The 56,778-nt window shown below is 60.5% G+C and carries 56 protein-coding genes, 2 tRNA genes, 1 other RNA gene and 1 riboswitch (2 of these 60 only partly in view); of the genes, 37 read left to right on the top strand and 22 right to left on the bottom strand.

The annotated features are described in order from the left end of the window. Positions 1–856 carry the start of a phosphomethylpyrimidine synthase ThiC gene (thiC, locus tag ACP7B9_RS07240; protein WP_425862070.1) on the bottom strand. 887 nt of this gene lie to the left of the window's left edge, so the window shows 856 of its 1,743 coding nt (coding positions 1–856); the start codon lies at positions 854–856; the stop codon falls past the left edge of the window. After that, a riboswitch (TPP riboswitch) is annotated at positions 853–963 on the bottom strand. It overlaps the preceding gene by 4 nt. A gap of 50 nt (positions 964–1,013) precedes the next feature. Between thiC and ACP7B9_RS07235 the strand changes: the two genes are divergently transcribed. The 12 genes from ACP7B9_RS07235 to ACP7B9_RS07180 all read left to right on the top strand — a co-directional run bounded on the left by ACP7B9_RS07235 (position 1,014) and on the right by ACP7B9_RS07180 (position 8,924). Next, the gene (locus ACP7B9_RS07235; protein ID WP_425862068.1) at positions 1,014–1,520 is read left to right on the top strand and encodes a GNAT family N-acetyltransferase; all 507 of its coding nucleotides are present in this window, start codon (positions 1,014–1,016) and stop codon (positions 1,518–1,520) included. Between the two features lie 55 nt (positions 1,521–1,575). Further along, entirely contained in the window at positions 1,576–2,460 is an 885-nt protein-coding gene (locus ACP7B9_RS07230; protein ID WP_425862066.1) for a VOC family protein, read from the top strand. A gap of 56 nt (positions 2,461–2,516) precedes the next feature. Further along, on the top strand, positions 2,517–2,969 hold the full coding sequence (locus ACP7B9_RS07225; protein ID WP_425862064.1) for a hypothetical protein: 453 nt from the start codon (positions 2,517–2,519) through the stop codon (positions 2,967–2,969). 379 nt (positions 2,970–3,348) lie between these two features. After that, entirely contained in the window at positions 3,349–3,756 is a 408-nt protein-coding gene (gene rpsP / locus ACP7B9_RS07220; protein WP_425862062.1) for a 30S ribosomal protein S16, read from the top strand. 1 nt (position 3,757) lies between these two features. Beyond that, positions 3,758–4,000: an RNA-binding protein gene (locus tag ACP7B9_RS07215; RefSeq protein ID WP_044571187.1), complete on the top strand. Its 243-nt coding sequence runs from the start codon at positions 3,758–3,760 to the stop codon at positions 3,998–4,000. Between the two features lie 157 nt (positions 4,001–4,157). Further along, positions 4,158–4,727, top strand: a complete 570-nt coding sequence (gene rimM, locus ACP7B9_RS07210; RefSeq protein ID WP_425862060.1) for a ribosome maturation factor RimM — start codon at positions 4,158–4,160, stop codon at positions 4,725–4,727. Then, positions 4,727–5,524 (top strand): tRNA (guanosine(37)-N1)-methyltransferase TrmD, encoded by a 798-nt coding sequence (gene trmD, locus ACP7B9_RS07205; protein ID WP_425862058.1) that lies wholly within the window; start codon positions 4,727–4,729, stop codon positions 5,522–5,524. The genes rimM and trmD overlap by 1 nt, the downstream gene beginning before the upstream one ends. Before the next feature lie 266 nt (positions 5,525–5,790). Continuing rightward, on the top strand, positions 5,791–6,150 hold the full coding sequence (rplS, locus tag ACP7B9_RS07200; protein WP_425862056.1) for a 50S ribosomal protein L19: 360 nt from the start codon (positions 5,791–5,793) through the stop codon (positions 6,148–6,150). 17 nt (positions 6,151–6,167) lie between these two features. Continuing rightward, a complete protein-coding gene (gene lepB / locus ACP7B9_RS07195; protein ID WP_425862054.1) occupies positions 6,168–6,827 on the top strand; it encodes a signal peptidase I in 660 nt (219 codons plus the stop codon). A 73-nt stretch (positions 6,828–6,900) separates the two neighbouring features. Continuing rightward, positions 6,901–7,830 (top strand): signal peptidase I, encoded by a 930-nt coding sequence (lepB, locus tag ACP7B9_RS07190; RefSeq protein ID WP_425862052.1) that lies wholly within the window; start codon positions 6,901–6,903, stop codon positions 7,828–7,830. After that, on the top strand, positions 7,830–8,498 hold the full coding sequence (locus ACP7B9_RS07185; RefSeq protein ID WP_425862050.1) for a ribonuclease HII: 669 nt from the start codon (positions 7,830–7,832) through the stop codon (positions 8,496–8,498). The genes lepB (ACP7B9_RS07190) and ACP7B9_RS07185 overlap by 1 nt, the downstream gene beginning before the upstream one ends. Before the next feature lie 93 nt (positions 8,499–8,591). Next, on the top strand, positions 8,592–8,924 hold the full coding sequence (locus ACP7B9_RS07180) for a DUF2469 domain-containing protein (protein ID WP_425862048.1): 333 nt from the start codon (positions 8,592–8,594) through the stop codon (positions 8,922–8,924). 101 nt (positions 8,925–9,025) lie between these two features. On the opposite strand, the gene ACP7B9_RS07175 is transcribed toward ACP7B9_RS07180, so the two are convergent. Next, positions 9,026–9,403, bottom strand: a complete 378-nt coding sequence (locus tag ACP7B9_RS07175) for a winged helix-turn-helix transcriptional regulator (RefSeq protein WP_425862046.1) — start codon at positions 9,401–9,403, stop codon at positions 9,026–9,028. Between the two features lie 127 nt (positions 9,404–9,530). Between ACP7B9_RS07175 and ACP7B9_RS07170 the strand changes: the two genes are divergently transcribed. The 6 genes from ACP7B9_RS07170 to ACP7B9_RS07145 all read left to right on the top strand — a co-directional run bounded on the left by ACP7B9_RS07170 (position 9,531) and on the right by ACP7B9_RS07145 (position 15,459). After that, a complete protein-coding gene (locus tag ACP7B9_RS07170) occupies positions 9,531–10,175 on the top strand; it encodes an NAD(P)-dependent oxidoreductase (RefSeq protein WP_425862044.1) in 645 nt (214 codons plus the stop codon). A 182-nt stretch (positions 10,176–10,357) separates the two neighbouring features. After that, positions 10,358–10,714 (top strand): YraN family protein, encoded by a 357-nt coding sequence (locus ACP7B9_RS07165; protein ID WP_425862043.1) that lies wholly within the window; start codon positions 10,358–10,360, stop codon positions 10,712–10,714. Next, the gene (locus tag ACP7B9_RS07160) at positions 10,714–12,267 is read left to right on the top strand and encodes a YifB family Mg chelatase-like AAA ATPase (RefSeq protein WP_425862042.1); all 1,554 of its coding nucleotides are present in this window, start codon (positions 10,714–10,716) and stop codon (positions 12,265–12,267) included. Before ACP7B9_RS07165 ends, ACP7B9_RS07160 begins: the two co-directional genes overlap by 1 nt. Then, entirely contained in the window at positions 12,264–13,550 is a 1,287-nt protein-coding gene (locus tag ACP7B9_RS07155) for a DNA-processing protein DprA (RefSeq protein WP_425862040.1), read from the top strand. The genes ACP7B9_RS07160 and ACP7B9_RS07155 overlap by 4 nt, the downstream gene beginning before the upstream one ends. Before the next feature lie 250 nt (positions 13,551–13,800). Further along, positions 13,801–14,736: a tyrosine recombinase XerC gene (locus ACP7B9_RS07150; protein WP_425862038.1), complete on the top strand. Its 936-nt coding sequence runs from the start codon at positions 13,801–13,803 to the stop codon at positions 14,734–14,736. A gap of 219 nt (positions 14,737–14,955) precedes the next feature. Beyond that, a complete protein-coding gene (locus ACP7B9_RS07145) occupies positions 14,956–15,459 on the top strand; it encodes a DUF3145 domain-containing protein (RefSeq protein ID WP_425862037.1) in 504 nt (167 codons plus the stop codon). A gap of 105 nt (positions 15,460–15,564) precedes the next feature. Here the strand turns inward: ACP7B9_RS07145 and fabF are convergent, their stop codons facing one another. The 6 genes from fabF to aceE all read right to left on the bottom strand — a co-directional run bounded on the left by fabF (position 15,565) and on the right by aceE (position 23,665). Beyond that, on the bottom strand, positions 15,565–16,824 hold the full coding sequence (gene fabF / locus ACP7B9_RS07140) for a beta-ketoacyl-ACP synthase II (RefSeq protein WP_425862035.1): 1,260 nt from the start codon (positions 16,822–16,824) through the stop codon (positions 15,565–15,567). Positions 16,825–16,955: 131 nt separating this feature from the next. Next, entirely contained in the window at positions 16,956–17,201 is a 246-nt protein-coding gene (locus ACP7B9_RS07135; RefSeq protein ID WP_038462997.1) for an acyl carrier protein, read from the bottom strand. Positions 17,202–17,287: 86 nt separating this feature from the next. Next, entirely contained in the window at positions 17,288–18,349 is a 1,062-nt protein-coding gene (locus ACP7B9_RS07130; protein ID WP_425862034.1) for a beta-ketoacyl-ACP synthase III, read from the bottom strand. Then, the gene (locus tag ACP7B9_RS07125; protein ID WP_425862032.1) at positions 18,346–19,299 is read right to left on the bottom strand and encodes an ACP S-malonyltransferase; all 954 of its coding nucleotides are present in this window, start codon (positions 19,297–19,299) and stop codon (positions 18,346–18,348) included. Before ACP7B9_RS07125 ends, ACP7B9_RS07130 begins: the two co-directional genes overlap by 4 nt. 152 nt (positions 19,300–19,451) lie before the next feature. Continuing rightward, the gene (locus ACP7B9_RS07120; protein ID WP_425862030.1) at positions 19,452–20,750 is read right to left on the bottom strand and encodes a PucR family transcriptional regulator; all 1,299 of its coding nucleotides are present in this window, start codon (positions 20,748–20,750) and stop codon (positions 19,452–19,454) included. A gap of 173 nt (positions 20,751–20,923) precedes the next feature. Beyond that, the gene (gene aceE, locus ACP7B9_RS07115; RefSeq protein ID WP_425862029.1) at positions 20,924–23,665 is read right to left on the bottom strand and encodes a pyruvate dehydrogenase (acetyl-transferring), homodimeric type; all 2,742 of its coding nucleotides are present in this window, start codon (positions 23,663–23,665) and stop codon (positions 20,924–20,926) included. Positions 23,666–23,976: 311 nt separating this feature from the next. On the opposite strand from aceE, the gene ACP7B9_RS07110 reads away from it, so the two are divergent. The 8 genes from ACP7B9_RS07110 to ACP7B9_RS07075 all read left to right on the top strand — a co-directional run bounded on the left by ACP7B9_RS07110 (position 23,977) and on the right by ACP7B9_RS07075 (position 30,162). Beyond that, the gene (locus ACP7B9_RS07110) at positions 23,977–24,396 is read left to right on the top strand and encodes a DUF3052 domain-containing protein (RefSeq protein ID WP_425862027.1); all 420 of its coding nucleotides are present in this window, start codon (positions 23,977–23,979) and stop codon (positions 24,394–24,396) included. A gap of 15 nt (positions 24,397–24,411) precedes the next feature. Further along, entirely contained in the window at positions 24,412–24,888 is a 477-nt protein-coding gene (locus ACP7B9_RS07105; RefSeq protein WP_425862025.1) for a peroxiredoxin, read from the top strand. Between the two features lie 2 nt (positions 24,889–24,890). Then, the gene (locus ACP7B9_RS07100; RefSeq protein ID WP_425862023.1) at positions 24,891–25,829 is read left to right on the top strand and encodes an NAD-dependent protein deacetylase; all 939 of its coding nucleotides are present in this window, start codon (positions 24,891–24,893) and stop codon (positions 25,827–25,829) included. Positions 25,830–25,898: 69 nt separating this feature from the next. Then, a tRNA-Val gene (locus ACP7B9_RS07095) sits at positions 25,899–25,974 on the top strand. Between the two features lie 141 nt (positions 25,975–26,115). Then, a complete protein-coding gene (locus ACP7B9_RS07090; RefSeq protein WP_425862022.1) occupies positions 26,116–27,018 on the top strand; it encodes an exonuclease domain-containing protein in 903 nt (300 codons plus the stop codon). A 79-nt stretch (positions 27,019–27,097) separates the two neighbouring features. Beyond that, positions 27,098–27,412 (top strand): hypothetical protein, encoded by a 315-nt coding sequence (locus ACP7B9_RS07085; RefSeq protein ID WP_425862020.1) that lies wholly within the window; start codon positions 27,098–27,100, stop codon positions 27,410–27,412. A gap of 425 nt (positions 27,413–27,837) precedes the next feature. Then, positions 27,838–28,674, top strand: coding sequence for an IclR family transcriptional regulator (locus ACP7B9_RS07080; RefSeq protein WP_425862018.1), 837 nt, complete (start codon positions 27,838–27,840; stop codon positions 28,672–28,674). Between the two features lie 129 nt (positions 28,675–28,803). Next, positions 28,804–30,162 (top strand): MFS transporter, encoded by a 1,359-nt coding sequence (locus tag ACP7B9_RS07075; protein ID WP_425862016.1) that lies wholly within the window; start codon positions 28,804–28,806, stop codon positions 30,160–30,162. Positions 30,163–30,385: 223 nt separating this feature from the next. Here the strand turns inward: ACP7B9_RS07075 and ACP7B9_RS07070 are convergent, their stop codons facing one another. Then, positions 30,386–31,450 carry a D-2-hydroxyacid dehydrogenase gene (locus ACP7B9_RS07070; protein WP_425862014.1) on the bottom strand — a complete coding sequence of 355 codons (1,065 nt, stop codon included), beginning with the start codon at positions 31,448–31,450 and terminating at the stop codon, positions 30,386–30,388. An 85-nt stretch (positions 31,451–31,535) separates the two neighbouring features. On the opposite strand from ACP7B9_RS07070, the gene ACP7B9_RS07065 reads away from it, so the two are divergent. The 4 genes from ACP7B9_RS07065 (at position 31,536) to gndA (ending at position 35,956) form a co-directional block, all read left to right on the top strand. After that, the gene (locus ACP7B9_RS07065) at positions 31,536–32,450 is read left to right on the top strand and encodes an NAD(P)-dependent oxidoreductase (RefSeq protein WP_425862013.1); all 915 of its coding nucleotides are present in this window, start codon (positions 31,536–31,538) and stop codon (positions 32,448–32,450) included. Positions 32,451–32,537: 87 nt separating this feature from the next. Beyond that, entirely contained in the window at positions 32,538–33,308 is a 771-nt protein-coding gene (locus ACP7B9_RS07060; protein ID WP_425862012.1) for an SDR family oxidoreductase, read from the top strand. Between the two features lies 1 nt (position 33,309). Next, complete coding sequence (locus ACP7B9_RS07055) at positions 33,310–34,365, top strand: L-idonate 5-dehydrogenase (RefSeq protein ID WP_425862011.1); 1,056 nt, start codon at positions 33,310–33,312, stop codon at positions 34,363–34,365. Between the two features lie 139 nt (positions 34,366–34,504). After that, complete coding sequence (gndA, locus tag ACP7B9_RS07050; RefSeq protein WP_425862009.1) at positions 34,505–35,956, top strand: NADP-dependent phosphogluconate dehydrogenase; 1,452 nt, start codon at positions 34,505–34,507, stop codon at positions 35,954–35,956. 157 nt (positions 35,957–36,113) lie between these two features. Here gndA and epsC read toward each other — a convergent pair whose 3' ends face one another. The 3 genes from epsC to msrA all read right to left on the bottom strand — a co-directional run bounded on the left by epsC (position 36,114) and on the right by msrA (position 38,438). Further along, complete coding sequence (epsC, locus tag ACP7B9_RS07045) at positions 36,114–36,701, bottom strand: serine O-acetyltransferase EpsC (RefSeq protein WP_425862008.1); 588 nt, start codon at positions 36,699–36,701, stop codon at positions 36,114–36,116. Positions 36,702–36,863: 162 nt separating this feature from the next. Further along, positions 36,864–37,799: a cysteine synthase A gene (gene cysK / locus ACP7B9_RS07040; RefSeq protein ID WP_425862007.1), complete on the bottom strand. Its 936-nt coding sequence runs from the start codon at positions 37,797–37,799 to the stop codon at positions 36,864–36,866. Positions 37,800–37,913: 114 nt separating this feature from the next. After that, complete coding sequence (msrA, locus tag ACP7B9_RS07035; RefSeq protein ID WP_425862567.1) at positions 37,914–38,438, bottom strand: peptide-methionine (S)-S-oxide reductase MsrA; 525 nt, start codon at positions 38,436–38,438, stop codon at positions 37,914–37,916. 89 nt (positions 38,439–38,527) lie between these two features. Here msrA and ACP7B9_RS07030 point away from each other — a divergent pair, with 89 nt between their 5' ends. Both ACP7B9_RS07030 and ACP7B9_RS07025 read left to right on the top strand, forming a co-directional pair. After that, positions 38,528–39,604 carry a Nif3-like dinuclear metal center hexameric protein gene (locus ACP7B9_RS07030; protein WP_425862005.1) on the top strand — a complete coding sequence of 359 codons (1,077 nt, stop codon included), beginning with the start codon at positions 38,528–38,530 and terminating at the stop codon, positions 39,602–39,604. Between the two features lie 48 nt (positions 39,605–39,652). Then, positions 39,653–40,390: a zinc ribbon domain-containing protein gene (locus ACP7B9_RS07025; protein WP_425862003.1), complete on the top strand. Its 738-nt coding sequence runs from the start codon at positions 39,653–39,655 to the stop codon at positions 40,388–40,390. 109 nt (positions 40,391–40,499) lie between these two features. On the opposite strand, the gene ACP7B9_RS07020 is transcribed toward ACP7B9_RS07025, so the two are convergent. Further along, a complete protein-coding gene (locus tag ACP7B9_RS07020; RefSeq protein WP_425862001.1) occupies positions 40,500–41,264 on the bottom strand; it encodes a YaaA family protein in 765 nt (254 codons plus the stop codon). A 257-nt stretch (positions 41,265–41,521) separates the two neighbouring features. Between ACP7B9_RS07020 and ACP7B9_RS07015 the strand changes: the two genes are divergently transcribed. The 3 genes from ACP7B9_RS07015 (at position 41,522) to ACP7B9_RS07005 (ending at position 44,682) form a co-directional block, all read left to right on the top strand. After that, on the top strand, positions 41,522–43,003 hold the full coding sequence (locus ACP7B9_RS07015) for a glyceraldehyde-3-phosphate dehydrogenase (RefSeq protein ID WP_425861999.1): 1,482 nt from the start codon (positions 41,522–41,524) through the stop codon (positions 43,001–43,003). A 327-nt stretch (positions 43,004–43,330) separates the two neighbouring features. Beyond that, positions 43,331–43,710, top strand: an RNA gene (gene rnpB, locus ACP7B9_RS07010) — RNase P RNA component class A. A 126-nt stretch (positions 43,711–43,836) separates the two neighbouring features. After that, the gene (locus ACP7B9_RS07005; protein WP_425861997.1) at positions 43,837–44,682 is read left to right on the top strand and encodes an HNH endonuclease family protein; all 846 of its coding nucleotides are present in this window, start codon (positions 43,837–43,839) and stop codon (positions 44,680–44,682) included. A gap of 37 nt (positions 44,683–44,719) precedes the next feature. On the opposite strand, the gene ACP7B9_RS07000 is transcribed toward ACP7B9_RS07005, so the two are convergent. The 6 genes from ACP7B9_RS07000 to orn all read right to left on the bottom strand — a co-directional run bounded on the left by ACP7B9_RS07000 (position 44,720) and on the right by orn (position 50,528). Further along, positions 44,720–46,324, bottom strand: coding sequence for a peptide chain release factor 3 (locus ACP7B9_RS07000; protein WP_425861995.1), 1,605 nt, complete (start codon positions 46,322–46,324; stop codon positions 44,720–44,722). Positions 46,325–46,413: 89 nt separating this feature from the next. Next, a complete protein-coding gene (locus ACP7B9_RS06995) occupies positions 46,414–47,274 on the bottom strand; it encodes an acyltransferase domain-containing protein (protein WP_425861993.1) in 861 nt (286 codons plus the stop codon). 111 nt (positions 47,275–47,385) lie between these two features. Continuing rightward, positions 47,386–48,831 carry a sugar porter family MFS transporter gene (locus ACP7B9_RS06990; protein ID WP_425861991.1) on the bottom strand — a complete coding sequence of 482 codons (1,446 nt, stop codon included), beginning with the start codon at positions 48,829–48,831 and terminating at the stop codon, positions 47,386–47,388. A gap of 168 nt (positions 48,832–48,999) precedes the next feature. After that, positions 49,000–49,572, bottom strand: coding sequence for a peptide deformylase (def, locus tag ACP7B9_RS06985; RefSeq protein WP_425861989.1), 573 nt, complete (start codon positions 49,570–49,572; stop codon positions 49,000–49,002). Positions 49,573–49,688: 116 nt separating this feature from the next. Then, positions 49,689–49,764, bottom strand: a tRNA-His gene (locus tag ACP7B9_RS06980). Between the two features lie 167 nt (positions 49,765–49,931). Continuing rightward, positions 49,932–50,528: an oligoribonuclease gene (gene orn / locus ACP7B9_RS06975; protein ID WP_425861987.1), complete on the bottom strand. Its 597-nt coding sequence runs from the start codon at positions 50,526–50,528 to the stop codon at positions 49,932–49,934. 132 nt (positions 50,529–50,660) lie between these two features. Between orn and mptB (ACP7B9_RS06970) the strand changes: the two genes are divergently transcribed. Beyond that, positions 50,661–52,172, top strand: a complete 1,512-nt coding sequence (mptB, locus tag ACP7B9_RS06970) for a polyprenol phosphomannose-dependent alpha 1,6 mannosyltransferase MptB (protein WP_425862565.1) — start codon at positions 50,661–50,663, stop codon at positions 52,170–52,172. A gap of 45 nt (positions 52,173–52,217) precedes the next feature. Here the strand turns inward: mptB (ACP7B9_RS06970) and ACP7B9_RS06965 are convergent, their stop codons facing one another. Then, a complete protein-coding gene (locus ACP7B9_RS06965; protein WP_425861986.1) occupies positions 52,218–53,375 on the bottom strand; it encodes a glycosyltransferase 87 family protein in 1,158 nt (385 codons plus the stop codon). A 148-nt stretch (positions 53,376–53,523) separates the two neighbouring features. Then, the gene (locus ACP7B9_RS06960) at positions 53,524–54,810 is read right to left on the bottom strand and encodes a glycosyltransferase 87 family protein (RefSeq protein ID WP_425861984.1); all 1,287 of its coding nucleotides are present in this window, start codon (positions 54,808–54,810) and stop codon (positions 53,524–53,526) included. A 327-nt stretch (positions 54,811–55,137) separates the two neighbouring features. Here ACP7B9_RS06960 and mptB (ACP7B9_RS06955) point away from each other — a divergent pair, with 327 nt between their 5' ends. Continuing rightward, a complete protein-coding gene (mptB, locus tag ACP7B9_RS06955) occupies positions 55,138–56,763 on the top strand; it encodes a polyprenol phosphomannose-dependent alpha 1,6 mannosyltransferase MptB (protein ID WP_425861982.1) in 1,626 nt (541 codons plus the stop codon). Between the two features lie 2 nt (positions 56,764–56,765). Here the strand turns inward: mptB (ACP7B9_RS06955) and ACP7B9_RS06950 are convergent, their stop codons facing one another. Then, on the bottom strand, positions 56,766–56,778 hold the 3' end of the coding sequence (locus ACP7B9_RS06950) for a DNA alkylation repair protein (RefSeq protein ID WP_425861981.1). 713 nt of this gene lie beyond the right edge of the window; only the last 13 of its 726 coding nucleotides appear in the window; its start codon lies off the right edge, out of view — the gene reads right to left on this strand; its stop codon occupies positions 56,766–56,768.

Below are 56,778 nucleotides of genomic sequence, written 5' to 3'. Positions count from 1 at the left end.
TGAGCGGGACATAGCGGAGCAGCACTCCGGCGTGGATGGTCATGTAGTCCACGCCCTGCTCACACTGTTCGATCACGGTGTCGCGGAAAATTTCCCATGTGAGGTTGTGGGCTTCACCATTGACCTTTTCCAACGCCTGATAAATGGGCACGGTGCCAATGGGAACCGGCGAATTGCGGATGATCCATTCACGCGTCGTGTGAATGTCATCGCCGGTTGAAAGGTCCATGACGGTGTCAGCACCCCACAGTGTGGCCCACTGCAGCTTGTCCACCTCTTCGGCAATGGAGCTCGTGACGGCCGAATTACCGATGTTCGCATTGATCTTCACCAGGAACGCCTTGCCAATGATCATGGGTTCGGATTCGGGGTGGTTGATGTTGCTGGGAATGATGGCCCGGCCGGCCGCCAGCTCGCTGCGAACGAGCTCCACGGAGCAATTTTCGCGCAGCGCCACGAACCTCATTTCGGCAGTGACGACGCCGGCCCTTGCGTAGTGCATTTGGGTCACCGTGCGCCCTGCCAGGGATCGCAAGGGAGTGCGTTGCGTGCCTTGCCATTCCGCGGATGCTGCGCCGCGCCGCTGGGCCGAGCGGCCGTCGTCGAGCAGTTCACGCCCGCGCCCTTGGTAATTTTCGGTGTCCTCCCGATCCTTGATCCAGGGATCCCGCAAGGGCGGCAGCCCGCGGACCGGGTCGCTGCCCGGCCCCGCGGTGCGGTACACCTGAATGGGTGGATTTGGGCGCCCCGGTGCCGAGTCGTCCAGTGAAATGGATGTTACCGGAACGCTTAGCCCGTGCTGTTCGTCCTTGAGGTAAGAAAGCGTGTGGGCAGGGCTTTGTTCGGTGAAACTCATGGGTGAAACTCACTTCCTTCGCCGGCATTACCCGGACAGGTTCAACGGTCCAGGGCAGCTTCAGCCCATGTCTCAGCCCCTGCTTCGGGGCTCCCGTGTGGTCAGAGTCGAAGCTACACGATCAACGGGGGCCGCTGTCAAGCCGTAGGATCGGTGCATGCTTGAAATCCGTCCTGCCGCACTGAGTGAGTTCGCGCTGTTGCCCTCCATCGAGGCCGAGGCCGACGCTGCCTTTGAAACGCTGGATCCGCCCATGAACATTTCTGAGTTTCCGCCGCCGGCACTACCGGCCGAGTACGCGGCGGCGTTTCACATTATGGTTGCTGGGCGGCCACCGGCGGGCTTTATCCGGTTGGAAATCGTGGACGGTCAGGCGCATGTGGAGCAGTTGGCTGTCAGCCCGGAGTATGCGCGGCAGGGGATCGGCCGGTCCCTGGTCAGCGCGGCCAAGGCATGGGCCCTCGAGGCGGGTTTTCATTCCATGACCTTGTGCACCTTTACCGATGTTCCCTTCAATGCACCCTTTTATGTCAGTTGTGGATTTAGTGAGCTTCCACACGGGGAGTGGACTCCTGGGCTGGCCAAGCGGCGGGAACAGGAGACCGCCCTGGATATCGTGGGCAGGCGCATCGTCATGAAAATAAAACTAACCGCTCCGGAATAACTTGAAGCTTCAAGTAGTTTGCTACTATATGAGTACAACAAACCTTGGAGACATCATGACTGCACAGAACGACCTTCTTTCCGCCGACCTTACGATGGGCACCGTGATGCTCAAGGTTGGTGACATGACGATGATGAGCAACTATTACCAGAAGGCGCTCGGGCTCGATATCGTTGCCGAAGCCGATGGTGGCCAGTACCTGGGCCGCGGCAGCACTCCGCTGGTGCATCTGCAGCCCGCCGGTGGCCTGCACATTCCCGGACGCGGCGAAGCCGGACTGTTCCACACTGCGCTGCTTTTCAACGACCAAGCGTCCCTTGCCGCCACCGTGGCAACCGCAGCCCAGTACAGCCCGCAGGCCTTTGCCGGCAGCGCCGACCACCTCGTATCCGAGGCTTTTTACTTCACCGATCCTGAGGGCAACGGCATTGAGCTGTACTGGGATCGTCCCCGCGATGCCTGGAGCTGGAAGAACGGTGAAGTTGAAATGGCCTCCCTGGCCCTGTCGCCCCAGCACTACCTTCAGCAACACCTCACCGAGGAATCCGTTGTGGGCCAGCGGCAGTCAGCTGCCGATATCGGGCACGTCCACCTGCAGGTTGGCGACATCAAGACGGCTGAGCAGTTCTACGTCAATACCCTCGGCTTCGAGAAGACCTCCGGCTTCCACGGCCAGGCCTTGTTCGTTTCCGCTGGCGGCTACCACCACCACATGGCCATGAACGTCTGGAACAGCAGCGGCGCCGGTCCCCGTAAGGACACCCTCGGCCTGGGTGAGGTGCTCATCCAGCTGCCGGGCAAGGACGACGTCGGATCCCTCCATGAGCGTTTGACTCACCACAACATTGCCGTCGCCAACACCGGCGCCGAGATCACGTTCAATGATCCGTGGAACAACCGAATTCGCGTTAGTGTTGATTCTGTACAGTCCGCCAAGTAGTCGGCGGGCGCTCCGGCGCTGGATGGGGCCGGACCACCAACACGAAAGGCTTGTGCGTGGCCAATTACTCTGAGTTCTTCATCGCCGACCACCATCAGGCAGTAGCCCGAGCCAAGGCACGGGAGTCCGGAAAGTCGCCATCGATCGATGTACCCGTACTGCCGACCCCAGGCCTGAGCGATTTTGAGATTGAAGTGCTTGGCGAATTTGCCGTCAAGAGGGTTCACGCAACAGGTGTCGCGGCAGAACTCAGTCTCGTTGACATTGAACTGGACACCCTGTTCGCCGTGCCGGATGCCCTCCTTGAGGTTTTCGCCGAGCTCAACGCACCCGAGGATCCCGAAGACATCGTGGAGTTGGCTGCCGAATGGGCCGCCGCCGAGGAGATGGAGTCAACGCCCGAGGTCACCGAGCCGCTGCTGCGCGCCCTCACCGCAATGGCTGCTGCAGCCCTCTCGGCCGCAGAAGGCAACGCCAAGATGGGCCTGTTCTTCTACTCGGCCTCATAGGCCCCACGCCCTCCCACTGCTCGCAAGCTCGCAGCGGGGCCCTCGGGCGTGTGGGCCCAAGCGCCGTCCTGAAAAATGACACCGATCCCGCTTCCTGATGCCGAAATCCCGGTGTCCGAAAGGGGGATCGGTGTCATTTTGCTGTCACTCTTACGAGGAGTGCCGAGCGTTCGGAGCCAGCATGAGCAACAACACGCCACACGTGGTCAGCAACACGTCGCGCGGATCGGGTATTTTCTGGCATAATGAACAGGTACTCGATCCACATGGCCCCTCTCTCCGTGTGATGATCCTGTCCTTAGGATTCTGAAGAACGGCCCGCCCCACGGGAGCGTGACATGGAATTCGCCCCTTTTTCGAAACAGGAGTAACCACAAAAGTGGCTGTAAAGATTCGCCTTAAGCGCTTTGGTAAAATGCGCGCCCCGTACTACCGCATCGTTGTTATGGACTCACACTCAAAGCGTGACGGCCGTGCCATCGAAGAGATCGGTAAGTACCACCCGACCGAAAACCCGTCCTTCATCGAGGTCAACACCGACCGCGCTCAGTACTGGCTCTCCGTCGGCGCTCAGCCGTCTGAGCCTGTTGCCAAGATCCTGAAGATCACCGGTGACTGGCAGAAGTTCAAGGGAATCAAGGGCGCCGAAGGCACCTTGAAGACCAAGGCTCCGAAGGTAGCATTCGTTGCTCCCGAGGCCAAGAACGTTGTAATCAAGGAAGCCATCACCAAGAAGGCCAAGAAGGCTGACTCGGAAGACGCTGCAGAGAGCACCGAGGCCGAGTAGTTTGTTGGCTGAAGCGCTGGAGCACCTAGTTCGCGGGATTGTTGACTCTCCCGAGGACGTACAGGTGAGCGTCAAGAACAACCGCCGCGGGGAATCCCTCGAAGTGCGAGTTCATCAAGACGATCTGGGCCGGGTTATTGGCCGTCAGGGTCGCACCGCCCGTGCCTTGCGCACAGTGGTTGCAGCCTTGGCCAATGGCGAGCCGGTACGTGTTGACGTTGTCGACACCGACCGCCGCCGCTAACCTGCGTCAAAGAACCTGGCTTCCCCAACAGGGACGCCAGGGAAGTTTTCAGCAGTAAAGCCAAATGTTTGGCCCCGGCACCATAATGGTGACGGGGCCAAACTTTTTCCCCAAATTTTCAAGTAATACATCATTCCAGCAGTACTTAGGAGTACTCATGCAGGTTCAGGTTGCCCGAATTGGCAAGCCCCACGGCATCAAGGGTGAAGTGACCGTTCTGGTCCTCACCGACGCCCCCGATTCCCGGTTCGCAGTCGGTTCCGAGTTCGTGGTGGAGCCGGCGTCGCTTGGCACCTTGACCGTGAAGAGCTCCCGCTGGAACAAGGACATCCTCTTGTTGGGCTTCGAGGGCACCACTACCCGCAACGACGCGGAGCTGCTCCGTGGCGCCACCATGTTCTTTGAGTCAGAAGATGACGAGGACGACGACGCCTGGTATGAACACGAATTGCTCGGCCTTGAGGTTCGCGTCGGCGCGGAGAAGGTCGGCAAGGTGACGGGCTTGCGCACCTTGGCCGTGCAGGACCTGCTCATCGTTGAAGACAATGAGGGTGATGAAGTTTTGGTTCCCTTCGTGGATGAGATCGTTCCCGAGGTGAACATCGAGGGAGGCTACGTCTTGCTGACACCTCCTGCTGGCCTGTTCACCGTCAACAAGGAAATCTCTGCCAGCGATGAGTCCGGCGAAGCTGCAGATCTGAATGGCTCGGAAGGATCGCCCGAGTAATGCGTTTTGATGTAGTCAGCATCTTCCCCGAATACCTCGCGCCGCTGGATCTGAGCCTGATTGGCAAGGCCCGCACCGAGGGTTTGCTAGAGCTGAAGGTCCATGACCTGCGCAGTTACACGCAGGATCGCCACCGCACTGTCGATGACACTCCGTATGGTGGCGGCGCCGGTATGGTCATGAAGCCGGAGCCCTGGGCCCAGGCCCTGACCGACATCGCCGCAGCATCTCCCGCGTCCGACGGCGTGAAGCCCACCTTGATCGTCCCCTCGCCTGCCGGTGAGGTCTTCAATCAAGCGCTGGCCTACGAATTGGCCGAGACCGAACACCTCGTGTTCGCCTGTGGGCGCTACGAAGGCATTGACGAGCGGGTCCTTGAATGGGCTGCCGACGACTACATCGTTCGCCCCGTCAGTCTTGGCGACTACGTGCTCAACGGTGGCGAGGTTGCCGTCCTGGCCATGGTGGAGGCCATCGGCCGTTTGGTGCCGGGCGTCGTGGGTAACCCCGAATCCCTCATCGAGGAATCGCACTCGGATGGTCTCCTGGAGTACCCCGTGTACACCAAGCCCTCCAGCTGGCGTGAGCGCGAGGTGCCGGATGTTTTGCTCAGCGGTAACCACGGCAAGATTGCCAAGTTCCGTAAGGAACTACAGCTGCGCCGCACCGCGGACCGCCGCCCGGACCTCATTGCAGCACTGGATGTCTCTAACTTCAGCAAAGCGGACCGCAACGTTCTCTGGGAACTGGGGTACGCCGTCGTCGATGGCAGGGCTGTTCGCCGCGAAGGCGAGTAGTGCCCACTACCCGTCTATACAAGGCTCATCATGACTTAAGTTGCCGGATGAATTAGTCTGGCGGCTTTGAGTATGGCAAAATAAGTAGATGTGCCTACTGGGCGCGTTCCTGCCACAGGGGGAGCGTTCGTCAACAGAGCGGCACACCGGAGTTCCATCCTAGGAATCCGGTCCAATTCTTTCGATTCCCGTGACTGGCCGCGTGCCGTCCATGGGAATCGTGACACAAAGTAAATGACCTGTGGCGTTTGCCTGGAGTGAGAAAAATGCATCTTCTCGATTCCGTTGACGCAGCCAGCCTGCGCAACGACATCCCCGAGTTCCGCGCCGGCGATACCCTCAACGTTCACGTGAACATCATTGAAGGTTCCCGCGCCCGTGTTCAGGTATTCAAGGGCTTCGTCCTTGGTCGCCACGGCGATGGCCTCCGCGAAACCTTCACGGTTCGTAAGGTCTCCTTCGGCGTCGGTGTAGAGCGTACCTTCCCGGTACACTCCCCGGTCCTGGACAAGATCGAAGTTGTCACCAAGGGTGACGTTCGCCGCGCCAAGCTGTACTACATGCGTAACCTGCGCGGCAAGGCTGCCAAGATCAAGGAAAAGCGCGACAACCTCCCCACCAAGTAATAAAGGGGAGTCGCACTTTGACTCAAGCGAAACGCCAGTCCAGGAAACTGGGCTGGCGTTTTGTTTTTTTGGCGGTGGCCTTGATCTTCGTGTTCCTGGCGTTGGTGCGCAACGTCTGGGTGGATGTTTACTACATTCCCTCCGAATCCATGGAGCCGCTGTTGCTGACTGGCGACCGTGTTTTGGTCTCCCGGACGGCTTTTACCAACAGGCCCATTGAGCGTGGGGATGTGGTTGTTTTTGACGGCCGCGGTTCCTTCACGCCCTTGAAATCTGGTGCCGGAGACTTTGTCGACGGCGTCGTGGGTGCCGGTCAATGGTTGGGCCTGATGCCCAACAACAATGTTTACGTCAAGCGCGTGCTTGGTGTCGCCGGCGATACAGTCAAGTGCTGCTCCGCGAGCGGCTCACTGGAAATCAACGGCGTCCCGGTAACCGAAAGTTACCTGTATCCCGGTGATGACCCGAGCGCGTTGAACTTCGAGGTGACAGTTCCGCAGGGTAGGTTGTGGCTTATGGGCGATCATCGCAGCGTCTCACTCGACTCGCGGTCACTCCTTGGTGCGCCAGGAGGCGGTTTGATCTCCACAGCTAGAGTTATCGGATCGCCGATTGCCACTGTGTGGCCCCTAGGTCGGATCCACGCGATCTATAGTGATGGTACGGTGCTGCCCTAGCCGACGCCCGACACCGCCTGCGGTGTTCCATAAAGAATTCTTTGACCTGACTTTGCTAAGGAAATAGACGTTGATGCAAGAGAACGTGCCAGAGGACAATAGTGGCGCACAGGGCCACGAAGAAGACGGGCAGGGTCCGGCTGAGGATCAGGTCCGCCAAGACTGGCGCGCACGTCGTTTCAAGGCACGCAAGCATGCGGCGGATCCTGCCGCCGGGCACGGGAATGAGGGGCACGGGAATGCGGCGCACGACGGCGGCTCCGACGAGGGTGGTACGGCCACCGAGCGCTTCGGTCGCCAGGCCTGGGCGTGGGGCAAGGAACTGCTCACTATCGTGGTCATTGCCGTGGTGCTTTCCTTCTTGATTAAGACCTTCTTGTTCCGGGCCTTCTACATCCCCTCCGGATCCATGGAAAATACCTTGGAGATCCACGACCGGATCTTCGTCAACCTGCTGGTGCCGGAACCCTTCGCGCTCAAGCGCGGAGACGTCGTCGTTTTTAAGGACACACAGGGCTGGTTGCAGGCCCCTGACACTGCTGCGGATCCGGTGAGCTGGCTCGGCGAGGTGGCCACCTTCATTGGACTGGCACCGGATAGTTCGGAGCAGCACCTGGTCAAGCGCGTGATTGGTATGCCGGGGGACCATATCATCTGCTGCAACGCCGAAGGAAAGCTGACGGTCAATGGCGAAGCCATTACGGAACCGTACCTGTTCCCGGGCGCTGCGCCGTCGGACACCACCTTTGACGTGACCGTTCCCGAAGGCCACCTGTGGGTCATGGGAGATCACCGCAATAACTCCCAGGATTCGCGCTACCACGACACGTTCAACGGCACCGGATTTGTCCCGATCGACGATGTCGAGGGTCGGGCCGTCGTGATTGCGTGGCCGGTCACCCATTGGGGCTTCTTGAGCAACCACCCCGAGGTCTTTGATAAAGTTCCGGACGCAACGAGCACCAGTGTCGGCTCCCCGCAGCATACTGCGGTGGGTCAGTAATGGCTGCAGCGCCACCAACCCTTGACTGGGAACGTGAACTCGCCGCGCAGGGCTACGCCATCGTCGCGGGCTGCGACGAGGTGGGCCGCGGGTCCCTCGCCGGGCCCGTCAGTGTTGGCGTGGTCATTGTCCGCGCCGCAACGGCTGTGGACTTGCCCGGTGTGAAGGACAGCAAGTTACTGCGTCCGGCCGTGCGCGAGGCCCTGGTTCCGGCCATTGAGGAGTGGGCGGAGGCCAGCGCCGTTGGCCACGCGGCTGCTCATGAAATTGATGCTGTGGGCCTTGTTGGTGCCCTGCGTCTGGCTGGAACACGGGCTTTGGCGCAGGCCGCACAGACCTTGATGCCCGACTTTGTGATTTTGGACGGCAATCAAGATTGGCTATCCGCGCCTGAACAGGGAGACCTCTTCGGAGCAGCGTTGCCCGTGTCGCCGCCGGCCCCGTGGCGTCTCCAGACGCGGATCAAGGCTGACATGACCTGCCTGTCCGTTGCCGCCGCCAGTGTTTTGGCGAAAGTTGAGCGCGATGCAATGATGACCGCTCTGGCCCAGGAGTATCCCGCCTTCGGATGGGATGCCAACATGGGGTATGGAACCGCCTCACACCGGGCCGCCATCGTAGAGTTTGGCCCCACGGACTTCCATAGAAAGACCTGGCGACTGGTCTAATTGGTGCGGGCTTTGTGCACGCATTGTGCCCGTATTGTGCAGGTTAGTCGCGCCCGTTGGGTAAGTAACGGGCATGTGATGGATGATGGAACCATGAGTGCTGAGGATCTGGAAAACTACGAAACTGACATGGAGCTGCAGCTTTACCGCGAATACCGTGACGTGGTGAACCTGTTCAGCTATGTTGTGGAAACCGAACGTCGTTTCTACTTGGCCAACCATGTGGATTTGCAGGCACGATCCGCCGACGGCGAGGTTTACTTTGACCTGACCCTGCAGGACGCTTGGGTCTGGGACGTGTACCGGACGGCCCGTTTTGTGAAAAACGTCCGGGTCATCACCTTCAAGGACGTCAATGTTGAGGAACTCATCAAGTCCGATGACCTGCAGATCCCCAAGGATGGCCAGCTGGGCCCGCTGAGTTAGGGGCTTGCCGCCTACTTTGCAAAAACTAGAGGAAAGGGCGACGCCGGAACGAAAGTTCCGCCGTCGCCCTTTCTTGTTGTCTTGGGCTCAGTCTTTCTGGTTTAGCCCTTGGGGGCGTGTTCGGTGTCGTAAGTCTCGCGAGAGTTGATGATGGATGGCATGTTGTCTTTAGCCCAACTCTCCAGGGCCAACATTGGCACGGCAAGACTGAGGCCGGACTCGGTCAACTCATAATCAACGCGCGGGGGAATCTGGGCGTACATGGTGCGGCCAACCAGGCCGTCGCGCTCGAGACCGCGCAGTGTCTGCGTCAGCATCTTCTGGGATACGCCGTCCACTGTCTTGGCGAGGGCAGAGAACCGCAGTGGCCCATGTGCCAAGGCGCCGACCACCAAGACGCTCCAGCGGTCACCAATCCTGTCCAACACCTGCCGCGAAGGACAATTTCGGTCGTAGGGATCCCACATTGGCTCGTTCATGATTCTCTTCTCTCCACACTGCTTGTCCCAATGAGTCTAGCAAATACTTACTTACCTGCAGTATGTTACTCTCTATTAGTAACCAACGAAGCGATGTGGCGCATGGCCACCTGCAAGGAGACCCAGAATGGCAAAGATCAACGTAATTGGTGGAACCGGATACGCGGGAAGCAACATTGTTCGCGAGGCCGTGAAGCGTGGACATGACGTCACGTCCTTTAGCCGCAACCTCCCCGAAAATCCGGTTGAGGGTGCAAAGTACTTGACCGGTTCAGTGCTGGATTCAGGCTTCCTTGCGCAGACGGTGACAGACGCCGATGTTGTCATTGAGGCGCTGTCCCCGCGTGGTGAGCTGGTTGGAAAACTTGAAGGCATTGTTGACCAGCTGTTGCCTCTGGTTCAGTCGGCCGGTGCACGTGTGGGTGTTATCGGCGGCGCAGGCTCGTTGCTGGTTGCCCCCGGTGGCCCCCTTGTCATGGATACGCCCGGGTTCCCGGCCGAGATCCTGCCCGAGTCCAAGACCGCCGGGCAGCTCCTGGAGACCCTGAAGGGCAGCGCCGCTGAGCTCAACTGGTTCTATGTCAGCCCCGCAGGTGGCTTCGGTGGTTTTGCTCCCGGCGAGGCCACCGGCGCCTACCGCACCGGCGGCGATGTTTTGCTCGTAGATGATCAGGGTAACTCCAACATCTCCGGTGCTGACTTCGGGATGGCCATCATCGATGAGATTGAATCACCGGCGCACACCAACCAGCGCTTCACGGTGGCCTACTAAGGGATCATCCTTGCGTCGAGAAACGAAATAGACGCATCTCCTGCAGTGCCCGGCTGGTTTTTACGGCCGGGCACTGCTGTTTGTTCCTCCACAGGCGGCGGCGACCGGGCGGCTATCCACAATTGGGTCATGTGGCCTTTCGGGCCTTCTCGAAGCCAGCCAAGCTTGCAGTGGAGGCGGTTATGAGAGCAAAAGATGCATTGGGTCAAAGCGGTGAACAGGTAGCAGCGGACTACCTTGAAGACCGTGGAATACGGGTGATTGACAGCAACTGGCGATGCTCCAGCGGTGAAATCGACATTGTGGCCCTGGACGGCCAGGAACTGGTCATCGTCGAGGTCAAAACACGCAGATCGCGGCGTTATGGTGACCCTCTCGAGGCCATTACCCGGGCCAAGCTGCTGCGACTACGAACCTTGGCCGTACTCTGGGCCCGTGAACACAACCGGGTTATCGGTTCACTGCGGATTGACGCCGTGGGCATCATCATGGACAGGGCACAAGAGCCGAGTATTGATCACGTCAGGGGCGTGGCCTGATGGGAATGGGCCGATCATTGGCAGTGGCGCTCGTGGGACTGAACGGCCATGTCATCGAGGTTGAGGCGGATATTGGCCAGACCTTGCCAAACTTTATCTTGCTGGGGCTGCCGGACGCATCCTTGAGTGAAGCCCGGGAGCGGATCCGTTCGGCAGCGCAAAACTCGGGCATTCCACTCAGCCGGCGAAAAATCACTGTCAACCTTGTTCCTGCATCCCTGCCAAAGAAGGGGTCAGGCTTTGATCTGGCCATTGTAATGGCGGCACTGGAGGCCGCCGGCGACGTGCGGGGGACAGGCCGGACGGTCTTTATTGCGGAGTTGGGCCTCGACGGTCGGTTGCGGCCCGTTCGCGGCATGCTCCCTGCCGTGCTGGCCGCGTTGTCGGCAGGGCGCTCCGACTTCGTGGTGGCGGCCGCCAACCTGGCTGAGGCACAACTCGTCAAAGGTGCCAGGGTTCGCGGTTATGAGTGTCTTGCAGAGGTTGCCGTGGATTTTGGTGCGGACCCCAAGGACTTGCCTGGTCTGGACAGTGAGTGGGTGGCCGGGCCTGAAACGCTCGGAACCACGCACAGGCAGATCGATGGGCGGGAGAGCGTTGACCTGGCTGATGTGGCTGGCCAATCTGTGGCGCGTCTCGCTTTGGAAATCGCGGCCGCCGGAGGGCATCATCTGATGATGGTTGGCCCGCCAGGATCTGGAAAAACCATGTTGGCCGAACGGCTACCCGGACTTCTGCCCGATCTTAACGATGCCGAAGCCATGGAGGTCACCGCCATCCACTCGCTGGAACATAGGGCGTCAGGATTGGTTGCCCTGATCCACCGTCCTCCCTACGAGCGCCCTCATCATTCCGCCAGCACGGCAGCCATCATTGGCGGAGGCAGTGGCATACCACGCCCAGGTGCGGCGTCGCGGGCGCATCGGGGCGTACTATTCCTCGACGAAGCCCCCGAGTTCGATAAGAGGGTCCTGGACGCGCTCAGGCAACCGTTGGAAAGCGGTGAGCTGGTGCTGCATCGCTCCGCTGGCACCGCGTCCTACCCGGCACGGTTCCAGCTGATCCTCGCCGCCAATCCGTGTCCGTGCGGCAAGGCGACCGGCAAGGGAATGAACTGCGAATGCACTCCCATGGCCCGAAAGCGATATTTCGGTCGGTTGTCGGGTCCACTGCTGGACAGGGTTGACATTCAATTGGAGGTCAACAAGGTCCAGCTATCACAGCTAGCCGACTCGGACCCTCGTGAATCCACCGCCCAAGTTGCTGCGCGCGTGAGAGATGCCCGGGACATTGCCGGTGAACGGCTCAAGAAATGGGGCCTAGTGCACAACGCCGACCTGACGGGCAAGCTACTGCGTGGACCGTTGCGCCTAGGCGGACATGACACGGCGCTATTGGACAAGGCCATGGGCCTCGGTGTGCTCAGCGCCCGCGGGTATGACAGGGTGCTTCGCCTCGCCTGGACTGTGGCCGATTTACAAGGACTGGAGCACCCGGGCAGCGATGAGGTGGGGCTGGCCCTGACATTGAGACAGCGAGGAGAAGGACTATGAGCGCCATGAATGAGGGTATTTCAAGTGCATGGTCCGGCAAGGGCATCCGTGTTGCTCGCGCGGCGCTGACGCGGTTGATGGAGCCGTCAGACCTGCCCGGATTGGCCTTGATCGACGTCCTGGGGCCCGAGGAAGCACTTGCTCTGATTGAGGGCGGAGCTGCCACAGACGCCAAGGTCGAGCAAGAAATGACCCATGTCTTGACCTCGGCAGGTTCGGAACGGTGGGCAGGACTGGCAGAGGCGTTGGGCCGTTGGCGGCCAAGACTGGTTGACCTTGCCCCGGAGCGTGATCTGGAGACCCTAGAAAGATTAGGTGGCCGGCTCCTGATTCCCGAGGACGCCACGTGGCCGCAGGCTCTTGTGGACTTGGAGCTCGGAGCACCGATTGCCCTATGGTGCCGAGGCACCCATGCGCTGATTCCGCCCCAGAGCCGGTGCATCGCAGTGGTCGGCTCCCGTGACAGCACCAGTTATGGCGCCAATGTCACCGCCGAGATTGCCAATTCCCTGGTTCAACGGGGATTCACGGTGGTTAGTGGAGGTGCCTATGGGATCGATGCACATGCCCACCGAGGGGCACTGGGTGCCGCCATGGCCATTGATGGACCTCTGGGTGGAACACGGGCCGCCTTGCCTGCTAGCTCAGCAGATACGCCCCAGGTGGAGGATCAGCCGGCAACGCTGGCCGTTATGGCCGGGGGAGTGGACAGGTTCTACCCTTCCGGCAATGACGATCTGCTTCATATCATCGCCGAAAAGGGACTCGTAGTTGCGGAGGTGCCACCCGGTACCAACCCCACACGCTATAGATTCCTGCAGCGGAACCGCCTCATCGCTGCCCTGTGCTCTGTGACAGTCGTGGTGGAGGCCCGGTGGAGATCCGGAGCTCTCAACACCGCCCACCACGCAGAATCGCTCAGCAGAATGGTGGGTGCCGTCCCGGGATCCGTATATTCGGCGAATTCGGCCGGCTGTCACAGGCTCTTGAAAGAAGGAGCCGCCGTATGCGTCACTGATGCCGCAGACATTGCCGAACTCGCTGGCGCCATGGGCGAACATCTCGTGGACGAGCCAAGCGCCGCGACGGCGCTCCACGACGGTCTCGGTACTTCGGACTTGTTGCTTCTCGACGCCCTGCCGCTGCGCACCGCAACAACCCTAGAAAAACTATGTGTGGTTGCGGGCTTGAGCGCCCAGACGGTCCTATCAGGATTGGGCAGGCTAGAAGCATTAGGCCTCGCGGAGCGTCTGGCGGGCGGTTGGAAACGTCATGCCAAGTAATTGTCGTGGCAGGATCCGCATCAACAGATTGGTGTCGGACACAGACAAGCATGGCAGGTAGCAACGTCTCGTCCTTCTCGATCAAGACGCAGCCTCTGCCATCGCCATCGCCCAGGCGCTCACCGAAGATTCCCTCGGGAGCTATGTTGCGGCGGCGGGCTTGGGGTAGCCCGCTAGCCATGGCGGCCGGATTGGATCTGCGACGGCGGGGCAACTTGCCCTGCGCGGCGCAACGGCGCACAGTTGGGGTGTGGATTCCGACGAACGCTCAGCACTGCCTGCCGCTCTTGCCCAAGCTGCGGACGCTTTCGAGCGGTACCTGCGCTCTGAACGGGGCCGGTCGGAACACACCATCCGTGCCTACCGTGGCGATATTGACGCGCTCCTGATCCATGCCGTAGCCGAGGGCAACACAACCCTGAGTGAACTTGACCTAGGACAACTGCGCCGCTGGCTCGGTGAACAAAGCGCTTCCGGCCTGGCTCGATCCACCCTTGCCCGCCGCGCGGCCACCGTACGTAGCTTCACGGCTTGGGCCCTGCGGGAGGAGATTATCCCGGTGGATCCGTCCCTGCGGCTCAAGGCGCCCAAGCGCGAGAAGACTTTGCCGGCCGTCTTGCAGAAGCAACAGTTGGGCAGGCTTCTGGCGGACTTGGCCGAGACGGCCGAAGACCAGGACCCCATTGCCCTGCGGGATCTGGCCATGGTTGAGCTCCTCTATGGAACCGGGATCCGTGTGGGCGAGCTGGCAGGTCTGGACGTACAGGATGCCAACCGGGAACGGCGTACTGTCACGGTTTTGGGTAAAGGCAATAAGGAGCGCGTGGTTCCGTTTGGCGTTCCGGCCGATACGGCGTTGGGCCGGTGGCTGGACAGCGGACGTCAGGCCTTGATCCAACCGCAGAGTGGAACGGCGCTCTTTCTCGGCAAGCGGGGCGGCCGCATCGACCAACGCACAGTACGGTCAGTGGTGGACAGGCTATTTGCTTCGCTGGGTGACACCTCGGCCACGGGGCCCCACACCCTGCGGCATTCGGCTGCCACGCACCTTCTCGATGGTGGTGCTGACCTACGTTCGGTGCAAGAGATCCTAGGCCATAGTTCCCTTGCTACAACCCAGCTGTACACACACGTCTCGGTAGAACGACTGCGGGACAGCTACCGAACAGCACACCCGCGAGCGTGAGAATAGTCCATGAAATACATCACAGGTTACGGCGGATTGTCCTGACGGTGGCGTAATCGGCCAAGCTACGGCACAATGATAGTGAGCCATCGCTCAAAAACTAAAGGTCGGGTTCAAACCCGGATAATCAGGGCCGGTCTATGCCAAGCTCTGCGCAATGCCACGTATCATCCTGAGAAGGTCGTTGGGGAAGACGCACCTACTGCAATGGAGGATGGAATGAAGGCAGAAAACACGCGCGGCGTTTTGTTCGTACACTCAGCCCCGGCTGTCATGTGCCCGCATATTGAATCGTCCATTGCAGCCGTAATGGATCAGCGCTCGGACTTGCACTGGACTGCACAGCCCGCGGCGCGCAATGTGCTGCGCACTGAACTTGCCTGGCGTGGACCCGCCGGCACGGGGGCCCGACTTGCCTCGGCCCTTCGCGGCTGGGCCAATGTCCGCTATGAGGTTACCGAAGATCCCAGCGCGGGTGTTGACGGATCACGGTGGTCCCATACCCCGGAATTGGGCATCTTCCATGCCGTCACAGATGTTCACGGCAACATCATGGTCTCTGAGGACCGCATCCGCTACGCCTATGAAACCGGCAAGGGCGATCCCTCCGTGGTTTACCAGGAGCTCTCACTGGCACTGGGAGAGGCGTGGGACGAGGAACTTGAACCGTTCCGCCATGCTGCGGCCGGCGCACCTGTCCGCTGGCTCCACCACGTCGGCTAAATAAGACTCGCTTACTCAGACAAGAACGACGGCGGCACTCACCAAAAGGTGAGTGCCGCCGTCGTTCTTGTCCCAGAGAAATTCGGGACAGCAGACTGGGGAACGCTAGGCCATTTCAACCTTGGGGCCCGTGCTGCGGATGGCAACAACAGCGTTGTGACCACCGAAGCCGAACGAGTTGTTCAAGGCCATGATCTCGCCCTCGGGCAGTTCGCGCGGAGTGCCGGTGACGACATCCAAGGGAATTTCCGGATCCTGGTTTTCTAGGTTGATCGTGACAGGGGCCAGGCGGTGGTAAACGGCCAGAACCGTCAGTACCGACTCAACGGCACCTGAGGCGCCAAGCAAGTGGCCCATCTGGGACTTGGTGGCTGAGACGCAGACGTTGTTTACGTGATCGCCCAGGGCAGACTTCAACGCTGTGTACTCGGGGCGGTCGCCAACAGGGGTGGACGTTGCGTGAGCGTTGACGTGGACCACGTCTTCCGGCAGTGCCCGAGCATCAAACAGCGCAGCCTTGAGGGCGCGAGTTGCGCCAAGGCCCTGGGGGTCCGGAGCTGTGATGTGGTAGGCGTCGGCCGTGACGGCCGTGCCGGCCAGCTCACCGTAAATGCGTGCGCCGCGGGCAATGGCGTGCTCTTCAGCTTCCAACACCAGTGCGCCAGCGCCCTCGCCCATGACGAAGCCGTCGCGGCTGATGTCGTAGGGCCGTGAGGCGGTCTCCGGGGAGTCGTTGCGCTTGGACAGGGCCTGCATGGCAGCGAAGGACGCCATCGGCATGGGGTGGATCGCAGCTTCGGCGCCACCGGCCATGACAACGTCTGCCTTGCCTGAGCGGATGAGCTCGAGGGCAATGTGCATGGCTTCGGTTCCAGAGGCACAGGCGGACACGGGAGTGTGCGCACCGGCGCGGGCACCGAGGTCCAGGCTAACGGCTGCGGCCGGGCCATTGGGCATCAACATGGGAACCGTCATGGGCAAAACGCGGCGGGGTCCCTTTTCACGCAGGGTGTCCCATGCGTCCAGGAGCGTCCACACGCCGCCAATGCCGGTTGCGAAGGCAACGGCTAGGCGGTCATGGTCGATCTCCTCGATGCCGGAGTCCTTCCAGGCCTCACGGGCGGCCACCACGGCGAACTGGGTTGAGGGGTCCATGCGCTTGGCTTCTACGCGGCTCAGGACCTCTGTTGCGGGAGTTGATGCTTTGGCCGCGAAGTGAACGGGAAGATCGTACTTTTCCACCCAATCATCGGTCAGCGTGTGGGCGCCGGAAACACCCTTCAGGGCGTTCTTCCACATGGTCGGAACATCGCCGCCAATGGGCGTCGTTGCTCCGAGACCGGTGATGACTACTTTGCGGGCCATGATTCAACTCTCTAAAAAATTATGGGTCAGGGCTAAAGGATGGTGATGTGGTTGGCCGGCGTCCTGCTTTTCCGGCCAACCACCAAGACCCACGCCGCTTGAGCGGACAGGGAATCAGACACTAGGGCTGCTTAAGCCTGTGCGCCTGCGATGAAGCTGACAGCGTCGCCAACGGTCTTGAGGTTCTTGACTTCCTCGTCCGGGATCTTCACGTCGAACTTCTCTTCAGCGTTGACGACGATCGTCATCATGGAGATGGAATCGATGTCCAGGTCATCCGTGAAGGACTTGTCCAGCTCAACAGCCTCGGGGGCAAGGCCGGTCTCTTCGTTGACGATTTCGGCCAAACCAGCCAGGATTTCTTCGTTGCTAGCCATTGACGGCTCCTTTTCTTCTTTTGCTGTGATCAAGAAATTGATCATTTCAGGCATGCTGATCAAGCCACGGTTGTGGCTGGATGCGTTTAGGGAAGGCGCACCACTTGGGCGCCAAACACCAGTCCGGCGCCAAAGCCGATCTGAAGCGAAAGTTTACCGGAGAGCTCCGGGTTCTCTGCCAGCAGGCGGTGTGTTGCCAACGGAATGGAGGCTGCGGAGGTGTTGCCGGCATCGGCGATGTCGCGGCCAATGATGACGTGTTCGGGCAATTTGAGCTGCTTGGCCAATTCATCGATGATGCGCATGTTGGCCTGGTGCGGCACAAAGGCGCCCAGGTCAGCGGCCGTGATTCCGGCGACTTCGAGGGCCTTCTTGGCCATCTTTGCCATCTCCCAGACGGCCCAGCGGAACACGGTTTGGCCGTCCTGGCGCAGCGTGGGCCACAGCGTGGCGTGAGCCTCGTCCGCGGCGGCCTGAGCAACGTCGTCGCCCTTCATGGCCTGTTCGCTGAAATCGCGGACATCGTTCAGGGAGTGAGTCATACCGATGGTGTCCCACTTGCTTCCGTCCGAACCCCACACGGCCGGGCTGATGCCGGGCTCGTCCGAGGGGCCGATGACAACGGCGCCAGCGCCATCACCGAGCAGGAAGGAGATGGTGCGCTCATGGTTGTCGATGACGTCGGAGAGCTTCTCCGCGCCGATGACCAGAACGTAATCTGCCGTGCCGGCACGAACCAGGGCGTCGGCCTGCGCCACGCCGTAGCAGTAGCCTGCGCAAGCAGCGGAGATGTCATAGGCAGGAGCGGGGTTCGCACCGATCTTGTCCGCGATCAAGGCGGCGGCCGACGGCGTCGCGTAGGGGTGTGTGACCGTGGACACCAGAACCGCGCCGATCTGGGACGGTTCGATGCCCGCGTTCTTGATGGCCTCGGCACCTGCGCCAACGGCCATGTCCACCACGGATACGTCCTTGGGAGCGCGGTGGCGGGTGATGATGCCTGTGCGCTGCTGGATCCACTCGTCCGAGGAATCGATCCACTGGCACACGTCTTCATTGGTCACGATCACGGACGGGCGGTACGCGCCAATGCCCAAGATGCGTGAGCCCGGGTGGGTCGGGTTTTGCTTCAGCGTAGGGGTGCTCACAGTGTTCCTGCTTCCAGCGAAGAGTGTGCTGCCAGCAGTTCCTGTGCAGCTTGAAGATCATCAGGGGTTTTCACGGCGACGGTGGCAATGCCACTCATCCCGCGCTTGGCCAAGCCGGTGAGTGTCCCGGCCGGAGCCAGCTCAATCAGTCCAGTCACGCCCATGGCGCTCATGGTTTCCATGCACAGATCCCAACGGACTGGCCGCGATACCTGGGCGATGAGAGACTCAAGTGCCGCTTCGCCAGAAGGCACGACGGCGCCGTCGTAGTTTGAGAGCAGCGGCACCTTGGGTGCGTGGGTGGTCAGGGACGGCGCGAGCGCTTCCAAAGCGGAAACCGCAGGTGCCATGTGGTGTGTGTGGAACGCGCCGGCGACCTGAAGGGGGATGACCCGTGCCTTGGCCGGTGGGGCAGCGACGAGAGCGGCGATTTGCTCCAGCGTGCCGGCGGCTACCGTCTGGCCCTTGGAGTTCATGTTCGCCGGAGTAAGCCCAGCTGCGGCAATGGCGGCCAGGACCTCATCGGGATCCCCGCCAACCACGGCGGCCATGCCTGTGGGTGTGGCCGCGGCGGCGTCGGCCATGCGGTTGGCACGTTCGCGAACGAACGCCATGGCGTCTGCGTTGGAAAGTGTCCCGGTGAGGGCTGCGGCAGTGATTTCACCGACCGAATGACCGGCAATAACGACGGACTTCGAAGCCAGGGCCCCGGCGATGTCGGCGCCCAGAAGCGCTTGAGCAGTGATGAGCCCGGCCGCAACGATCAAGGGCTGCGCAACGGCGGTGTCCTTGATGGTTTCGGCGTCTGAGGTGGTGCCGTGGGCCAGCAGATCGATGCCTGCGGCATCGCTCAAGGTGGCCAACTGTTCCTGCACACCCGGGCGTTCAAGCCATGGTGAAAGGAATCCGGGGGATTGGGAGCCCTGTCCAGGGCAGACTATTGCAAGCACGTTAACCAGCTTTCCAAACTTAGTGGCTTTTGACGGTGTTTCCCCACACCAAGCTCTTCGGCACATTTTGTAGGAAGTCTACAATGACTGTGCTGTTTCGTGACTGTTTAGGGGGGAAGGGGCCGAACTTTTAGGCGAAATCTACTAACTGTTCACCCTCGAGTCCCGGTGGTCTTGCTGCCGATTGCCTTGCTCGAGGATGCTTTGGCGCTCGAGTTTTTCGACGGCGTGGCGAGCCTTCCCACGATGATGGCCGTCTGCAACACGAAAGCTTCGCGCGGAATCAGCGGATCCCAACCTGTGACGTCACATACTCGCCGTAATCGGTATCGGACGGTGTTTGAGTGAACGAAGAGTTCCCGGGCCGCGGCCTCAAGCGAATGCCCTCCCTGCAGGTAACTGCTGAGGGTTTCAACTAGGCCGTTGGAAGCTGCGATCAAAGGGCGGTAAATGTTCACAATGAGTGCACGCCGTGCGGACTCGTCGCCACCTATCACGCGCTCAGGCAGCAGATCATCTGCAGAGACTGGGCGCGGCGCGCCCGACCATCCCTTGACCACGGAAATACCTGCGAAGGCTGCCTTGGCGGAGGCCGTGGCGTCAGACAAGGTGGCTGCCAAGGGTCCGTACACAACCGGTCCGGGCGCGAAGAGATCGCTGAGGCGTAGATACGCCGATTCGGGATCTTTCACATTGCCAAGGACAAGAATCAGCTTGTCGCCTTGGATGCCCACCATGACGTCCTCAGCGAATCGGACAGCTGCACGTCGCAAGGTGGCCAGAAAGAGCGCGTTGGCTTCCTGCGGGGCAGGGCCCACCATGATCGTAAAGTGGCTGTGGCTGGTCCAGCCAAGTGCGGAAATACGTGATTGCAAGGCGTCCGTGTTCTCGCCTCGCAAAATGCCGTCGACGGCCAATGCTTCCAGCCGGGTATCCCAAGCGCCCCGGTTTTCCGCAGCACGCGCATAAACATCTGCGGCAGCGAAGGCCACCTCGCGCGAATAGCGCAGGACTGCTTCCCGCAAGGCTGTTTGTTCTTCGGCTGCAGCGAGCTCGGGAACGCGGTCTTCCACTACCTGGACCACTGTGCGGATCAGTTGCAGTGCCCGCTGGAGGCTAATGGCGCCGGTCAGTTCGGTGGGTGCAGTACCAAAGACATCCGAGAGGACCCAGCTGGGGGATGAGGGGTGTTCATACCATGAGACAAAGGCCGCGATGCCATTTTGTGCCACCAAGCCAAGGGCTGAACGTTCGTCGGCGCTGAGCCGCCGGTACCAGGGGAGGGTGTTTTCAAGTTCTTGGCGCATCATCGAGGAAAGCGATCCCACGCTTGCACGCAGGCGCTCCAAAGTCTCCGTGGTGCGGTGGATTTCGGTGGCTTTGCGCTGGCCTTTTTTGGCCTGCGAGTCCTCTGCTGTCGGCTGTGCGGCCGGCTTTTTTGTTGCTGCCATGATTCGAGGGTATGTCCTTGAGGCCTCGAAGCGTTATTTGTGTGAATCCCACAACGTCATGGTGAGGCCCGTGCCGTGGTGGCGCGGTTAAACGCAAAAGGGTGCTTGGTGTTGCTGTAGAAGATCTACAGCAACACCAAGCACCCTTCAAGTGCAGGTGGAGGGCGTGGGGATTAGCCTTCGCCTCCGGCGTTGCCGGTGGTGCCTGCGTTGACGTTCAGGAGATCGTACTTGGCGATCGCCTGCGCCGGGGCGCTGGCATCAACTTCGCCGCGCTTGGCCAGCATCTGCAAGGTGCGAACTACCACTGAGTGGGAGTCGATCTTGAAGAAGCGGCGTGCTGCTGCGCGGGTGTCGGAGAAACCGAAGCCGTCGGCACCTAGGGTTGCGAACTCATTGGGCAGGAACTGACGGATCTGATCCGGCACTGCCTTCATGTAGTCGGTAACTGCAACAACGGGGCCCTGTGCATCAGCCATTTTGGCGGTGATGTACGGAACGCGGGCCTCGTTCTCCGGGTGAAGGAAGGATTCCTCTTCGGCAGCAAGTGCATCACGGCGAAGTTCGTTCCAGGAAGTCACTGACCATACATCGGCTGAGACACCCCACTCGTCGGCGAGGATCTGCTGTGCTTCCAATGCCCAGGGAACGGACACGCCGGAGCCCAGCAGCTGGGTCTTCGGGCCCGGGGCATCGCTCTTCTTGAGCAAGTAGATGCCCTTGATGATGCCTTCGGTGTCGATGTCCTCCGGCGCCTTCGGCTGCACGATCGGCTCGTTGTAGACAGTGATGTAGTACATGACGTTGGGATCGGTTGAATCCGGTCCGTACATGCGCTCAAGTCCGGACTTGACGATGGTGCCGATCTCGTACCCGTAAGCCGGGTCGTAGCTGACGACGGCCGGGTTCGTGGACGCCAAGATCGGGGAGTGACCGTCAGCGTGCTGCAGGCCCTCACCGGTCAAGGTTGTACGTCCGGCGGTGGCGCCAATGATGAAGCCACGCGTCATCTGGTCACCGGCGGCCCAGAAGGAATCACCGGTGCGCTGGAAGCCGAACATGGAGTAGAACACGTAGATCGGGATCAACGGTTCGCCATGGGTGGCGTAGGCGGTGCCTGCAGCGGTGAAGGCCGCTACGGAGCCGGCCTCGTTGATGCCAGCGTGCACGATCTGTCCGGAGATGGACTCCTTGTACGCCAACACCAGGTCGCGGTCAACGGAGAGGTAGTTCTGCCCGTTGGGGTTGTAGATCTTCGCGGTCGGGAAGAACGCGTCGATACCGAAGGTGCGAGCCTCGTCCGGGATGATCGGGACAATGCGCTGCCCGATCCCCTTGTCACGCATGAGGTCCTTGAGCAGTCGCACGAACGCCATGGTGGTGGCGGCCTGCTGCTTGCCCGAACCGCGGTTTGCGACCTCGTAGGTCTTCTCGCCCGGAAGCGTCAGCTCCGTGTGCTTGGTGCGGCGTTCCGGTACGGAACCGCCCAATGCGCTGCGGCGATCCATCATGTACTGGATTTCCGGTGTGTCCATACCCGGGTGGTAGTACGGGGGACGGTACGGATCTGCTTCAAGAACCTCATCGGTGATGGGCAGACGCAGGTGCGTACGGAAGTCCTTCAGGTCCTGCAGCGTGAGCTTCTTCATCTGGTGCGTGGAGTTACGCGCCTCGAAGTGGGTGCCCAAGCCGTAGCCCTTGACCGTGTGGGCCAGGATGACTGTCGGCTTGCCCTTGAAGTCCATGGCTGCCTTATAGGCGGCGTAAACCTTGTGGTAATCGTGGCCACCACGCTTAAGGTTCCAGACCTCGTCGTCGCTCAGGTGAGCGGCGAGTTCCTTGGTCTGCGGGGTCTGGCCGAAGAAGTGCTCGCGCACAAATCCGCCGGACTCAGCCTTGTAGGTCTGGTAATCGCCGTCGCGCGTGGTGTTCATGATATCGACGAGTGAACCGTCGCTATCGCGCTCGAGCAGATCGTCCCACTCGCGGCCCCAGAGGACCTTGATGACGTTCCAGCCAGCACCGCGGAAGAATGCTTCCAGTTCCTGAACGATCTTGCCGTTACCGCGAACCGGGCCGTCGAGGCGCTGCAGGTTGCAGTTAACCACGAAGGTGAGGTTGTCCAGCTTGTCGTTGGCAGCAAGCTGAAGCAGGCCGCGCGATTCGGGCTCGTCCATTTCGCCGTCGCCAAGGAAAGCCCAGACGTGCTGATCGCTCGTGTCCTTGATACCGCGGTTGTGCAGGTAACGGTTGGACTGAGCCTGGTAAATCGCGTTCATCGGGCCAATACCCATGGACACGGTGGGGAATTCCCAGAACTCCGGCATGAGGCGCGGGTGCGGGTACGAGGAAAGCGCGTGGCCTTCCTTGGACTTCTCCTGACGGAATCCGTCTAGGTCCTCTTCTGTGAGGCGACCTTCGAGGAATGCGCGGGCGTACATGCCGGGTGAGGCGTGGCCCTGGAAGAAGACCTGGTCTCCGCCGCCAGCGTGGTCCTTACCGCGGAAGAAGTGGTTGAAGCCAACCTCGTACAGGGTTGCGGCACCTGCGTAGGTGGAGATGTGTCCGCCAACGCCGATATCGGGGCGCTGTGCGCGGTGTACCAAAACGGCGGCGTTCCAGCGAAGCCAAGCACGGTACTTGCGCTCAATCTCCTCATTGCCCGGGAACTCAGGTTCCTGATCAACGGGAATGGTGTTTACATAGTCAGTCGTCGTCACCATCGGCACGCCAACGCTTTGCGCGCCGGCTCGCTGGAGCAGGCTACGCATAATGTACTGGGCACGCTCGGTGCCACGTTCCTGAATCAACGTATCCAAGGACTCAAGCCATTCGGCTGTCTCTTCTGGATCGCGATCAGGCAGCTGGTTTGTCAACCCGCTGAGGATATGGGAGTTTTCGTCTCCTGCAGCCACGTCCAACCTCTCTTATAAAAGCAGTGTGGGGACACCCAGAGCTGTGGCCATGGGCGTGTATCAATACTCTAGACCGCAGGGACCGCTTGTGCGTAGCTGTGCCCGGTGCGTGACCTCCGCTGAAAGGCGATACAGCGGACTCCTGCGCGCCCGCGAAAAGCATGATGTTGTGCAAATCACAAATTGTTCGGGAACTTTGCGGGGTGTTTGTTGCCAACTGCTGTTAAGTAGAGGCAATATGGGCTGACCCCCTAGACTGGGGATACATACCAACAAACCAGCGCGCAAGTGCTGACCGCAGGAGGAAAAACGTGAGCGAGGCCGACGCCGGCACGGTTGCCAAGATGGCAGTCAAATTGGGGTTCAAGGATGAGGATCTTGTCCAGGAACTCGGATACGACGACGACGTTGATTTTAAGCTGCGTGATGACATTGAGGACCTGATTGGGTCCGCAATGTTTGATGAGGATGATCATGACGTTGTTGACGCCGTCATCTTCTGGTGGCGCAAAGACGACGGCGATCTGGTGGATGCCCTTGTGGATTCACTGACGACTCTTGATGAGGGCGGGATCGTTTGGATCCTCACGCCGAAGCAGGGAAGAGATGGTTACGTCCCGCCGTCGGACATTCAGGAAGCGGCACCTACAGCCGGCCTGCATGTGACGACCACTGCCGGAGTTTCCGCGGATTGGGCAGCGACCCGCCTGGTTCCGCGCAAGCGTCAGTAAGCAGGATTGCACGTGATGCTCGACGGCGACACGCACCCGGGATTGCAGATCGGGGACATGGCTCCCGACTTTTCACTGCCAAACCAGTTTGGCGAGCCAATCACCCTTTCCGGGTTGCGTGGCACCGCCGTGGCAATCGTGTTTTACCCCTTCGCATTCTCCGGAATCTGCACGGGGGAGCTGTGCGAGCTGCGGGACAACATTGCCGATTTTGCGGCGGCGGGGGTGCGCCTTTTGGCGGTGTCTGTTGACACGAAGTACACGCTGCGCGCCTACGCCAAGGCCGAGGACTATAACTTCGACCTGTTGGCCGACTTTTGGCCTCACGGAGAAGTTGCCCAGGCGTACGGAACCTTTGAGCCGGTGCGCGGCATGGCTGGCCGGACCACCTTCCTCGTAACAGCGCAAGGGCGCATTGCCGACATCTTCAGCACTGTTACGGGCCAAGCCCGGCCGCTGGCAAGATACCGCCAGGCGTTGGAACAGCTCTAACCATGGACAACGTGCGCCCGGGAATTGGCCAGACTGCCTTCAGACATGGAGCAGCCTTGCCAGCCGATGTGCTGCCGGCTGACGCGCTGCTGGCCGCCGAAGTCGAGGCTTTGGAGCGGGTAGCGGAACTGATGCGGCACCACCCAACGGCATTGCTGACTGGTGCCGGACTTAGTACCGATTCCGGCATTCCTGATTATCGGGGTCCGGATTCACCGCCCCGCCAGCCACTCACGTACCAAGAGTTCATGGGTGATCCACTGCTGCGTCAGCGGTACTGGGCCAGAAACCATATTGGCTGGTCCCACATGCACCGCGCGGAACCCAACGCCGGGCACTATGCTGCCGCGGCGTTGGAGCGCGCTGGCCACCTCACCGGAGTCATCACCCAAAATGTTGACCGCCTGCATGAGGACGCAGGAGCCAGCAATGTGGTGGACCTGCACGGCCGCTTTGATCAAGTTCTCTGCATGGAGTGCGAAACAACGTATTCACGTGCTTTTCTGGCCACCATTCTCACAGAACTCAACCCAGGATTTCTTGACGCAGTCAGCGGGACCTCAGCGGCGCCGGATGCTGATGCTGACCTTGCCGACGAAGGGCTCATTGCTTCTTTCAAGATCGCCAGGTGCCCTTTGTGTGGCGGGCTGCTCAAACCAGATTTTGTATTCTTTGGCGAAAACGTTCCCAAGGAAAGAGTCGAACGGTCGTTTGCCATGGTGGAATCCGCGGGACTTCTCTTGGTGGCTGGATCGTCCCTGACAGTTATGAGCGGCTTGCGATTCGTCAAACGAGCGGCCAAGGATGGCAAAGCCGTGGTGATTATCAACCGAGGTGAAACTCGTGGCGATCCGCTAGCTGAAACGAAATTGGAGATTGGCGTGGGGGAGGGTTTGAGCTATTTGGCCAGTGCCTTGGGGATCGATTGGCGCAATCGCTAAAACATGTGTACAGTAGTTTCTCGTTGGTCAGGCCAACAAGCGCAAAGCTTGGAAGCCGAAACAATGATTGGGTCTTTAGCTCAGCTGGTAGAGCGCCACGTTTACACCGTGGATGTCATCGGTTCGATCCCGGTAGGACCCACCACAGAAGAACCCCTCGTACTCAAGGCCTAGGCCGTGATTCCGAGGGGTTCTTTGTCTTGCCCGGTGACTTCACCAGGGCAGAAATTCAACCTTGGTGCACATGAAATTTGCGGGCGCCCGGGTGCGGCCATAGGTGGAATGCATGCAAGGGATATCGTTCACAGCCATCGATTTTGAAACGGCCAACAACTACCGCGCCTCTGCCTGCGCTGTGGGACTGACCAAGGTCAGAGCCGGAGTGGTCGTTGATCAGGTGGCGTGGTTGATCAAGCCGTTGCCCGGATACGAGGAGTTTCATCCCGTCAATGTCGGCATTCACGGCATTACGGCCGCCCATGTTCGCAACATGCCTGATTGGCGGCGAATCTACGGCCCCATGATGGATTTTGTTGATGGTGATGCCCTGGTTGGCCACAACGTCAGTTTTGAGAAGTCAGTCATCGCCAAGGCCAACGAGGCCAGCGGACTGCCGGCCCCCAGCCTTGAGTTCCACTGCACACTTGCCCTTGCCCGTAAGCACCTGCAATTGCCGCACTACACACTGTCGGACGTTGTGGGAGCCTTGGAGCTGCCAGCGTTCAACCACCATGACGCCGGCGATGACGCCCGGGCCAGCGCCCTTATTGCGATAGAACTGGCGCGACGCAACGGTGCGGCGAAGTTGGATGAGTTGTGGCCAACCACCGAACGGACCAGCGCTCGGGTTCCTAGCTACTATTCGGCGGGTTACACGCGGAAGCTGGCCGACCTTCCGAAGGCAAATCCGTTGGCTAATCCTTACGGGCCCCTCTTTGGGCAGACCATTGTGTTTAGCGGGGATCTGGAAGCCATGCCGCGCGTTGAAGCACAGGACGCATCGGCCACCAGGGGTGCCACGATTGCCAACAGCACAACGAAGAAAGTCACCCTGGTTGTCTGCGCTGAGCTCGAACGGGGCGGCCGCCCCAGCGCCAAGGTCACGCGTGCTCACGAGTTGGCGGCCACGGGCCAGAACATCGCTGTAATAGGTGAACTTCAGTTCCTGCGGCTCTTGGCGTTCAAGTAGCCGCTTCAGGTAGCCGCGATTGCATCCTTGGTATGGATGTCAGGTATGGATGTCAGACCCCGTCCGTACAGTACCGTTCATGACATCGTTCCCGGAAGAAGTACTGGTACGCACCTCAACAACGGGAGTGCCGCTGGCCGTTAACCGAAATGGCCGGGTCTGGTTTGTTGGGGCCGAGCCTGTGCGATGGTTTGAGCGCACGGCCTGGTGGAGGCATGAGAGGCGGATGCCTAAGGGGCAGGGACGGGTTGACGTCCAGGTGTGGCGCGTCCAAGTCCGGTTGGGACACAGCCTACGCAGCGAGCTGGTGACCATGGAGTTGGAATGTGATCCTGACGGCGCGAGGTGGCGGATACGCGGATCGCAGACCGTCGCCGGGTTGGCCGCCAGTTAAAGTGAAAGGTTCCCCGCCACAGCTATTGGGGGACGCTGTGGTGGGGAACCAGTAATAAAAATATAACGCGTCATTCTGCAAGATGCAAACTGACACGCCGAATTTCCAGATTGCCGCAGGAAGCGTGCGACAACGCTTGACACAGAGTTGTGCCAAGGAATCTAACGGTGGATTTTCCCTACGGAGCGTGCTCAGACGGAGGGCGATTTAAAGTGGAGGACCCTCCACTGTGGCTATTGGGGGACGCCACAGTGGAAGGTCTGAAAACGAATATACAGGCCCCATGATAAAAACACAATGCCGGACGTTCTACCTCCGAAACTGAACAGTATGATGGAAGATGTTCATTGTAATGAACTAAAATTTGTTGTGCATTGCCGGCCCGTGAGACACATGGGCCACCCCTTCAGCGTCGAGGAAACCACATGAGCGAAGTTATGGCCGAAGCTACGAGCGCGCCTTCCCTGAAAGCCACGACGGCGCCAAAAGGCCATGAGCCCAGGGCTAACGCGACTCCGGCGCCGGCGGTTACTCGGGCTGCGGCCGTTCTTGACGCGTTGGCGGAATCCATGACGGGTCGACTAACCCTCAGCGATTTGGCGCGGGAGCTGGACATCCCGAAGTCCTCCACCTCTAACCTGTTGCAGGCACTTGAGGACGCGGAACTTATCACCAGGGTAGGAACCGATTACGCGCTTGGTGTGAAGTTGGTAGAACTTGGCGCCGCATATCTGAGTCGCCGCGATGAAGTTAAAGAGTTCTACCGCTTCTGCGAGCAGGCGCCCTTACTGAAGCTGGCCACGGTTCGCATCGCCATGCTCGATGGTGACAATGTCATCTACCTTGCCCGCTATGAGGGGCACCCTGCCGTTCGGCTGACCTCCAATATTGGCGACAAGATGCCAGTATCACTGTGTTCAGTAGGTAAGGCACTCGTGGCCAAGTTGCATGACCACGATCTGGATGAACAATTCCCCGATGATGCGGCGCTGCCCATTATGACCGCCAAATCCCTGAAAACCGGACGGGAGCTTAAGGCTGAGATCAAGACGATCCGCGCCCAGGGGTACGCCTTCGAGGATGAGGAATCAACGTTAGGTGTCGTGAGCCTCGGTGTGGCTGTTCCGACACGCGGCTCGCACGGTCCGAGCCTTGGCGTCACCGTGACAGCACTCAAGGCCACCTTTTCCGAGGCTGAGCGCGAGGCCATGGTCGCCGAGCTGCGGGACCTAACAAAAATGCTGGGTAATCCCATGGGTTAGTGACGTAAGCTACATTTTTCCTTGGCGAAGTGTTCATTGTGATGTACGCTGTTCAACATAGTGATCGACCTCATGGTCGTTGTCGCCTGCTGAACCAATGGTGGTTCGGTACGTTTCAAGGGAGATTCAGTGACTACACAACCGCTTCGCTCGGACCGGGCAGCCGCCTCACAAATAGATGAGAAGGTCGACCCTGATCAGCTTCGTCGGGCCACGCTGGCCAGCTCCGTCGGTTCCGCGCTTGAATACTATGACTTCTACATCTACGGCCTCGCCTCGGCCCTGATCTTCGGTCCGCTGTTCTTTGCCCCACTGGGCGACACAGGTGCCTTGATCGCATCCTTCGCCACGTACGGCGTTGGCTTCGCGGCTCGCCCCTTCGGTGGCCTGGTGTTTGGCTATATTGGAGATCGCTTCGGTCGCAAGCAGGTCCTGCTGCTGACCATCGCTCTCATGGGTGGTGCATCGTTCTCCATCGGCCTGCTGCCCACCTATGAGCAGGCCGGCATCGTGGGTGCCGTGCTCTTGGTTCTCATGCGAATCCTTCAGGGTCTGGGCGCAGGCGCCGAGCAGGCTGGAGCCACAACTCTCATCTCCGAAGTTGCTCCGCGCAAGCGCCGTGGTTTCTTCGCCGCTCTGCCCTTCGTTGGTATCCAGGTCGGTACGCTCTTGGGCGCCGGTACTTTCGCCTTGCTCGGTATGGCTAATCCCGAAATCCTCACGGGTTGGCTGTGGCGTGTGCCGTTCCTTGCCAGCATCATCCTGATCGCTGTTGCCGTGTACATCCGCCTTCAGCTGAAGGAAACCCCGGTCTTCCAGGAGCTGGAGAAGCACAAGAACGTCACTAAGAACCCGCTTGGAACGCTGTGGCGGACCTCCAAAAAGAATGTCCTGATCGGCATCGGCCTACGCATGGGTGAAAACGGCAACTCCAGCATCTACTCCACACTTCTGGTTGGCTTCATGGCCGGCAAGGGTGGCGTATTTGAAGGGGACAAGTTCATCGGCCCCGTGGGTCTGCTGATCGCGGCAGGTTTCGCCGCAGTCTTGGTCATCACTTTTGGTGCCCTGTCCGACCGCGTCGGCCGCGTCAAGGTGTACCGCTACGGCGCCCTCTTCCAGCTACTCTTCGCCTTCCCCGCGTTCTACATGATCACCCTGGGGCACGTCTGGCTTGTCTGGGCGGTCATGGTTGTGGGTATCTCCATCGGTGTGCAGTCCATGCTCGGCCCGCAGTGCGCACTGCTTCCTGAGCTCTTCGGCGCCACCCACCGCTTCACGGGCGTCGCCATGAGCCGTGAAATCTCGGCCGTGTTTGCCGGGGGCTTTGCTCCGATGATCGGTGTGGGTCTGCTGGCCGTCACGAACCATTCGTGGTTGGTGCTTGCCGTGTACTCCGCCGTTCTTGCAGCCATCTCCTTGGTGACAACCTTCTTCACGCCGGAAACCGTGGGGCGCGACCTCAACCTCGTCGAGGACGCCTCCTAGTTCTCCATCTCCTCAGGCGGCGCTTGCTTCGGCAGGCGCCGCATTGGCGTTTAAGGCTCATTTCGTCCTTTGAAGAGAAGAAGGACGACGTCGGGGAGTCACCTCCAGCGCAAGGTGAGCCTTGCGCCGTCGTACTTTAAGAAGGGGCGGGGCAATGGAACCTGACTCCGGGCACACAAAAGGGGAGCCTGCCTAGCGGCAGACTCCCCTTGAGGTTGCGGCTTTAGTAGAAGTGCACCGGGTCGACAACGTGCAGGAGGGGCTCGCCTGCCTGGAAGCTGGTGAGGTTCTCGATGAAGCGTTCGGCGATGAGGCGGTTCTCGGCGGAGCTCAGGGCCGAGGTGTGCGGGGAAACCATGACGCGCGGGTGATCCCAGAGCGGGCTCGTTGCCGGCAGGGGTTCCACCGCGAACACGTCGAGGCAGGCGTAGGAAACCTGGCCGTTGTTCAGGGCCTCGAGGAGTGCCTCCTCGTCCACGACCGTGCCGCGGCCAACGTTGACCAGCACCGTGCCGGGCTTCATGGCGTTGAATACCTCGGCGTTGATCATCTTCTCGGTGTACGGCGTGCCGGGCAGGGTGTTGATGAGAATATCGGCCGTGGCCACCAGGCCGGGCAGGCCGGCGGTGTCCGTGACCTTCTCGATGCCCTCGATGGGGGCAACGTTGCGCTTGGTGCCGCTGACCTTCATACCCAGCGCCCGCGCCAAACGAGCGGTCTCCAGACCAATCTCGCCCAGACCGGTGATGACAACGGAGGAGCCGCTGGCTAGGCGAGTGGGTGTGCGCAATTCGGGCCAGTGCTTGGCGGCCTGATCGGCGGCCAGTTCGGCTGTGCGCTTGAGACCGTTCAAGGCACCCATCATGGCGAATTCGGCGAGCGGAAGTGCGTGGACTCCGGCGGAGCTCGTGACGGTGATGCGCTCCAGATCGTCGGGGGCGAGGTTGGCGGCCTTGACGGCTCCACCGGCGCCGGCGGCCATTGCCTGGATCCACTGGAGCTTCTGACTGGAGGCGATGGTGGCCAGTCCGGCCGGGCTTTCGTTGGGGAAGCCGTACAGTACATCGGCGCTGTTCAGGATTTCCCAGTAGCGGGCCTCCTGTTCCGGCGTACGCACAAAGGCCGGGTCGCCGGCGTGATCGGCGGGGAATCGTTCCTGGGGGAGCAGCTCGGGCTCGTAGAGAACAGTGACGGCCGGGTGAGCGGCGACAATGGCCTCTACTAGCTCGGTCTCCAGCGGGACGGCAATCGCAACGGTGAGATTATTTGTGGTCATGATGTTCATCATACTGAATTGTGGATAGAATACTGAACAAACGTGACAATGAGTCGCCGGGAAAATCCAACCACAAAGTTGTGAGGACAGGTACGCAATGACGCAAACCCCTTCATCAGGACAAGACGGCCTACAAACACTTGGATTTGTTGGCTTGGGCCACATGGGAGCCCCCATGGCTGCCAATTTGCTGCGCGCTGGCTGGCCTGTGACGGTCTGGAATCGCTCTTCCGGGGCCGTCCAGAATCTCACTCAACAGGGCGCAAGTGCCGCGGAAAACATTGTTGACCTTCGGGACCACAACGTCATTATCTTTATGTTGCCTGATCTCAACTTCATCAGTGATGCCGCAGCGCCCCTCCTGGACTCTTGGCGAGCCGCACCCCCGGCGCCGGGAACTACCGTCGTGATTATGAGCAGCGTTTCGCCACAGGCCGTCAAGGGCTTTGGTGAAGCCGTGGCGCTGGCTAGTTCCGGCAATGCTACGGTCATTGATGCTCCCGTCAGTGGCGGAACGGTGGGCGCGCAAAACGGAACATTGGCCATTATGGCGGGGGGCTCCGAGGCGGACTTTGTCCGAGTTCGTCCGGTGCTTGAAAGCATGGGGCGCACAGTGCGGCTGCTCGGCGGTCTTGGCTCGGGATCTCTGGCCAAAGCCTGCAATCAGTTGCTGGTGGGAACCGCTGCCGCTGCCCTCGCCGAAGCAGCCGAACTCGCCGAGCGCTCGGGGATGGATGTCGAAGCACTCTTCGAGGTACTCAGCGGCGGGCTGGCCGGCAGTGCCGTGATGGACGTGGTTGGCCCGCGCATTGCCGCCAAGGACTATGCCCCCACGGGCCCTGCGAAGTTCATGCATAAGGATCTCGGCTTTGTACTGGACAGTGCCCGGGCAGCTGGATCCGCTGTTCCGATGGCAACTGCGGGCCACGCACTGTACGGAACATTGAAAGAGCAGGGGCTTGGCGAGATGGACCTCGCCGTTGTTCGCGAAAGTATTGCCCGGCTGGCGTAACTGCCAAAAGACTGCCCGCCGCCTTCCGTGAGGCGTTTGCCGGGCGTAACAAATGACAGCTTCTCGAAATTATTGAAGGACAGGCGAATGACTGGAATGTTTGATTTGAGTGGCCGCGTGGCCCTAGTAACCGGCTCAAGCCGAGGTATTGGCAACGCATTGGCGCGCGGCCTTGCCGAGGCCGGGGCAACCGTTGTACTCCATGGGCTCGATCCGGTTCGATTGGCCGCCGCCGAGGCGAGTATGGCTGCAGACTTTGCGGAAGGGCAGATCCGCTCAGTTGCTTTCGACGTGACCCACGATGTGGCCGCCGCCGACGGAGTAGCCTGGATCGAAAGCAATGTTGGACCCTTGGAAATTCTTGTCAACAACGCCGGGATTCAGCACCGCGTTCCATTGTTGGACCTGGATGTGAAGGACTGGGAACGCGTTATCAGCACCGACCTGACCAGTGCATTCCTCGTAGGGCGCGAAGCTGCCAGGGGAATGCTGGCGCGCGGTCACGGAAAGATCATCAACATCTGTTCAGTGCAGACTGATCTGGCCCGCCCCACGATCGCCGCTTACACGGCAGCCAAGGGTGGATTGCGGAACCTGACCCGTGCCATGACCGCGGAGTGGGCCGGTGGTGGATTGCAGATTAATGGAATCGCGCCCGGTTACATTCACACCGAGATGACCCAAAACCTGGTGGACGATGAAAAGTTTAACTCCTGGATTTTGGGCCGGACACCCGCCAACAGGTGGGGGACTGTGCAGGATCTAGCCGGTCCTGCCGTGTGGCTCGCTTCTGACGCATCCAACTTCGTCAACGGCCAGACCATCTTCATCGATGGCGGCATGACGGTGGTGGTTTAAGGTGTCTGAGTACCTAACACTTCCCGCAACTGCCCCGGCCGTTGTTGCCCACGGCAAAGGTGACCTCCGCGTCGACCACGTGCCGCTCGCGGAACCAGCCCCGGATGAAGCTGTGATTGATATTGCTTACGGCGGCATCTGCGGCTCCGATCTTCATTACTGGCTGCACGGTGCTGCCGGGGAATCCATCTTGAAGGATCCCATGGTGCTGGGCCATGAGGTGGTTGGGGTGGTGGCGCGTGCCGCCGCTGATGGTACGGGACCCGCCGTCGGAACAGCCGTTGCTGTCCATCCGGCCACCCCCGCGGCCGGTGCGGCAAAATACCCTGCCGATCGCCCCAATCTTTCGCCGGGCTGCACCTATCTTGGTAGTGCGGCCCGCCATCCCCACACCGATGGCGCCTTCCTGCGCTACGCAAATTTGCCCACTCGCATGCTCCGCCCCCTTCCGGAATCCTTGCCGCTGCGCCTCGCCGCATTGGTGGAACCGGCCAGCGTGGCATGGCATGCCGTGGCCCGGGCGGGGGATGTGCGTGGAAAATCCGTGTTGGTGGTTGGATGTGGGCCCATTGGAACCTTGGCCATCGCCATCCTTAAGCGTGCTGGGGCCGGTCATATTACGGCCGTCGACATGCACCCATTGCCGTTGGAGATTGCAGTGGCGGTAGGGGCCGATCTTGCTCTTAAGGCTCCCGAGGCGGAAGCGGTCGCGGCCATCGAGGCTGATGTGGTGATTGAATCCTCCGGTAACCATTTCGGTTTGGGCACGGCCATCAGTGGTGCGACTCGTGGCGGACGTGTAGTCATGGTTGGGTTGCTGCCGTCAGGACAACAACCGGTTGCCATCTCTTTGGCGATCACCCGAGAGCTCGAGCTGTTGGGCTCATTCCGCTTCAATGAAGAAATTGAAGAGGTGATTACCGCACTTGCCGACGGATCGCTGTTTGTTGACCCGGTAATAACGCATGAATACGCAGCCAATGACGCTCTGGCTGCATTTGACATGGCTAAGAATTCTGCCCAGTCGGGCAAAGTTTTACTCAACTTCAGTAGCTAAGAAGGGTGTGTGGCATCCGATTGCCAAAGTTGCCGTAGTTTGGATGTAATGTTACGTATCCAAATCATGGGACGAGCTGGGGAACGGGCGCCAACACCGATAAGCTGTAGGAAACTGTTCAATTTACTCTGGAGGTAGTATGTCTGCACAAACTGGCACTGCACAGATCGGTGTCACAGGTCTTGCCGTAATGGGCGCGAACTTGGCCCGCAACCTGGCCCGCAACGGATTCACGGTTGCTTTGCACAACCGCTCGGTCGAAAAGACTGACGCACTGCTTGCTGCGCACGGCACCGAGGGCGACTTTGTTCGCACCGAGACCCTGGCCGAGCTCGTCGAGTCCTTGGAGAAGCCGCGCCGCGTGCTCATCATGGTCAAGGCTGGCGGCCCCGTTGACTCCGTGATCGATCAGCTCGTTCCTCTCATGGAAGCTGGCGACATCATCATTGATGGCGGTAACTCCCACTACCAGGACACTCGTCGCCGCGAAGCTGCCCTGGCCGAGAAGGACCTGCACTTCGTAGGCGTTGGCGTTTCCGGTGGTGAGGAAGGCGCTCTCTTGGGCCCGTCCATCATGCCCGGTGGTTCCAAGGAATCCTACGATGCTCTTGGCCCGCTGTTGGAAAAGATTTCCGCCAAGGTTGATGGCAAGCCGTGCTGCGCTTGGATCGGCACCGATGGCGCCGGCCACTTCGTCAAGATGGTTCACAACGGCATCGAATATGCCGACATGCAGGTTATCGGTGAAGCCTTCGACCTGCTGCGTAGCGCCGCTGGCATCGAGCCGGCCGAGCAGGCAGAGATCTTCGGCAAGTGGAACGAAGGCCAGCTGGCCTCCTTCCTGATCGAAATCACCGCTGAGGTACTGGGCCACGTTGACGCCAAGACCGGCAAGCCGCTGGTTGACGTCATCGTTGACTCCGCAGGCCAGAAGGGCACGGGCCGCTGGACGGTTCAGTCCGGCCTGGATCTGGGTTCGCCCATCTCCGCCATCGCCGAGTCTGTTTTTGCTCGCGGTCTCTCCTCACAGCGCGATCAGCGCGCCATCGGCCAGGAAGTTCTGGCCGGTCACGAGGTTGCTGTTGAACTGGGTGCCGACTTCGTTGAAGACGTTCGCCAGGCTCTCTACGCTTCCAAGCTCATCAGCTACGCGCAGGGCATCGACATGCTGCAGTCCGCTGCTGTTGAGTACAACTGGGATCTGAAGCTGGATGAGATCGCTTCGCTCTGGCGTGGTGGTTGCATCATCCGTGCCGAGCTCCTCAAGGACATCACCAAGGCTTACGCAGCTGAAGAGAAGCCGGCCAACCTGCTGTTCGCTCCGGCGTTCCAGGCTGAAATCGCCGAGGTTCTCCCGGCCTGGCGCCGCGTGGTTTCCACCGCCGTCCAGCTGGGTATCCCGGTTCCGGTGTTCTCATCCTCGCTGGCTTACTACGACGGCCTGCGCCGGCCGCGCCTGCCCGCCGCACTGACCCAGGGTCTGCGCGACCTCTTCGGCGCTCACACGTACAGCCGTGTTGATGTTGAAGGCACCTTCCACACCCAGTGGAGCGGCGACAAGTCCGAGATCAGTGCAGTAGACACTCACTAACGTGGGGGTCCACTGATCGAGCTTGTCGAGATCTGGCTTAACAGTCAGGATCTCGACAAGCTCGATCAGGTGGGCTTAGATTACGACGGCGGCCGGTGACTTTCCCTCAGGAAGGTCACCGGCCGCCGTCGAACTTTAAGCGAGCGTCAGGAGAAAATTAGATCCACATGGCGGGGTCGATGTACTCTGCCGGGTCCACAGCCGGTGCCATCTCGCGCTTAGCGTCTCGGTGGCGCCATGTGGCGGGGATGCCGGTGATGATGGAGTTGGCGGGCGCGTCCTTGACCACGACGGCGTTGGATCCAATGGCCGAATCGTCGCCGATATTGATGGGTCCCAAAACTTTTGCGCCGGCACCGATGGTGACTCGGTTGCCGATGGTGGGGTGACGCTTGGTCTTGGCCAATGAGCGGCCGCCGAGGGTTACGCCGTGGTAGATCATGACGTCGTCGCCAATCTCTGCAGTCTCGCCGATGACAACGCCCATCCCGTGGTCGATGAAGAACCGCCGGCCGATCGTGGCGCCGGGGTGGATTTCAATTCCGGTAGCAAAACGCGTCAGCTGGGACAAAACCCTGGCCGGGAATCGAAGGGAGGGGTTGGCCCACATTTTGTGCGTCAGACGGTGCATCCAAATGGCGTGCATGCCCGAGTAGACAAAAAAGTTCTCCAGAGAACCGCGAGCCGCAGGGTCATGCGACCGGGCAGATTCAAGGTCTTCACGTATCCTGGCGAAAAATCCCACAGACTTCTTTCAGTTGACCGCCGCAGATCTTCTACGGCGTAGCTCTTATTGCTGTATCTCCTGCAAACCAGAAGACCCGCATCACTGACAAGAGCGTCAGTGATGCGGGAAATATTCCGGCAGGCATCAAGGGTCCAATTATGAGTGGACCTCGGCGGGCTGTTAGCCGCGGATGTCGTCGTACAGCACCGTTGAAATGTAGCGTTCGCCGAAGTCGGGGACGACGGCAACAATGAGCTTGCCGGCGTTCTCCGGGCGCTTGGCCAGTTCCAGTGCACCCCACACGGCCGCACCGGCGGAGATGCCGCCGAGGATGCCTTCCTGGTTGCCCAGTGCGCGTGAAACGGCAACTGAGTCTTCCAGCGTGGCGTCAAGAACTTCGTCGTAGATAGTTTGGTCAAGAACCTCGGGGATGAAGTTGGCGCCAAGACCCTGGATCTTGTGCGGGCCGGGTGCGCCACCATTGAGGATGGCGGAGTCGATGGGCTCAACGGCTACAACCTGAACGCTGGGCTTGCGCTCCTTGAGCAGCTGGCCGACGCCCGTGATGGTGCCTCCGGTGCCGATGCCGGCGACGAGGATGTCGATGGCGCCATCGGTGTCTTCCCAGATTTCCTCACCCGTGGTGGTGCGGTGAATGTTGGCGTTGGCCGGGTTGGCGAACTGCTGCGCCCAGATGGCGTTCTCAGTGTTCGCAACAATCTCCTTGGCCTTCTCAACGGCGCCACGCATGCCTTCGGAGCCCGGGGTCAGCACGATCTCGGCACCGTAGGCGCGCAACATGACACGGCGCTCGGTGGACATGGTCTCGGGCATGGTCAGGATGACCTTGTATCCGCGAGCAGCACCCACCATGGCCAGGGCAATACCAGTGTTACCGGAGGTGCCTTCGACGATGGTTCCGCCAGCCTTGAGCTCGCCCGAGGCTTCCGCGGCGTCAACAATGGCCACACCGATCCGGTCCTTGACGCTGTTGGCCGGGTTGTAGAACTCAAGCTTCACGGCAACGGTGGCGTCCAGACCTTCAGTCAAGCGGTTCAGGCGGACCAACGGGGTGCCGCCGACCAGCTGGGTGACGTTGTCATAAATACGTGCCATGAAAGGTCCTTAAAATCGTTGAGCGAAACGGTGAGGTGCGGACTGCTTCGAACGGGCGCGCCGAGTCCGCGGACAGTGCATTACCGTCAGCGTAGCGAGTCCCATTGCGGGGTTCTAGGCGGTGAGCCACTTCGCGTAATGTTTGCGAACTTTTGCAATTTTTGGGTTGATAATGACCTGGCAGTAGCCAACTTCGGGCCGCTGGGCGTAGAAATCCTGGTGGTAGTGCTCGGCTGGGAAAATTTTCTCCTGAGCCGACACCTCCGTGACAATTGGATCGGCCCACAGCGGTTGGTTCCGCTCGATGGCCGCCCGGAAAGATGCTTCCTGGTCCGCATCGCCGTAGTACATGGCCGAGCGGTACTGGGTGCCGACGTCGTACCCCTGGCGGTTCAAGGTGGTGGGGTCATGCTGGACGAAGAACATATCCAAGATGACGTCCTCCGGGATGACGGTTTCATCAAACGTCACGGCAACCACCTCCGCGTGCCCTGTCATTCCGGTACATATTTGTTCATAACTGGGGTTGTGTACGGCACCTCCGGTGTATCCGGACACAACGGATTCCACGCCACGGGTCATTTGATACACGGCATCGAGGCACCAAAAGCAGCCGCCGCCCAATACAAAAGTCTTCATAGTCATTTATAAGTCATTTGGGGGCGCCAACATTCCCGCCGCGGCATTCCCGGTCCCCTTTATGGGCCTGCCGGAAGTAAGGTAGAAGCATGAGCAAGGATCCAATTTTTCCCACGTCCGACGACGGGACTGACGCAATTGCCCAGGGCACCGACGCCCCAGCGGCACATACCGAGGGCTTCCGGGTTGCAGGAGTCGCCGGCGACGCTGCCGAGGCTGAGGGTCAGGCCGACGCGCAAGTCCTGGCCGCCGTCGAGCCTTTGGGCGAGCCTTCGGGTGACGACACTCTGGCGGAAGATCTTACGGATTATGAGCCGGAAACGTTGGACACTCCCGTCCTTTCCGAGGTGCTTGTCGCCGTCGAGGAACTCTGGCCCGAATCGCTGGCGGAAGACTGGGACCGCGTGGGTCTGGTGGTTGGCCGTCCCGATGCTGCCGTGAGCCGCATCATGTTTGCCGTGGATCCCACGATCGAGGTCATCGAAGAGGCGCTTGAGTGGGGAGCTCAACTCCTCATCACCCACCACCCCTTGCTTCTGAAGGGTGTAAATTCCGTGGCTGCAACGTCCGGCAAGGGTCGTGCCGTTCATCGGTTGATTGAGGGCGGCTGCGCTCTTCTCACGGTCCACACCAACGGGGACAGTGCTGTAGGCGGCGTCTCCGATGTCCTCGCTGACGTCTTGGGACTCACCGACGCCCAGCCGCTGATGCCGGCCGCCCACGGGCTTGTTGAAGAGGGAATCGGCCGTGTGGGCCTTCTGCCCGGCGCTGAAAAGCTGGGTGACTTGGCTGCTCGAATATTCTTGACCCTCCCTGCCGTTGCCGGTGGTGTGCGGGTGGCAGGGGACCGGGATGCACTGGTTCACAAGGTTGCCGTATGCGGCGGGGCCGGTGACAGCTTGTTCGACGCCGTTCGTGCCAGTGATGCTGACGTCTATGTCACAGCGGATCTGCGCCACCATCCGGCGTCGGAGGCCAGGGAAGCTCGCACCGATGGGCGGCCCTACCTGATAGATCTGTCCCACTTTGCCAGTGAATGGCTGTGGCTCCCGGCCGCTGCCAAGGCGCTCGGTAATGTTCTCGCCGATCAAGGATTTGAAGCTGAGTTGGTTGTCAGCCAGACAAATACGGACCCGTGGGATTTTATTCTCACCCCCGGCAACTAGGCTTGCCTAGAGGAATACCCCTTTTTAATATGCAGCAGGAGGACTTACATGGCTAAGGCAGAACCGGGCGAGCAAATGCGCTTGCTGGACGTTGCGGTACTGGACGGCAAACTACGGGCACTGGACGTCCAAGCCAAAGCGTTGAAGGAAGACCCAAGGCTTCCGGATCTGCATTCAGGACTTACGGTGGCGAAGAGTGATCTTGTTGTTTTGGATACCGCCGTCAGCGATGCACAGCGGGCGCTGACAAAGTCAGAAGACGATGTGGCGGCTGTTGTGGCTCGCATCGAGCGCGATGAGGCAAAGCTGAACAGCGGAACCGGTTTGTCCAAGGACCTGATGGCACTTCAAAGCGAGATTGAGTCGCTGAACAACCGCAGGGGAGCCCTGGAAGATGTTGAGCTTGAAGCCATGGAGGCCTTCGAGGAAGCAACCGCCAAGGCTCAAGACGAGCGCGATCTCGTGGCACAGATGCAGAGTGTCCTTGACGAGGTTCTGGATGAGGTGCGCAGTAAGCTGGGCGGCCTGAAGATGGAGCGCGACGCCATCTTGGCAGAGCGGTCGGAACTGGCGGCTACCTTCGCCCCCGAGCTGCTGGCCATCTACGACCGTTCACTCGCCAAATACGGGGTAGGCGCAGCGCGGTTGTTCCACGGCAAGTCCGAGGGATCCGGGATGCAGATCAGTGCCGGCGACCTCGCTGACATCAAAAAGGCCAGCCCCGAGACGCTCGTGATGTGCCCCGATTCAGGAGCCATCCTGGTCCGCTCGGAGGAGTGGGGATAAAGAACTCTCCCCTCCCGCTTTAATAATCGAGACTGCACTTGTTGGACCGCCCTGTAAAAAGGGGTAAATCGGTCTAATAAGTGCAGTCTCGATTGCTGTTTAAGTGAGGTTAGTTAGCCAGGATGATGTTCAGTGTGTGGGGCTTGCGCGGCGTGCCTGGAACGAGTTCCACGGTCCACTTTTCCCCGGCTGCTTTGGCCAACTGAGCTGGCGTTTCCGGTGCCTTGCCGCGGCGGGTCAGCAAATGCCGGGCCAACTCGCCGCGAGTGTGTTTGGCGAAGTGGGAGACCACCTTGCGGGTACCGTCGCGCTCGGTGAAAACGTTAACTGCCACCGTGCGTTCGGGCTCAGGCGCCCACGCCGCTGCGTAGGTGCTGGAACGGCAGTCGACCAGCAGATGACCTGCCGCCGGACCCGACACGGCGGCTGCCAGCTTAGGCTTCCAGAAGCTGGCGAGCTTGCCAAGACCTGGCAGACCGGCGGACATGGACAAACGATAAGCCGGAATTCGATCGGCAAAACGTACAGCTCCCCAAAGCCCAGAGACAACCACGACGGCGGCATCTGCCTTACTCTTTTGGGTGGGAGTGAGGCTCTGGTAGCCCAGGGCGTCGAAGAGTACACCCGTATAAATGCTGTGCGCCGGGGCAGCCGGCTCGTGAGCCAGACGAGTATTACGGCTGACCTCGTGTGCCAATGACGCTCCTACGCCGAGCTGGCTGAGCGCGTCATCCTGCGCCGACACAGCGGCCAAGGCCACGGCCACCTCCTGCCGTGCAGCTGTCAGTTCAGGGAAGCTCAATTCGGCCAGGTCAACGGGGGAGCCGGCGTCGGCAGGAGTCTTACCCTCAGAGGGTGGCAGCAAAATTAACACCGTTAGAGCTTATCGGTTCACGCGATGGCTCAGATTCATCCCTGTAGGACCCCGCTACTGCGCGAGCGTCTGGGAAAACCGCCCCGTAACTGCGCGAGGGGCTGGGGTGAAGAGAGGGCGCGGCGCGCGGTTTGTGCCGGCCAGTCTAGACCGGTCTAGTGAGTCCCCTCACTGAACTCGCCGGTAACAAGTGCCCGCTGCCACACTTGTAAATGGCTTGAACCAAGGGTGTTTCAAGCTGGAAAAGGGTAACTACAGTGGTGCAACAACTTGTGGCAAACAACAGCGACGCCGTCCTTGATTCCTGGATCGGACGCGAGACCATGGCCGAGGCCATGATTCCCCTCATAGGCAAGCTTTACCGTGAAAACAATGTTCTCACCAACATTCACGGACGCTCGCTCATCAACCAGTCGGTCATCAGCCTCCTGAAGGCTCACCGCTTTGCCCGTCAGATCGACGAGGTGGAACTCCCTATCGAAGAAACCCTGCCGCTGCTGCAGGCCCTTGTTACCCTTCAACTGGGTGCCGCCTCGCTTGACATTGCCCGCCTCAACGCCGGTTTCAAGGCCTCGGACGAGGAATCCTTGGAAGCCTTCCTGCGTACCGAACTGGCCGGCGTCGTCGACCGTTTTGGCGCGGACGAACGCACCAGCACCGACGTGGTCCTATACGGCTTTGGGCGGATCGGACGCCTGCTGGCCCGCATCCTGATCGAGCACTCCGGCGGCGGCCACGGCCTTCGTCTGCGCGCCATCGTGGTGCGCAAGGGTGGCGACATGGACCTGACCAAGCGTGCCAGTCTGCTGCGCCGCGACTCCGTCCACGGGCCGTTCACCGGAACCATCACGGTTGACCATGAGCGCAATATCATCGCGGCCAACGGCACCGCCATCCAGGTCATTTACTCGGACAGCCCCGCCACCATCGATTACACAAGCTACGGCATCAACAACGCCCTGGTTGTGGACAACACGGGCCGCTGGCGCGACGAGGAAGGCTTGTCGCAGCACCTGCAGAGCACCGGCGTTGCGCGAGTCCTCCTGACCGCCCCGGGCAAGGGCTCACTGAAGAACGTTGTGCACGGCATCAACCACGGGACCATCACGCCCGAGGACAAGATTGTCACGGCGGCTTCCTGCACCACCAACGCCATCACCCCGGTGCTCAAGGTGCTCAACGACAAGTTCGGCATCGTCCATGGCCATGTCGAGACGGTCCACTCGTTCACGAATGATCAGAATCTGACGGACAACTTTCACAAGGGAGATCGCCGCGGACGGTCGGCGGCGCTGAACATGGTGCTGACCGAAACCGGCGCGGCCAAGGCGGTATCCAAGGCATTGCCGGAGCTCGAGGGCAAGCTGACCGGCAACTCGATCCGAGTTCCAACACCCAATGTGTCCATGGCGATCCTGAACCTGACACTGGAAAACGGCACCACCAAGGAAGAAGTCAACACCTACCTGCGCGACATCTCGCTGCATTCGGGCCTGCGCAAGCAGATTGACTTCATCGATTCCCCCGAGGTGGTTTCCAGCGACTTCGTGGGCTCACGCCGCGCCGGCATCGTTGACGGTCTCGCCACCATCAGCACCGATAAGAACCTCGTGCTTTACGTCTGGTACGACAACGAATTCGGTTACAGCTGCCAGGTGGTCCGGGTCATGGAGGAGATGGCAGGGGTTCACCCGCGCGCCTTCCCGAACTTGGACGCTGACGCCCTTTCGTCACGTTGAGCCGTCAGATAATGCCCTTTAGGACTGACCTTTCGGGCATTATCTGACGGCTGACCGCCGGGTCAGTCTAGTTCGACGCCGGACACGCCCCTTTGCGCCGTCGAACATTAATGCGCGACGCCTTCCCGAACTTGGACGCTGACGCCGTCTCGTCACGTTGAGCCGTCAGATAATGCCCTTTAGGACTGACCTTTCGGGCATTATCTGACGGCTGACCGCCGGGTCAGTCTAGTTCGACGCCGGGCACGCCCCTTTTGCGTTGTGGCTCGCCAAAGACGCGAGTCCGTCTACTGACAGTGGACAAATCGACTAGTATTGGTAGCTGGATAGGGCAGCTGGGCAACCGCGCGTCACGCAAGTGGCTCGAGGAACGTCCGGGCTCCACAGGACAGGGTGGTGGGTAACGCCCACTCGGGGTAACCCGCAGGACAGTGCCACAGAGAATAGACCGCCCGCACGGCCTCGGCCGGAGCGGGTAAGGGTGAAACGGTGGTGTAAGAGACCACCAGTTCCCTAGGTGACTAGGGAAGCTAGGTAAACCCCACCCGGAGCAAGGCCAGACAGGGCATGATTGAGGGCTGTTCGCCCGAGTGCCTGGGTAGGCTGCTAGAGGGCGTCGGCAACGGCGTTCGTAGATGGATGGTTGCCTCTCCGCCGCGGGTAACTTCGGCGGATGACAAAACCCGGCGTATCGGCTGCCCTATCCAACACATTCCACCGATTCGGGCGCCTGTGGATAACCGGACGCGTACTTTCCCCGTGATCCCTAGACTTAACTCATCACGATTCACTTGCGGCCACAATCGCTGGCCAGTCGGGGGTGGGCTCCTTCCATGGCACGGCATGCACACGACCAGCAGCGACGAACACGCCTGCCGGCCAGACTCGTGCCCCCAAGACTCGTGCCCGCCTGGCCCGCACCCAAGGGCGCGCCCGTCCGCTCCGCAGCCGTACTGGCTATCATCGTCGTCGTGGTGCTGGCCGGCTGGCTTCACAGTTCCGGGCGCTGGCCCTTTGCCGTTGATGCTGGAGCCCCACCGAGCCTCACCACATTGCCGCCCGGTGTGGGCAAACCAATTGTTGAGGTCGGGCCAGGGACGGCGTTGGCGCTGTTGGACACCCTGCTGGTCAAGGGGAAATCATCCGGCAGCGACTACGAGCGCAGTGCGTTTGGTGAGGCGTGGGCAGATGCCGATGGAAATGGCTGCGATACCCGCAACGACGTCCTGCGCCGAGACCTGCAGAATCTTGCCTTCGCCCAGGATTCATGGTGCGTTGTGGCCTCGGGTCTGCTCGCCGAGCCCTACACGGGTAAGGACATCGAATTTCAACGGGGCAAGGACAGCAGCGCTGCTGTCCAGATCGACCATCTGGTGGCGCTCGGTAATGCCTGGCGAACCGGTGCCGCAGCGCTCACCCCGGAACAGCGCGAAAGCCTTGCCAACGATCCACTCAACCTCATGGCCGTGGATGGCCCGGCCAATGAGGAAAAGTCCGACGGCGATGCGGCCACCTGGTTGCCCGCCGCCAAAAAGATCCGGTGCCATTATGTGGCCCGTCAGATCTCCGTCAAGGCGGCCTACACGCTGTGGGTTGCCCCGGCGGAGAAAGCGGCCATGGTGCGCGTGCTCGGTTTGTGCCCACAACAAGAAAGCCTGCCCTCCGGCTACCTCCCATAATGGGTGGCGCAGGAAGGCAGGCCCTGTGCAGCTGCTGCTACATGGTGGTGCCGATTTCGGTCAACGGCAGATCCGGGTGATTCTTTTCGACGCGACGCATGGCCCAAATATCGTTGAACAGGGCAAGGAATTCGCCATCGCTGCGCTCAAGTACCTCAGCGCCATGGAGGTTAGCCAAGACCTCTGTAGCCTCCGGCGTCGTCAATCTGGCGATCGAGTACGGCAGGCGCTCCAGACGCATGGGGGCGTTGAAGTCGTGGTGCATGCGGTCCTCGACAACTTCGAACTGCATAGGTCCGACAGCGGCCAGCACGGGTGCCTGATCGCCGCGCACATCGGAGCGGAGCACCTGGATGACGCCCTCGTGCTCGAGCTGCTCGATGCCGCGACGGAACTGCTTGTACTTGCTGGGGTCCTTGGAGCGGGCCACCTGGAAGTGTTCGGGGGCGAACAGCGGGATGGCCGGGTACTCCACGGACTCCTCGACGAACAGGCTGTCGCCCACGCGCAGCGCGGAGGCGTTGACTAGGCCCACCACATCACCCGGGAAGGCGGTGTCGATGACCTCGCGTTCGCGGCCGAACACCTGCTGGGCGTATTTGGTGGCAAAAGACTTTCCGGTACGCGTCTGAGTGACCACCATGCCGCGTTCAAACATGCCGGAGCAGACCCGGACGAAGGCGACGTGGTCGCGGTGTGCCTGGTTCATGCCTGCCTGGACCTTGAACACGAAACCGGAGAAGGGTGCATCCACGGGGCGGGTCTCGCCGGCCACATCGGTGCGTGCGGACGCCGGGGGAGCGAAGTCCACCAAGGTATCCAGGATCTGCTTGACACCAAAGTTCAAGGCTGCCGAGGAGAACAAAAGAGGAGTGGCCTTGCCGGCGTAGAACGCCTCAAGGTCCAGGGGATTTTCCTCGTCGATGACCAGGCTGGCCTCATCCGTGGAATCGGTCCAAGCGTCGCCTTCCGAGGCTGCAGCCTGCTCCGGCGTCAGGTATTCGGTCAGTGCAATCTGGGCGCCTGAGCTGTTGCGGGCAAACTTGGCAAACTCGTCACGACGAACATCCCAGACACCGCGGAAATCGCCGGCGATGCCGATGGCCCACGTCAACGGCATGGGCTTGAGCCCGGTGCGCTCGGTGATCTCGTCCATGAGTTCGAGCGGATCAAGTCCGGGACGGTCCCACTTGTTAATGACGGTGATGATGGGCAGGTTGCGCTGGCGGCAGACCTCGAACAACTTCATGGTCTGCGTTTCCAGACCCTTACCGGCGTCAATGAGCATGACGGCGCAATCGACGGCGGCCAGCACGCGGTAGGTGTCCTCGGAGAAGTCGGCGTGGCCGGGGGTGTCGAGGAGATTAATGACGGTGTCGCGGTAGGAGAACTGCAGTGCCGCGGAGCTGATGGAGATGCCTCGGTCCTTTTCCATCTGCTGCCAGTCAGAGATCGTGTCCCGCCGGTTCGACTTGCCGTTCGTGGCACCTGCCGTGCCGATGACCTTGGCATGCAGGGCCAAGGCTTCTGTCAGCGTGGACTTACCGGCATCCGGGTGCGAGATGACAGCGAACGTTCGCCGACGTTCCGCTTGACCGGTAATTTCGGTGGCGCGGGCGGGGGACTGGACCGGAGAGGACACAAGACTACTTTCTAGCGGTGAAGAATTTTGGGGCGAGGGCAGGCGCAACTATCAAGTTTACCGCAGGCTGCTGCGGCAGTCAGCGCTCCCTACTGTGGCAGCGTCAGGGACCCAAATCCCAGCTGCCAAGCACCTCCGGCATCGATGCGTTCAAGAACAATCTTTTGCAACGCCGTCGTACGGGGGAGCGAGGCCAAGTTCGCCATGCTGCGGGTGCGGAAGGTGAAGTACACGGCATCGCTTGGCTGGAGCATTGGTTCTCCGTAGGGGGTGAAGCGGGCGGCAAACTGAGCAATGTTGGACGCCGGGTCCAGATGATCGCTGAGGTAAGGGTCCAGCAGCCACGACTCACAATTGGCCGTGCGGACAGGCTTTTCGGGAAAGTGCTCGGCGAAGAACGGTGCGGCCTGGGCAAGGCTGGCCTGGACAACGTCTGGGGACAGGCCACCGTCTTCGGGGATGTGGATGCCAAGAATCCACTCGCCGGCGTCAACGCCAGGGAGGACGGCCTTGGGCTGATGGATTAGGAACTGCAGACGGCCCAGCTGGTAAATACGGCCCGAAAATGTCTGATTGAGCCATTTGTAGGTGTCCATACCAAACCGGTTATGAACGCGCCGGTTGATGGCCATATTGCGGCCAAAATCAGCCAGGGTGGCGCGGGAGATGGCCTCAGTAATGCCCCGCTCGGCGTGCCACGCCACGATAGCGGGAACAAAGCGCATCATGGCACTGAGCCAGTCCATCTCCGTGACGAGAAGATCGGCGGTGCCCAGGTCCGGAACGGATTCGTCCGCGCTCCCAAGCCGTGACTCCAGATGCGCCAAAACTTTCTCGACAGCCGGGGTGGCGGGGTCGTTGAACAACGCGAGCGAATCGGCGTGATCCTCCGGCGCGATGTTCAAGTAGGCAATCGTCAGCTCTGGGCTCATGGCGGTCCGCAAGGTCATGCCCCCAGCCTAACTAATACACCGGCTGGGAATGTTCTGTTCTGCGCTTAACGCAAACGTGAACTTTACGCAGAACAGAACATTCCGCGCGGCCCCGGAGGGAGTTGGTGCTTACTTCGAAGTGGCCGGCTTCTTGTCGAAGAGCGTCTCGGCCTGCTCGAGTGACATGCCGTTGGTCTCCGGGATCTTGAACATCACGAAGAAGAAGGACGCCACGGCGAACAATGCGTACATGCCGTAGGTCAGCGGCAAGGATGCCGCGGCCATGGACGGGAAGGTCAGTGTGATGGCGAAGTTGGCAATCCACTGGGCGGCGGCGGCAAGGCCAAGGGCGCGGGCGCGGATGCGGGACGGGAAGATCTCGCCCAGCAGAACCCACACAAGCGGACCCCAAGAAGCACCGAAGCTGATGACAAACACGTTGGCCGCGACCAAGGCAACCGGGCCCCAAGCGCCCTGCAGGGAGATCTCCGAGCCCGAGCCGGTGGCTGCGGAGAATGCCAGGGCCATAGTGCCCAAGGAAAGCGCCATGCCGATGGAGCCAACGAGCAGGATGGGGCGGCGGCCAATCTTGTCGACCAGGGCAATGGCGACCAAGGTGACAAGGATGTTCACGATCGCTGTCACCACGGAGATGGTCAGCGAGTCCTTTTCCTGGAAGCCCACGGCCTTCCACAGCGTGGTGGAGTAGTAGAAGATGACGTTGATGCCGACGAACTGCTGCAGCATGGACAGGATGATGCCGATCCATACCACCGGCATCAAGCCAAAGCGCTTGCCTCGCAGCGAACTCTCGCGTGCAGCGAGCTTATCCGCATGGACGGCATCCAGGATTTCGCGGATGCTGATTTCGGCGTCTTCGTTCGGTGCGATGGTCTTGAAGACCTTGGCGGCTTCTTCTTCCTTGCCCTTCAGGACAAGGTAACGAGGGGATTCGGGCAGCTTCAGGGCGATAACGAAGTACACGACGGCGGGCACTGCGGCGGCCAGGAACATCCAGCGCCAGGCAGGCAGCCCAAACCATAGCTCCTGCGCGGCACCACCGGCGGCGTTCGCGAACAGGGCATCGGAGAGCAACGCGGCAAAGATACCGATCGTGATGGCCAGCTGCTGCAGCGAGGCCAGACGGCCACGGTGCTTGGGCGGTGAAATTTCGGAGATGTAGGCCGGGGCAATGACTGAGGCCAGGCCAATGCCCAATCCGCCCACAAGACGCCAGAAGATCAGGTCATAGACGCCGAAAGCAAAGCCGGTACCCAGTGCGCTGACCAGGAATAGGACGCCACCAATTTTCATGGCGGGGAGGCGGCCCCTGGCATCTGCAATGCGGCCGGCCATGTAGGCGCCAATGGCACAACCCAAAAGTGCGACGGCGACGGCGAACCCCGTGACGGCATCGCCAAGGATGAATTCATCTTGCAAGGCATCGACGGCGCCGTTGACTACCGAGGAATCAAAGCCGAAGAGGAATCCTCCCACGGCTCCTGCGACGGCAAGCCCAATGACTTTGCGTGGTATCGGCGTTGCGGATGATTTTGGCATAGTAGTCCCGGACATGGTTCCCCTTTGAAGCCGCCACTGAAAAGTATGTGGCCCGTTTGAAAAAAGTGCTTAGTAATTCCAAATGGTAAAGCTACGCCATGCCAGCAAGCCCAAAGAGCCGCTGGCGCCTAAACCGGCCGTGATAATTGCCTCATGGGATGTGCATCACAGCAAGGTTCGGCCTTAGTGACCGAACGGGTCCGGATCCACACCCGGCATCCAGGTTAGCCCCGGAACGCCCCAACCAAGGCTTTTGGCTGAACGCCGGGCCTTTTTGGAGTAACGCGCATTGAGCCTGTCCACATAAAGTTTGCCGTCTAGGTGGTCGAACTCATGCTGCATGCAACGGGCAAACCAGCCGGTCGCCTCAAAGTCCAGCGGGTTGCCCTCGGCGTCGAATCCGCGCACTCGAACCCATTCTGCGCGCTTGAGCGGAAAATCGATCCCCGGAACGGATAGGCAGCCTTCCACCTCATCGTCGGGATCCGGGGTGTTTCCGGAGATCTTGCCGACGGTGAGCGTTGGATTTACGACGACACCACGTTCGGGGACGTCGTCGTCGTTCTCCATCTTGTACGTAAAGATGCGAAGGCCCACGCCGATCTGGGGTGCTGCAAGGCCTACGCCGTTGGCGGCCTCCATGGTCTCGTACATGTCCGAGATGAGGGACTGGAGGTCTGCGTCAAAGGTCTTGACCTCATCGGCGCGGCGGTGAAGGACGGGCTCACCCAGGATGGTCACGGGGCGGATGGTCATGAGGACTTCCTTTTCACGCTGGCAACAATTTGAAAGTTTACAAAGCTTGAGGGGCAATGAAAAACACCCCGATCAATTGACCGGGGTGTTGATCGTGATTCTTGACGAACCACACATGGGGTGAGATACGGGGGTTGAACCCGCGACCTCCTGGACCACAACCAGGCGCTCTGCCAACTGAGCTAATCCCACCATGTTCGCCGTCTGCCAGAAGGTTTTATCCTCCGTGCTTGTGGCAACGACGACTAGTCTACCCGATCTAAAAGGGCGTCAAGACCAAATGAAGTTCTTTTTGCCAATTTGTGATCCAGATCGCGTTACGGCGAAACAAATTCCGCGAAAACACGCGGAAACTGAACTTAGAACTTTGCTGAAATCTTCTTTGCGGTCTTCGAATCCGGGCCCGGAGCGGGCACAAACACGGCCTCGCGGTAGTACTTGAGTTCGTTGATGCTGTCCTTGATGTCGCCCAGGGCGCGGTGTCCACCGGTCTTGGCCGGCGACTGGAAGTAGGCCCGCGGGAACCAGCGGCGGGAGAGCTCCTTGATGGTGGAAACATCGATGACCCGGTAGTGCAGGTGCTCCGCGAGCTCGGGCATGTCACGGACCAAAAATACCTTGTCGGTGCCGATCGAATTGCCAGCCAGCGGCGCCTTGTTGGCAACGGGCACGTGCTCCCGGATATACGCCAGTACCTGAGCCTGCGCGTCTTCCATGGTGGTTCCGCCGGCCAGCTCGTCAAGCAGCTTGGAGGTGGTGTGCATGTTGCGCACAAAGTCACCCATCTGCGCCAAGGCCTCGTCGCTGGGCTTGATGACCACGTCAACACCCTCGCCCAGGATGTTCAATTCGGAGTCCGTGACGAGCGCCGCAACCTCGATCAGGGCGTCGTTCTCGGCATCCAAGCCGGTCATTTCACAGTCAATCCACACAATGCGTTCATTAGTAATAGCCACCTCACCAATGTACCGCTAACCGCGCACCCGCCGCCGCGCTGGTAAAATCGGCCGTGGCAGAACCTGCATGCCGCAACTCTGTTGCATGAAAACTTGTTGCAGGAAATTGACGACGACGGCCGGAGACTTTCGATGACAGCCCTGCCTTCCGCTGTGCCACCGCGGGCCGCTGGCGCGCAGAGGCCGTGGATTGCGGTGCTCGAGGGATTTCTAGGCTCCGTCATGATCTTGGTCGGTTCCGTTGGTGTCGGCTGGATCGCCAACGGTTCGCCCATGGTCCGCAATTCCCTCGTCATCGCCATGCGTACCGAAGGCGCTGGCGTGATGACCTCCACGATTGTGCTGACGCTTGGCGCCATGGTGTTGTTGCGTTCCTGGCTGCGGCTGGGCCAGCGCCTGATCAGCTGGGGGCCCGGGTCGTTGAAGGTCGTGGTGACCGCGATCGTTGCCTGGGGTGCACCGCTGATGCTGGCCGTGCCAATCTTCTCCCGCGACGTCTACGCCTATACCGGCCAAGGCAGACTCATGGCGGAGGGTCTGAATCCCTACACCGATGGCATTTCGGCGCTCAGCAACTGGTTCATGTTGGGCACGGACCCATCGTGGGCCGAAAACCGCACACCCTATGGGCCGGTATTTTTGTGGCTGAGCAGGGGAGTGGTTGCTTTGACGGGGGCTCAGCCCGATCTCTCTGTGCTGTTGTTCCGCGCCATCGCCTGCATCGGTGTTGCCTTGTGCATGATCTATGTACCCAAGCTGGCCGCACTTCACGGGGTGGACGGTGCTAGGGCATTGTGGATTTCGGTGGCCAACCCGCTCTTTCTGATTTCCTTCATCGCCAGCGCTCATAACGACGCCTTGATGGTTGGTTTGGCCGTCGCGGGCATCTACTTCGCAGCGACGAGACGGGGCGTGCTGGGCGTAGTCCTTGTCACGGCCTCGATCGCCGTCAAACCCATCACCATCGTCCTGCTGCCTTTCATCGGATTGTTGTGGGCAGGACACGCCGCCGGGTGGGGGCGACGTTTTCTCTTCTGGGCCGCGACCGGTTCGCTGAGCCTTGCCTTGTTGTGGCTCATGGGTCTGCCCGGGAATCTTGGACTGGGCTGGACGTGGGCACTCACCGACGCGACACCTGGCTACACGGGGTACTCGCCCTCAGGATTTGGCGGGCAAATGCTGGAGCTTCTGGGCAACGCCGTGGGGCTGGACGGAATGGCCATCGGCAATGGCTTCCGTACCCTGCTGACGGTGGCCAGTATTGGCCTCGCCGCCTGGTTTGTGCTCTTTGGTGACCCCAAACAGGTGGTGCGCCGCACCGGACTGGCGTTTGCCGCCGTCGTGCTTTTGGCGCCCATCATCCAACCCTGGTACATCCTGTGGTTCTTGCCCATCTTGGCTGCGACAGGCATCCGGAACAACTGGCAGATCAAGGTTTGCTACGTGGTGATCGGCTTCTTTGTGGTGTTTGGAGCCCAAGACCAGCTCTTCGTGTGGGACTTTGTGACGATGCAGGTGGGTTCAGGCACGTTGGCCAGCGTGGTGGCGTGGGGTGCTGTCATCTATCTGCTGGTACTGGATGTGCACACCCGAAAACTACTGTTCAGCCGCGAGGCAACTGTGGACGCGCTGCGGATCCGGTAGCGACCCTCCGCCGGCTACCTCGGCTGCTAACTAGTCGCCTACTAACTAATTCGGCGGAATGGCAGAAACAGCTGGGGCGGCTGCGTTCCGGCCCAGCTCCACGGTGCGTTGAATGGCCCAGATCAGCAGCGTCACGAGAAGTACGTTGCGGCTGGTCAGTACGGCCGCCATGATCGGGTTGGCGTGGATCAGCGGTGTGTAGAACAACGGGTAGATGATGAACGTGGTGAAGGCGATGCCCATGAGCAACGTGGCCGGAATCTTCCAGCGATCCCAATCGTGCACCAGCCCGGCAACCACCACGGGCAGCAGCCAGATGATGAACTGCGGCGAACCCACCTTGTTGAAAACAATGAACGCCGTGACCATCAGCAGTGATCCCTCGAGGATCAATTCCTCACGTTGGGCGCCGCGGCGCAGGGCCCACAGCATGAGAATGGCGCCTGTCAGTGCCGCAACAATGAGCAGCGGCTGCATCAATGCGGCGGCAATTTCGGCTCCGGGTCCGTAGACCTCAGTGGAGTTAATGGCCACATTGTCGGCAATCTTGGAGCCGCCAATATTGAACACGCTGAGCCAGACCCACGGGGTGGAGAAGGTGGCCTCAAGCTGCATGCCGCGATCACCTTGGTTGATGGCAAAGTCGAGCAGGTGCGAGCCTGCTCCGGTGAGGACCGCCACGGCTGCAACGGCCGCGGTGACCACCACGCCCGTGATGAAAATTTGGACGCGCTTGGCGCTGGCAATGAGCAGCGGAGCGATTACCGCGGCCGGCCATACCTTGATCCAGGTTGCCGCCGAAAGCAGGAACGCTGCAAGAACGGGCCGTTCAACCGCGTACAACAAGGCAATGAGTACCAGTGACGTGGTGATTCCCTCCACCCGGGCAAAACTCAGGAAGCCCATGAATATGGTGAAGAACAGCCAGAACCAGGCCGGGGCAATCCCGCTAACGGAGCGCTTGCCGCGCGTCAGAAACACCAATCCAACGGCGTTGAGCACAATGATGATCAACGTCCAGCCCAGCAGGTACAGCGACGGGCCAAACATGTTCGCGGCGAAAATGGGCAGCTGCGCCAGCAGCGGATATACCCAGGGGCTGATCACCTCGCCAAGATCCGACGGGTTGTAACCGAGCAGCGCCCATTGGCGGTACTGCTCGGTATCGCTGAAGGTGTTGCCGTGAATAATGAAGGTCATCATCCACGCGAGGAAAAAGCCATGAACGACGGCGAATCCCCACCACACGCTGGCGGGCGTACGGAACCAGGCAATCGCCGCGGGCGAAAGAAACTTGTTGCGGAGCGTGGTGGCCCGGTCCAGGACCTGGTCAAAGAGTGGAGCGGAAATCTTAGGGCTCCTTGGTCAGGGCATCAGAGGTGGAGACGGCGTCGGTTGAGGCGGACGCGGAGGAGGAAACGGCGTCGTTCTTCACAACATCGTGCCGGGGGATGAGCGAGGGATTGCGGCCCATCAGGAACAGTTGGCGCACACTCCACACGAACAAGACCACCAGCAACAGATTGCGCAACGTCAGAACGGCAGCCATAACGGCGTTGTTGTGCGAAAGGGCGTCGTAGAACAGCGGGTAAACCAGGAACGTCAGGATGGCCACGCCGATCAGCATGGTAGCCGGGACGCGCCACGCCTTCCATTGGTAGGACAGGCCCACGGCCACGGCCGGTGCCAGCCACACCATGAACTGCGGGGAACCAACCTTGTTGAAAACCACGAACGCGGTGACCAGCGCCAGTGAGCCGAAAAGCAGCAGCGCGGTACGATCGGCGCCACCATTTCGCTTGCCGGTGTGCAGGGCCCAGAAAACCAGGCCGGCAACGAGCAGCGCGGCGGCGATCAGGAGGGGCTGCATGAGCACGCTCATGACCTCGGAGCCGGGGCCATCAACCTGCATGGAGTTGATGTCCTGGTTCATGTACATCCGCGCCCCGCCCAGGCCCAGTACGCTCATCCACAGCCAAGGTGTGGTGAAGGTGGCCTCGAGTTGCATGCCGCGATCGCCTTGTTCCAGCAGGAAGTTCAGCAGCTTGGGCAGCGCATTCATGCTCAGCGCCATGCCGACCACAAGTGCCGTGACCAGCACACCCGCCAAGACCACCTGTACCCGCTGCCGGACCACGGTGAACAGGGCGAGCACGACGGCGGCCGGCCAGACCTTGGTCCACGTGGCGACACTGAGAATGACCGACGTCAGGAAGGGGCTGGCCACACCAAGCGACAGGGCGATCAGGACTACCGGAGCTGTCAGGCCATCGACGCGGGCAAAGCCCAGCCAAGCCATGAGGGCTGTGAAGGTGGTCCACCATAGGGCGGCCGGAATGGCTTCGCGCTTTTTGCCCCAGCGGGTGAGTTTGCCCACTGCCAGCGTGTTCAGCGCGGCGATCATCAGGACCCAGATGAATAGGAACGGACCGCTACCAAAGATGTAGGCAATGGCCATGGGAATCAAGGCCAGAATTGGGTAGACCCACGGACTGGGGCCGGTGACCAATTCTTCGTTGAAGTCCACGGAGGCCCAGATGCGGTAGATGAACGTGTCGCTAAATGCCTCGCCACGCAGGGACAAAAGCCCCGCCAGCAGAAGAAAGACAAGGTGGACTGCACCGAAGATGGTCCACATGCCGCGTGGGGTTTTCAGCCAGTTTTGGGTCCGGGAGGGCAGGATCGTGTCCCGGAAGCGGGCAAGAGTGGCAAAAAACGTATCCGTGGAGATGGTCCAGTCCTTTGTAGAAGTGGTGGAGGCCGGGCGCAATAAGGCTGACGCGGCGAGTGGCCAGTAGTCGTTTCCAAGGAATTGACCGGCTGAAGTGGGTAGAATGCCAAGAACGGAGTCCGGGGCTGCTTACATATTAGCGCAGCACCCTAGTTGCTCCCCGGGTCGGTTCCGACCCTCTGCACGCAAACCAGTCCTGCCGTGAGGGACAGCATTAGTTCAGGAGTAAAGCAGTTGACCAGCGCGCGTGTTGCCCTGCCGGAGGTGAAGACCAAGGTGTTTAGCAAGTTGCCTCTTCGCACGGGCACAGCGGCGTCGGCAGTGTGGCAGGGATTTGCCGGGTCCATGATGTTGTTGCTGGGCTCATTCGGCGTTGGATGGTTGGCCAGCAGCTCCGTGCTGATCCGTAATCCGCTCTTTATTGTGGCCAGAACCACCCCCGTGGCGGTGATCATTGCCACCGTGCTGCTGTGTGTCGGTGCAGCTTTGATGCTGCGTGGGTGGCTGAGGTTGCGGCAGCATTTGGCGCTCTGGGACGAATCCTCGGCGCCGATCCTGAAGAAGGCATTGATCCTGTGGGTTGCCCCCCTGATGCTGGCGCTTCCGCTCTTTAGCAGGGATTCTTACGCCTACATTGGTCAGGGCCGGCTAATGCAGCAGGGGCTCAATCCCTACACCGACGGCATTTCGGCCTTGAACAACTACTTTTCACTTGGCCCTGACACCCTGTGGACCGAGGCCCCAACCCCCTATGGTCCGCTCTGGCTGTGGTTGGAACACTTCGCGGTATTGTTGCCGGCCAACAGCCCCGAGATTGCGCTGATTCCCTTCCGGCTCGCGTGCCTGGCCGGCGTGGTTCTGCTGGCCATCTACGTTCCCAAGCTGGCTGCCCGCCACGGCTTCAATCCGCACCGTGCATTGTGGCTGGTGGTCCTGAACCCCGTGGTGCTGATCAACTTTGTGGCCAGTGTGCACAATGATTCACTCATGCTTGGCTTGGTTGTCGCAGGACTCTACTATGCTTCCTCGAAGCGACCCATTCTGGGAATTTTGCTCGTTACGGCGTCCATCGCCATCAAGCCCATCACCTTGATTGCGTTGCCCTTTGTTGGTTTGCTGTGGGCAGGTTCCCAAGCAGGATGGGTGCGAAAGTTCGGAATCTGGGCCGCTACCTTAGGTATCGCCACCGCCGTCATGGGGGTCATGGGTGCCATCAACGGTCTGGGCTTCGGCTGGTTGGCCGCCCTGCAGACTCCCGGCACAGTATGGATTTGGTATGCGCCAGTTGGCTTGTTTTCCAACATTGTCGGGTTCGTGGTGTCGCTTCTGGGCGGGGCCGGTGCCGCCGTGACTGACGTCATTCAGGGGATTGGTCAGCTTGCGTCAATTCTGATCGTCATGGGTCTGGCCTTTTGGAAGGTCAAGGTCCCGGCGGCCTCATCCGCAAATGGCAGCTCCGACGTCGGCCGTTCCAGCTTCAGCGGTCCGGGCGCCCTCGGCGAGACACAGCGATACAGCCAGGCAGTGCTGCGCCGGATGGCGTGGGCGTTTGCGGCCGTGGTCATCATGGCGCCTATGATTCAGCCCTGGTACATGCTGTGGCTTGTTGCCTTCTTCGCCGTGACCGGCATCGAGGAGGGATGGCAGTTGCGCACGGTGCTCTACCTGACTGCGTTCTTCACCTTGATAGCCCTAACCGACCAGCTCAGCGTGTTCCCCTGGATTCCGGTGGTGCTGATCCGTGCCGTGGCTATCGCCGTTGGCTTCATTTGTATCTTGTACGTGATGTTTTGGGACAGGGCAACGCGCGGGCTCTTTCTTCCCGGTCGCGACGCTGCGGCAAAAACCAAGTCAGCCTAAATCTAAAGGTGCTTA

This window comes from Arthrobacter sp. TWP1-1, from assembly GCF_049897845.1.
In the GTDB taxonomy this organism is placed as follows: Bacteria; Actinomycetota; Actinomycetes; order Actinomycetales; family Micrococcaceae; genus Specibacter.
The sequence above is the reverse complement of the archived record's forward strand: the minus strand, read 5'-3'. Positions and strand labels throughout refer to the sequence as shown.

Coding starts and splice junctions, on each gene's coding strand:
- ACP7B9_RS07065 (WP_425862013.1), top strand. CDS start 31,536: ATGACGCAAACCCCTTCATCAGGACAAGACGGCCTACAAACACTTGGA.
- ACP7B9_RS06995 (WP_425861993.1), bottom strand. CDS start 47,274: ATGACCTTGCGGACCGCCATGAGCCCAGAGCTGACGATTGCCTACTTG.
- ACP7B9_RS07080 (WP_425862018.1), top strand. CDS start 27,838: ATGAGCGAAGTTATGGCCGAAGCTACGAGCGCGCCTTCCCTGAAAGCC.
- ACP7B9_RS07070 (WP_425862014.1), bottom strand. CDS start 31,450: ATGATGAACATCATGACCACAAATAATCTCACCGTTGCGATTGCCGTC.
- ACP7B9_RS07170 (WP_425862044.1), top strand. CDS start 9,531: ATGGCAAAGATCAACGTAATTGGTGGAACCGGATACGCGGGAAGCAAC.
- ACP7B9_RS07230 (WP_425862066.1), top strand. CDS start 1,576: ATGACTGCACAGAACGACCTTCTTTCCGCCGACCTTACGATGGGCACC.
- ACP7B9_RS07155 (WP_425862040.1), top strand. CDS start 12,264: ATGAGCGCCATGAATGAGGGTATTTCAAGTGCATGGTCCGGCAAGGGC.
- ACP7B9_RS07085 (WP_425862020.1), top strand. CDS start 27,098: ATGACATCGTTCCCGGAAGAAGTACTGGTACGCACCTCAACAACGGGA.
- def (WP_425861989.1), bottom strand. CDS start 49,572: ATGACCATCCGCCCCGTGACCATCCTGGGTGAGCCCGTCCTTCACCGC.
- ACP7B9_RS07235 (WP_425862068.1), top strand. CDS start 1,014: ATGCTTGAAATCCGTCCTGCCGCACTGAGTGAGTTCGCGCTGTTGCCC.
- ACP7B9_RS07090 (WP_425862022.1), top strand. CDS start 26,116: ATGCAAGGGATATCGTTCACAGCCATCGATTTTGAAACGGCCAACAAC.
- ACP7B9_RS06990 (WP_425861991.1), bottom strand. CDS start 48,831: ATGTCCGGGACTACTATGCCAAAATCATCCGCAACGCCGATACCACGC.
- ACP7B9_RS07145 (WP_425862037.1), top strand. CDS start 14,956: ATGAAGGCAGAAAACACGCGCGGCGTTTTGTTCGTACACTCAGCCCCG.
- ACP7B9_RS07160 (WP_425862042.1), top strand. CDS start 10,714: ATGGGAATGGGCCGATCATTGGCAGTGGCGCTCGTGGGACTGAACGGC.
- lepB (WP_425862052.1), top strand. CDS start 6,901: ATGCAAGAGAACGTGCCAGAGGACAATAGTGGCGCACAGGGCCACGAA.
- trmD (WP_425862058.1), top strand. CDS start 4,727: ATGCGTTTTGATGTAGTCAGCATCTTCCCCGAATACCTCGCGCCGCTG.
- fabF (WP_425862035.1), bottom strand. CDS start 16,824: ATGGCCCGCAAAGTAGTCATCACCGGTCTCGGAGCAACGACGCCCATT.
- ACP7B9_RS07105 (WP_425862025.1), top strand. CDS start 24,412: ATGCTCGACGGCGACACGCACCCGGGATTGCAGATCGGGGACATGGCT.
- ACP7B9_RS07175 (WP_425862046.1), bottom strand. CDS start 9,403: ATGAACGAGCCAATGTGGGATCCCTACGACCGAAATTGTCCTTCGCGG.
- cysK (WP_425862007.1), bottom strand. CDS start 37,799: ATGGCACGTATTTATGACAACGTCACCCAGCTGGTCGGCGGCACCCCG.
- ACP7B9_RS07120 (WP_425862030.1), bottom strand. CDS start 20,750: ATGGCAGCAACAAAAAAGCCGGCCGCACAGCCGACAGCAGAGGACTCG.
- gndA (WP_425862009.1), top strand. CDS start 34,505: ATGTCTGCACAAACTGGCACTGCACAGATCGGTGTCACAGGTCTTGCC.
- ACP7B9_RS07185 (WP_425862050.1), top strand. CDS start 7,830: ATGGCTGCAGCGCCACCAACCCTTGACTGGGAACGTGAACTCGCCGCG.
- ACP7B9_RS07025 (WP_425862003.1), top strand. CDS start 39,653: ATGGCTAAGGCAGAACCGGGCGAGCAAATGCGCTTGCTGGACGTTGCG.
- ACP7B9_RS07100 (WP_425862023.1), top strand. CDS start 24,891: ATGGACAACGTGCGCCCGGGAATTGGCCAGACTGCCTTCAGACATGGA.
- ACP7B9_RS07165 (WP_425862043.1), top strand. CDS start 10,358: ATGAGAGCAAAAGATGCATTGGGTCAAAGCGGTGAACAGGTAGCAGCG.
- msrA (WP_425862567.1), bottom strand. CDS start 38,438: ATGAAGACTTTTGTATTGGGCGGCGGCTGCTTTTGGTGCCTCGATGCC.
- rimM (WP_425862060.1), top strand. CDS start 4,158: ATGCAGGTTCAGGTTGCCCGAATTGGCAAGCCCCACGGCATCAAGGGT.
- ACP7B9_RS06965 (WP_425861986.1), bottom strand. CDS start 53,375: ATGATGACCTTCATTATTCACGGCAACACCTTCAGCGATACCGAGCAG.
- ACP7B9_RS07180 (WP_425862048.1), top strand. CDS start 8,592: ATGAGTGCTGAGGATCTGGAAAACTACGAAACTGACATGGAGCTGCAG.
- ACP7B9_RS06960 (WP_425861984.1), bottom strand. CDS start 54,810: ATGTGGACCATCTTCGGTGCAGTCCACCTTGTCTTTCTTCTGCTGGCG.
- ACP7B9_RS07060 (WP_425862012.1), top strand. CDS start 32,538: ATGACTGGAATGTTTGATTTGAGTGGCCGCGTGGCCCTAGTAACCGGC.
- ACP7B9_RS07030 (WP_425862005.1), top strand. CDS start 38,528: ATGAGCAAGGATCCAATTTTTCCCACGTCCGACGACGGGACTGACGCA.
- ACP7B9_RS07005 (WP_425861997.1), top strand. CDS start 43,837: ATGGCACGGCATGCACACGACCAGCAGCGACGAACACGCCTGCCGGCC.
- ACP7B9_RS07135 (WP_038462997.1), bottom strand. CDS start 17,201: ATGGCTAGCAACGAAGAAATCCTGGCTGGTTTGGCCGAAATCGTCAAC.
- mptB (WP_425862565.1), top strand. CDS start 50,661: ATGACAGCCCTGCCTTCCGCTGTGCCACCGCGGGCCGCTGGCGCGCAG.
- rplS (WP_425862056.1), top strand. CDS start 5,791: ATGCATCTTCTCGATTCCGTTGACGCAGCCAGCCTGCGCAACGACATC.